Source organism: Pseudomonas sp. HP_08, assembly GCF_055284095.1.
In genome coordinates, this window is sequence record NZ_JBTOQC010000010.1 from 1 (window position 1) to 57,671 (window position 57,671).

General features: G+C 64.6%; 31 protein-coding genes and 1 pseudogene (1 of these 32 running past the window's edge). 18 read left to right on the top strand and 14 right to left on the bottom strand.

Going from position 1 to position 57,671, the window contains the following annotated elements:
* Positions 1–90: 90 nt before the first annotated feature.
* The 11 genes from ACYAS9_RS10300 to ACYAS9_RS10350 form a co-directional block, all read right to left on the bottom strand.
* Entirely contained in the window at positions 91–870 is a 780-nt protein-coding gene (locus ACYAS9_RS10300) for a cyclase family protein (protein ID WP_463568191.1), read from the bottom strand.
* Positions 857–1,852 carry an NAD-dependent epimerase/dehydratase family protein gene (locus tag ACYAS9_RS10305; protein WP_463568192.1) on the bottom strand — a complete coding sequence of 332 codons (996 nt, stop codon included), beginning with the start codon at positions 1,850–1,852 and terminating at the stop codon, positions 857–859. The genes ACYAS9_RS10300 and ACYAS9_RS10305 overlap by 14 nt, the downstream gene beginning before the upstream one ends.
* A complete protein-coding gene (locus ACYAS9_RS10310; protein WP_463568193.1) occupies positions 1,843–2,835 on the bottom strand; it encodes a fumarylacetoacetate hydrolase family protein in 993 nt (330 codons plus the stop codon). The genes ACYAS9_RS10305 and ACYAS9_RS10310 overlap by 10 nt, the downstream gene beginning before the upstream one ends.
* Complete coding sequence (locus ACYAS9_RS10315; RefSeq protein ID WP_463568194.1) at positions 2,832–4,034, bottom strand: MFS transporter; 1,203 nt, start codon at positions 4,032–4,034, stop codon at positions 2,832–2,834. The genes ACYAS9_RS10310 and ACYAS9_RS10315 overlap by 4 nt, the downstream gene beginning before the upstream one ends.
* Positions 4,035–4,047: 13 nt before the next feature.
* Entirely contained in the window at positions 4,048–6,522 is a 2,475-nt protein-coding gene (locus ACYAS9_RS10320; protein ID WP_463568195.1) for an efflux RND transporter permease subunit, read from the bottom strand.
* Positions 6,523–6,526: 4 nt separating this feature from the next.
* Positions 6,527–7,588, bottom strand: coding sequence for a WD40/YVTN/BNR-like repeat-containing protein (locus ACYAS9_RS10325; RefSeq protein WP_463568196.1), 1,062 nt, complete (start codon positions 7,586–7,588; stop codon positions 6,527–6,529).
* 216 nt (positions 7,589–7,804) lie between these two features.
* Positions 7,805–9,172: a DUF1329 domain-containing protein gene (locus tag ACYAS9_RS10330; protein ID WP_463568197.1), complete on the bottom strand. Its 1,368-nt coding sequence runs from the start codon at positions 9,170–9,172 to the stop codon at positions 7,805–7,807.
* Positions 9,173–9,186: 14 nt separating this feature from the next.
* Positions 9,187–10,857, bottom strand: coding sequence for a DUF1302 domain-containing protein (locus ACYAS9_RS10335; protein ID WP_463568198.1), 1,671 nt, complete (start codon positions 10,855–10,857; stop codon positions 9,187–9,189).
* A gap of 56 nt (positions 10,858–10,913) precedes the next feature.
* Complete coding sequence (locus ACYAS9_RS10340) at positions 10,914–12,038, bottom strand: FAD-dependent oxidoreductase (RefSeq protein WP_463568199.1); 1,125 nt, start codon at positions 12,036–12,038, stop codon at positions 10,914–10,916.
* 135 nt (positions 12,039–12,173) lie between these two features.
* Positions 12,174–12,521, bottom strand: coding sequence for a Rieske (2Fe-2S) protein (locus ACYAS9_RS10345; protein WP_463568200.1), 348 nt, complete (start codon positions 12,519–12,521; stop codon positions 12,174–12,176).
* Between the two features lie 3 nt (positions 12,522–12,524).
* Complete coding sequence (locus ACYAS9_RS10350; protein WP_463568201.1) at positions 12,525–13,466, bottom strand: VOC family protein; 942 nt, start codon at positions 13,464–13,466, stop codon at positions 12,525–12,527.
* A 229-nt stretch (positions 13,467–13,695) separates the two neighbouring features.
* Between ACYAS9_RS10350 and ACYAS9_RS10355 the strand changes: the two genes are divergently transcribed.
* Together ACYAS9_RS10355 and ACYAS9_RS10360 are read left to right on the top strand one after the other, a co-directional pair.
* The gene (locus tag ACYAS9_RS10355; RefSeq protein WP_463568202.1) at positions 13,696–14,634 is read left to right on the top strand and encodes a LysR family transcriptional regulator; all 939 of its coding nucleotides are present in this window, start codon (positions 13,696–13,698) and stop codon (positions 14,632–14,634) included.
* 146 nt (positions 14,635–14,780) lie between these two features.
* Positions 14,781–15,938, top strand: a complete 1,158-nt coding sequence (locus ACYAS9_RS10360; RefSeq protein ID WP_463568203.1) for an alpha/beta hydrolase family protein — start codon at positions 14,781–14,783, stop codon at positions 15,936–15,938.
* A 7-nt stretch (positions 15,939–15,945) separates the two neighbouring features.
* Here ACYAS9_RS10360 and ACYAS9_RS10365 read toward each other — a convergent pair whose 3' ends face one another.
* On the bottom strand, positions 15,946–17,892 hold the full coding sequence (locus ACYAS9_RS10365) for a BCCT family transporter (RefSeq protein WP_463568305.1): 1,947 nt from the start codon (positions 17,890–17,892) through the stop codon (positions 15,946–15,948).
* Between the two features lie 415 nt (positions 17,893–18,307).
* Here ACYAS9_RS10365 and betB point away from each other — a divergent pair, with 415 nt between their 5' ends.
* Positions 18,308–19,780 (top strand): betaine-aldehyde dehydrogenase, encoded by a 1,473-nt coding sequence (gene betB / locus ACYAS9_RS10370; protein ID WP_463568204.1) that lies wholly within the window; start codon positions 18,308–18,310, stop codon positions 19,778–19,780.
* 151 nt (positions 19,781–19,931) lie between these two features.
* Positions 19,932–21,686, top strand: coding sequence for a choline dehydrogenase (gene betA / locus ACYAS9_RS10375; protein WP_463568205.1), 1,755 nt, complete (start codon positions 19,932–19,934; stop codon positions 21,684–21,686).
* 54 nt (positions 21,687–21,740) lie between these two features.
* Here the strand turns inward: betA and ACYAS9_RS10380 are convergent, their stop codons facing one another.
* Positions 21,741–23,054 (bottom strand): LLM class flavin-dependent oxidoreductase, encoded by a 1,314-nt coding sequence (locus ACYAS9_RS10380; protein ID WP_463568206.1) that lies wholly within the window; start codon positions 23,052–23,054, stop codon positions 21,741–21,743.
* A gap of 178 nt (positions 23,055–23,232) precedes the next feature.
* On the opposite strand from ACYAS9_RS10380, the gene ACYAS9_RS10385 reads away from it, so the two are divergent.
* The 13 genes and pseudogenes from ACYAS9_RS10385 (at position 23,233) to ACYAS9_RS10445 (ending at position 56,306) form a co-directional block, all read left to right on the top strand.
* Positions 23,233–25,698 (top strand): TonB-dependent receptor plug domain-containing protein, encoded by a 2,466-nt coding sequence (locus ACYAS9_RS10385; RefSeq protein WP_463568207.1) that lies wholly within the window; start codon positions 23,233–23,235, stop codon positions 25,696–25,698.
* A 23-nt stretch (positions 25,699–25,721) separates the two neighbouring features.
* Positions 25,722–26,636: an ABC transporter substrate-binding protein gene (locus ACYAS9_RS10390; RefSeq protein WP_463568208.1), complete on the top strand. Its 915-nt coding sequence runs from the start codon at positions 25,722–25,724 to the stop codon at positions 26,634–26,636.
* Between the two features lie 54 nt (positions 26,637–26,690).
* Complete coding sequence (locus ACYAS9_RS10395) at positions 26,691–27,467, top strand: 2OG-Fe(II) oxygenase (RefSeq protein ID WP_463568209.1); 777 nt, start codon at positions 26,691–26,693, stop codon at positions 27,465–27,467.
* 2 nt (positions 27,468–27,469) lie between these two features.
* The gene (locus tag ACYAS9_RS10400) at positions 27,470–28,204 is read left to right on the top strand and encodes a tRNA-dependent cyclodipeptide synthase (protein ID WP_463568210.1); all 735 of its coding nucleotides are present in this window, start codon (positions 27,470–27,472) and stop codon (positions 28,202–28,204) included.
* Positions 28,205–28,373: 169 nt separating this feature from the next.
* Positions 28,374–29,765 (top strand): MFS transporter, encoded by a 1,392-nt coding sequence (locus ACYAS9_RS10405; RefSeq protein ID WP_463568211.1) that lies wholly within the window; start codon positions 28,374–28,376, stop codon positions 29,763–29,765.
* Positions 29,766–29,886: 121 nt separating this feature from the next.
* Positions 29,887–30,870, top strand: a complete 984-nt coding sequence (gene tauA, locus ACYAS9_RS10410) for a taurine ABC transporter substrate-binding protein (protein ID WP_463568212.1) — start codon at positions 29,887–29,889, stop codon at positions 30,868–30,870.
* A gap of 36 nt (positions 30,871–30,906) precedes the next feature.
* Entirely contained in the window at positions 30,907–31,701 is a 795-nt protein-coding gene (tauB, locus tag ACYAS9_RS10415; RefSeq protein WP_463568213.1) for a taurine ABC transporter ATP-binding subunit, read from the top strand.
* On the top strand, positions 31,698–32,543 hold the full coding sequence (gene tauC, locus ACYAS9_RS10420) for a taurine ABC transporter permease TauC (protein ID WP_463568214.1): 846 nt from the start codon (positions 31,698–31,700) through the stop codon (positions 32,541–32,543). The genes tauB and tauC overlap by 4 nt, the downstream gene beginning before the upstream one ends.
* Before the next feature lie 11 nt (positions 32,544–32,554).
* A complete protein-coding gene (tauD, locus tag ACYAS9_RS10425) occupies positions 32,555–33,388 on the top strand; it encodes a taurine dioxygenase (protein ID WP_463568215.1) in 834 nt (277 codons plus the stop codon).
* Between the two features lie 626 nt (positions 33,389–34,014).
* Positions 34,015–51,120 (top strand): BapA/Bap/LapF family large adhesin, encoded by a 17,106-nt coding sequence (locus ACYAS9_RS10430; RefSeq protein ID WP_463568216.1) that lies wholly within the window; start codon positions 34,015–34,017, stop codon positions 51,118–51,120.
* A 589-nt stretch (positions 51,121–51,709) separates the two neighbouring features.
* Positions 51,710–52,951, top strand: a pseudogene (locus tag ACYAS9_RS10435) (TolC family outer membrane protein); the annotation flags it as partial.
* Positions 52,948–55,107 carry a type I secretion system permease/ATPase gene (locus ACYAS9_RS10440; RefSeq protein WP_463568217.1) on the top strand — a complete coding sequence of 720 codons (2,160 nt, stop codon included), beginning with the start codon at positions 52,948–52,950 and terminating at the stop codon, positions 55,105–55,107. The pseudogene ACYAS9_RS10435 and the gene ACYAS9_RS10440, both read left to right, overlap by 4 nt.
* Positions 55,104–56,306 carry an HlyD family type I secretion periplasmic adaptor subunit gene (locus ACYAS9_RS10445; RefSeq protein WP_463568218.1) on the top strand — a complete coding sequence of 401 codons (1,203 nt, stop codon included), beginning with the start codon at positions 55,104–55,106 and terminating at the stop codon, positions 56,304–56,306. The genes ACYAS9_RS10440 and ACYAS9_RS10445 overlap by 4 nt, the downstream gene beginning before the upstream one ends.
* Here ACYAS9_RS10445 and ACYAS9_RS10450 read toward each other — a convergent pair whose 3' ends face one another.
* Complete coding sequence (locus ACYAS9_RS10450) at positions 56,307–56,843, bottom strand: S1 family peptidase (RefSeq protein WP_463568306.1); 537 nt, start codon at positions 56,841–56,843, stop codon at positions 56,307–56,309. It abuts the gene before it with no gap.
* 654 nt (positions 56,844–57,497) lie between these two features.
* On the opposite strand from ACYAS9_RS10450, the gene ACYAS9_RS10455 reads away from it, so the two are divergent.
* Positions 57,498–57,671 carry the beginning of a helix-turn-helix transcriptional regulator gene (locus ACYAS9_RS10455; protein WP_463568219.1) on the top strand. It continues 522 nt past the right edge of the window, so only the first 174 of its 696 coding nucleotides appear in the window; its start codon is at positions 57,498–57,500; its stop codon lies beyond the right edge, outside the window.

Genomic DNA, 57,671 nt, shown 5'->3' on the forward strand with positions numbered 1-57,671 from the left:
GCCCGCGACCGGCTGCGTTAGCAGTCGTAAATTTGTGGCGTTTCATCAATTTTGCGAGCGCTACGCACTCGGTCGCGGGCAAGCGCGCTCCTACAGAATCGCCACGGCGCGGACGAAGCCTGCGGAGGCGTGGCGGATTTTGTACGGGAAGCAACTGACCAGAAATCCGTTCGCCGGCAACTGGTCCAGGTTGGCGAGTTTTTCCATCTGCCCGTAGCCGATATCGCGCCCGGCCTTGTGGCCTTCCCAGATCAATGAGGCGTCGCCGGTTTCGGCGAAGCGTTCGCGGGTGTATTTGAACGGGGCGTCCCAGCTCCAGGCATCGGTGCCGACCACGCGCACGCCGCGATCGAGCAGGTACAGCGTGGCTTCGCGGCCCATGCCGATGCCGGCGTCCAGATAGCCGGGCTGGCCGAACAGGCTGCCGGCGCGGGTGTTGACCAGCACGATGTCCAGCGGTTGCAGGTCGTGGCCGATGCGCGCCAGCTCGGCTTCGACTTCAGCGGCGCTGACCAGATGGCCGTCGGGCATGTCACGAAAGTCCAGTTTCACCCCCGCTTGCAGGCACCATTCCAGGGGCAACTCGTCGATGCCGAAGGCCGGTTTGCCGCCGTCGGTGGTCGAGGCGTAGTGCCAGGGCGCGTCCATGTGGGTGCCGCTGTGGGTGGTGAGCTGCAGGCGCTCGGCGGCCCAGGATTCCTGGCCCGGCAGGTCTTCCAGGCGCAGGCCGGGAAACATCGCGGCCATTTCCGGCCAGCCTTGCTGGTGGTCCATGTAATCGATTTTCGGCAGCAACGGCGGTGGGTCGGTGTAAGGGTTGTTTTCCAGGGTGACCGAGAGGTCGAGCAAGCGGCGTTTAGTGAGGTTCATGCAGGGCGATTCCTTTAACGGGCGCAGCGCGACGGCGGCGCGGTTGAATGTCGAGGGCGTTGCGCAGCAAGGCGGCGGCCGAGCCGTCGTGACGAAAGCCCAGGGCGCGGGCGATGGGCGTGTGCATCGGTGGCAAGCGGCCGAACAAGGCTTCAAGTGCCGGGTCGGGCTCGAAGCGAATATGTTCCCGGCATGGCGGGCCGAAACAGGCGGCCAGCGCGTCCAGCACCTGCTCGATGGACAGCTGCAACACCGGCACTTGCCAGACGCGCTGCTCACCGGGATCTGTCAGTTGGGCGGCATGCAGCAGGTTGTCGACGCAACAGCGCGCCGACATCCACCACGCCGTGGCCTGTGGCGACACCGGGCAGGTGTAGGCCTCGCCGTTAGCGCAGGCGTGCAACAGGTCGCTCATGAATGCCGAGCGCAAGCCGTTCGGTTGCCGTGGCCGGGCGACCAGGCCCGGCAAGCGCAGCGCGCGGCCATCGAGCAGGCCGTGACGGGTCAGGTCTTGCAGCGCCGTTTCAATCATCAGCTTGTGCGCGGCATACGACAGTTGCGGGCGCGGCAGATACTGCTCGTCCATGCGCCTGGGCAACTCGCCGCCGTAGACCGCCACCGTGCTGGCAAACACCAGCACCGGCGGGCGTTCGCGGTTGCGCAACTGTTGCAGCAGCTCCAGGCTGGCTTGCAGGTTGACCTGATAACCCAGCTCGTAGTCCGCCTCGGCGGCACCGCCCGGCAAGCAGGCCAGGTGAAACACCACATCGACGCCGTCGGCCAGCACCCGGCGCAGCAAGGCGGCATCGCACAGGTTGCCGAGATGACGCCGCACGCGGCGGTCGTCCGGCACATCGTCCAGCTGTTGGTCGAGCAACAACAGTGTGTCGATACGGCGACCGCGCAATGTGCCTTCGCTGAGCAGACGACGCACCAGTTCACGGCCGACAAAGCCATTGGCGCCGGTGACCATCACGCGCATGGCCTGCCCTCCTGCACCACTCGCTGGTCGATGGCGCCAAACAACACCTCGCCGTCCGCGCCGCGCGCTTCCATGCGCACCCGGTCGCCAAAGCGCATGAAGCCGGTGCGCGGCTGGCCGTGCTCGATCATCTCGACTGCACGGCGTTCGGCAATGCATGCCGAGCCCACTGAACGGTCGGCGTTGGACACCGTGCCCGAGCCGATCAGCGTGCCGGCGCACAGGCGGCGGGTCAGCGCGGCGTGGGCGATCAACTGATCGAAGCCGAAGTGCATCGCGCCGCCGTGCGGATGGCCGAACCACTCGCCGTTCCATTCGACCTTCAGCGGCAGGTGCACACGGCCGTCGCGCCAAGCGCTGCCCAGTTCATCGGGGGTCACCGCCACCGGGGCAAAGCTGCTGGCCGGCTTGGCCTGCAAGAAGCCAAAGCCGGTGCGCATCTCTCTGGGCGCCAGGGCGCGCAGGCTGACATCGTTGAGTTGCAGCACCAGGCGCACATGCACCAGCGCCTGGGAAGCCGGACAGCCCATCGGCACGGCATCGAGCAGCACGGCGAACTCGCCCTCGAAGTCGATGCCGTGCGCCTCGCTGGGCAACGGGATGTCGGCACGCGGCCCGAGAAAATCATCGCTGGCGCCCTGGTACATCAGCGGGATGCGCTCGGCGCCGTCGATGGGGTCGAGGTTGAAGGCTTTCTGCATCAGTTCGCCGTGGCTGAGAAAGCACGAGCCATCGAGCCATTGCCAGGCGCGCGGCAACGGTGCGGCCAGTTGCGCGATGTCCAGGTCGAAGGCGTGGGCGGCTTCGCCAGCGTTCAGTTGCTGGTAGCGGTGTTGCAGCGCAGGCTCGACGGTGGTCCAGTGCTCCAGCGCCGTTTGCAAGGTGGCGGCGATGCCGTCGGCCTTGACGGCGCGGCTCAGGTCGTGGGACACCAGCAGCAGGCAACCGTCGCGGCTGCCGTCATTGAGTGTGGCCAGTTTCATGGGGTTTTCCTTTCAATCAGTGGCTGGACGTTTTCGGCCTGGCGACGGCTCATCAGGATCAGGCACAGCGGTGCCAGGATCAGTTGCACAGCGGCGATCAGCAGCAAGGCCGTGGGCAGTTGCGCGGTGTTGCCGGCGGTGATCGCCAGCACCAGCAGCGGGCTGACGAACTCACCGGCGAAAATCGCTGCCGTGAAGCCGCCGGTGGCGCGACCGCGCTGTTCGAAGCCGATCTGTGCCATCACCTGAGTGATCAGCGTCGGCAGCAACAGGCCGATGCCCAGGCCGTTGATCAATACCGCCAGCGCCATCAGTTCCAGGCTGGTCACTTGCGCCATCAGCGCACCGCCCAGCCCGGCAATGGCAAAGCCCAGCGCCAGCGCACGCGGGGCCGGCTGGCGGGAAAACCAGCGAAAGCTCAACGCCCCCAGCAGCACACCCACCTGGTTAGCGCCCATGACCAGGCCGATCTGCTGCGGGGCGTGGATATCGAGCAGTTGCAGGCGATAGCCGGCCTGCACCGGGACGATGAACAGGCTGACACCGGCCAGGAAGGTCAGCACATACAGCGGGCTCAAGGCGCGCCAGGGAAAGCGCTCGGTGCTGTGCCCGAGGGGTTTGGCCTGCACCTGCGGCTCCCACAGCAACAGGGCCAGCAACGGCAGGCACACCAGGCCTGCGGCATACAGCACGAACGGCGTGCGCCAGCCGTGTTCGCCCAACGCGCCGCCCAGGCCCATGAACAGCGCCGCCGACAGCGAGGTGACGACCATCTGCAAGGCAAACAAACGCTCGCGGCGCCGGCCGTCGAAGTAGTCGCCCATCAAGGTGGTGCAGCAGGTCATGATCCCCGCCTCGGCCAGGCCGATGCCGGCGCGGCTGGCGACGATCAAGTGCAGCGAGTCGAGCCACAGCGGCAGCACGCCGCACAGGCTGTACAGCAGCATGCTGCCCAGCAACAAGCGACGCCGGCCAATGCGGTCAGCCAAGACGCCGGCCAATGGCGCCAGCAAGGCGATCACCAGCGCCGGCAGCGTCAGGGCGATCGGCACCAGCACCGCCGCGCCCGGCGTGTCGACAAAATGCGCCTGCATACGCGGCAATACGGGCGCGATCAGCACCGCGCCCAACACCGGCAGGCAACTGCAGAACAACAGCAAGGCGGCTTGGGCACGGCCTGCACGAGAATGCGTCGTCATGGTGAGTTCCTCTTCAGGCCTGAACCGGCTTGCCATCGCGAACGCTGGCGGTGGATGGGCTGTCGGCTTCGCGCTGCGCCTGACGCGCAGGCTCGACGACGTTGCTTTCGGCCGGCGCCAGGCGCTGCGGCAACAGGAAGTACGCCAGGGCCGGCAGCAGCACCAGCGCGCCGACCATGTTCCAGACAAACATGAAGGCCAGCAGTACGCCCATGTCGGCCTGGAACTTGATCGGCGACAGCACCCAGGTGCCGACGCCGATGGCCAGGGTCACGCCGGTCAGCATCACGACCTTGCCGGTGAACAGCAGCGCGCGGTAATAGGCCTGCGACAGGCTGGCGCCCTTGCGCAGTTCGGCCAGCACGATGCTCATCACGTACAGCGCGTAGTCGACGCCGATGCCCACGCCGAGGGCGATCACCGGCAAGGTCGCGACCTTGACGCCCATGCCGAGGCCGACCATCAGCGCCTCGCACAGAATCGAGGTCAGCACCAGCGGCAGCACCGCGCAGACCACCGCGCGCCACGAGCGGAAGGTCACCAGGCACAGCACGATCACCGCGCCGTAGACCCACCAGAGCATGTCGCGGTTGGCCTGCCTGACGACGATGTTGGTCGCCGCCTCGATGCCGGCACTGCCGGCGGCGAGGACAAAGCGCGCCTGTTCGCTGTCGTTCTGCCTGGCAAACGCTTGCACGCTGTCGACCACGCGGGTCAGGGTGTCGGCCTTGTGGTCGGTGAGGTAGGCGTACAGCGTCAGCAGGCTGCAATCATCGTTGTACAGGCCGCGCGGGGCGCCGGCGGTGACCATGTTCAGGGTCGCCTGGTTGTTGACCAGCTCGTACCATTTGGGGCTGCCTTCGGACAGGCCGACCAGCACGCGGCGGTTGAGCAGCGCCAGTGAGTTGGTCGAGTCGACGCCGGTCAGGCCGCGCAGTTGCCAGTCCAACTGGTCGACGCGCTTGAGCGTGTCGTACGCCGAGCAACCACCGGGCGGGGTTTGCACCATCACCGCAAAGACATCGCTGCTGGCGCCGTAATGCTGGGTGATGAAGGCGTTGTCGCGGTTATAACGCGAGTCGGGGCGCAGCTCCGGGGCACCGGCGTCGAGGTCGCCGATCTTCAGGTGCAGGCTCACGGCAAAGCCGCCGACCGCCATCAGCGCCGCGACGACGATGCACAGCGTGGCCCAGCGCCGCTGGGTGAACAGGTCGAGGGCGCGCCACAGCGCCGGCTTTTCTGCCCCGCCCGCCTCGGCTTCTTCGGCACGCAGGCTGCGGCGGGCCGCCACCGGGCTGACGCCGATGTACGACAGCAGCACCGGCAGCAGAATCAGGTTGGTGAAGATCAATACCGCCACGCCCAGGCTGGCAATCACCGCCAGGTCCTGGATCACCGGGATCTTGATGATCATCAGCACCGCAAAGCCCACCGCGTCGCACAGCAGCGCAGTCAGCCCGGCAAAGAACAGCCGGCGAAAGGTAAAGCGCGCCGCCACCAGCCGGTGCATGCCGCGGCCGATGTCCTGCATGATGCCGTTCATTTTCTGCGCGCCGTGGCTCATGCCGATGGCGAACACCAGGAACGGCACCAGCACCGAATACGGGTCCAGTTCAAAGCCCAGTAACGGCAACAGCCCCAGTTGCCAGACCACCGCGACCAGCGAACACACCACAACCAGCGCGGTGCTGCGCAGGCAGCGGGTGTAGCCGTAAAGCACCACGCCGGTGATGACGATGGCGGCGGCGAAAAACAGCAGAATCTGCTTGAGGCCATCGATCAGGTCGCCGACCACCTTGGCAAAACCGGTGATGTGAATGTCCACGCCCTGCCCCTGGTACTTGGCGCGCAGGGCTTCAAGCTCATGGGCCAGGGCGGTGTAGTCCAGCGTCTGCCCGTCCGGGGTCTTGTCCAGCAGCGGCACGTAAATGATGCTTGAGCGCTGGTCGAAGGCGACCAGTTGGCCGATCTCGTTGGAGCGCTCGATATTGCGCTGCAACGCCTGCAGGCTCTGGGCGCCGCCGTCGTAGCCATCGGGAATCACCGGCCCGCCTTCCAGGCCCTCTTCAGTCACGCCGGTCCAGCGCGTCGACGGCGTCCACAGCGATTTCATCGCCGCACGGTCCACGCCCGGCAGCAGGTAAATCTCGTCATTGAGCTGTTGCAGGCTGTGCAGATAGTCCCTGGCGTAGATCGAGCCCTGCGGGTTGGCCACGGCGATGCGCACCGCGTTGCCCAGCCCGGCCAGTTCCTGACGGTGCTGAAGATAGTTGTGAATGAACGGGTGTTCGTTCGGGATCATTTTTTCGAAGCTGGCATTCAGGGTCAGGCGCGTGGCCTGCCAGCCGAGCAACAGGGTGGCCGCCAGGCACAGCAGCAACACCAGTGTGCGGTGGTTGAACAGTGCGCGTTCCAGCAAGGAGCCGGAGGCGCTGTCGAAGTCGTCGAGGCGACCGCTGGACGGTGCCGGGGAAGTCGAAACGTGCATGGGCTCAGTCCGCCGAAGATGAAGAGGAAGAAGGCGCCAGACGGCGTGCGCCGGCCATGCCCACGGTGATCAGCGCGCCATCGGCAGCCTGGGTCACGCCGGTCAGCGGCAGGCCTTCGGACACCGCTTGCGGTTGGGCCGCGAACTCGCCCAGGCCACTGCGCAGCAACAGGCCGGCCTGGTTGGCCAGCAGCAGTTGGTCACCGGTCACGCGAATGGCGTTGAGCGAGGCCGGTACCGGATTGACCAGCGCCTCGAAGCTTTGGCCCTGATCTTTGGAAACGAACAACGTGCCGCGCAGGCCACCGACCAGCAGGCGCCGGTCGGGCAACACGGCCATGCTGAAATAGCTGCCTTCATACGGGCCATCGAGCGCCTCGAAATGCTCGCCGGCGTCAACGGAGCGCAGCAGCAGGCCTTGTTCGCCGGCGATGTACAGGTCGCGGCCCTGACGCGCCATGGCATACAGGTGCAGGCCGCCGGGGTTGGGCAACCGGGCGGTTTGCGACTGCCAGGTGCGCCCGCCATCGGCGGTGGCCAGCGCCAGGCCATAGGCGCCGATCACCAGACCGTGGCTGGCATCGCTGAAACTGACCGCCAGCAGCGGTTTGTCGGCGCCATCGGCCACCAGGCGTTTGGCGGCACTGACGCGCTCGCTGTCAGCGGACGCCTCGGCGGCGCGCAGCTCCACCGCCGCGGCGCGTATACCGTCCAGTTGCAGCGCCCAATGCTCGCCGCCGTCTTCGCTGCGCAACACCACACCGGCGTGACCGACCGCCCAGCCGTTGCGCGCATCGACAAACTGCACGGCGGTCAGGCTGACACTGACCGGCACCGCCATGGCCTGGCGCCAATGCTGACCGTTGTCATCGGACAGCAGCACCACACCGCGCTCGCCGACTGCGACCAGCCGATTACCGGCGCGGGTGACATCCTGCAATACCGCACGCAAGGCTTGCGGCCCTTGCACGGCGGGTTGTTGCAACGCATCCGTGGCGTGCGCTGCAAAGGCTGGCGTCAGGCAGCAACAGGCTGCCAGCAGCCAGCGGGTAAAAATCGTGTTCATCGCACGCCACCTTTTATTTTCTTGTTATGAGGCCAGGTTGATCGCCCCCTGTAGGAGCGCGCTCGCCCGCGACCGGCTGCGTTAGCAGTCGTAAATTTTCAGCGTTTCGAAAATTTCCAATCGTAAAATTTCAGCGTTTCCGAGATTTTGCGAGCGCTACGCACTCGGTCGCGGGCAAGCGCGCTCCTACCGGGGGTTGTGTGTACAACCGGGGGGTTAGCGCACGCCTTCGCCGGCCATGGCGTCGGCGGTGAAGACCGAGTCCTTGAAGGGCGGCACGATGCGGTATTGCTCGTTCTCGCCGGCAAACAGGTCACCGGCAAACCACGCCCCCGAGAGCAGGTCGTAGAAGCCGTTGGTCAGGGTCACGACACCGGGCAAGTCGGGCAGCACCACCGGCGAGGTCCAGACCACTTTCGCCAGTTGCCCACGCGCGTCGTAGCGTTCGCCCAGCACTGCCGCCCAGGTGTCTTCGTCCAGGTAGTAGGTGCTCTTGGGCATCACGTGGCGCTGGCCGTTTTTCAGGGTCGCTTCGACCACCCACACGCGGTGCAGCTCCCAGCGCAACACGTCGGACTTGATGTGGTGGGCATCGAGCAGCGACTCGGCGGTCGATGCGGTGAACACCTTGTTGGCGTTGTAGGGGATGTACATCTCCTTCTTGCCCACCAGTTTCCAGTCGAAACGGTCGATACGGCCGTTGAACACGTACAGTTCGTCGAAGCTCATGACACCAGCGGTGGCCGGGGTCGGCGTGTCGCAGCAGGCATTCGGCAGGCGGCGCACGCGGCGCTGGCCCGGCAGATAGGTCCACACGGCGGCCTTGTCGGCGTTGAGGTTTTCAAGCCCGGTAATGGCTTCGCCGGCGCGCAGTGGCGGGCCGTCGTTGATCATGCGGATCGACCAGAACACGCCCTTCTCGCCCGAGCCGCCCGGCAGGTACCACGGCATTTGCAGGTCGGCGCGCGAGTCGTTGGTGAGCACATGCTTGCCGTCGGCGGTGGTCAGGTACTGGGTGAAGTTGGCCTGCCAGGACGCCCCGCGCCAGCGCAGCAAGTGGTTCCACATGGCTTCGGCGCCGTTCTGCGGAATCGGGAACGGAATGCCGCCCGAGGCGCCTTCGGGCATGGCGCCGGCCGGGCCGTCGACCAGTTTGCCGCCGGTGGCATTGGCAAAGGTGGCGTCGTACACCGCTTGCGGCGCGGCGGCGCTGCGATGGGTCGGGTAAACCTCGACCCGGTAGCTGTCGGGGTACTTCTTGAGCATCGCCTGCACGCCGGGGGTCAGCTTGTCGGCGTATTGCGCCATGTTCTGCGCGGTGATGGTCAGGGTCGGCTTGTCATTGGCGAACGGGTCGCCGCGCTTGCCGCCGGGTTTGTAGGCCGGGTCCGCCTGAGTGTAGCCGCCGGTCCAGGCTGGAATCGTGCCGCTGGCATTGCCGGCGCGCTCGGCGCCCAGCGGCGTCAGGCTGGTTTTCAGCCTGGCGGCGTCTTCGGCAGACACGGCGGCCATTGCGCCATGGGCGAATAACAGGGCAGCGCTCACGGCGCTGAGTATCGAGACGATCTTGTAGGTATGTTTCATCGGGCTGTCCTGGGTCAGAAGCTGCGGCTGACGGTGAAGGCGATGAAGTCGCGGTCTTTGAGCGACTGTTCGAAGGTGTAGTTGTTGCTGGCATCCAGAAAAGTGTTTTGCGGGCCGTAGTAGTGCGTGTAGGTCAGGCCAAGGTTCCAGGTGTTGAGGTAGTTGCCCTTGACCCCGATGTTGAGGTCGCCGCCGTGGTCGGTGCCAAATGCGGTGCCCAATGCCCCGGATGCGCCTTGGGTGTAGCTGGCGCCGACCGGCACCGAGAGGTCTAGGCCCGGGATGAACTGGCGGTACATGGGTTCGTACACCAGGCGCAGGCTGGTCGCGTTGCGGTCGGCATTGGGGTCGAAGGCGTCGCGGTTCTTGCTGACGCTGAGCACGCGGTTCCAGGCGATTTCACCGATAAAGCTGGCTTCGCGGGCAACAAAACTCGGCTCCAGGCTGGCCAGCCACGACAGGTTGGCGTGCAGGGTGCGGCCGGTGGCATACACCGGGTTGTCGCTGTTGTTGATCGCCTCATCGGGTGCCAGCGAGTGCTGGTTGGTCGAGGCCAGTGGCTGGTTCCAGCGCGTCGACAGCTCGCCTGCAACGTTGAAGTTGCCCAGCGTGGTCGAGAAACTGGCGCCCAGTGCCGAGATGTCCTCGGGGTACACCCAGTAGAACTCGCCCGCCTTGCCGGTGACCGGGTTGAGGTTGGCAAAGTCGGTGCGCACGTTGAGCTGCGGCGCCTTGTCGTGGAAGCGGATGGCGTACAGGCCCCAGTCCACGGTTTCGGTGCGCCAACGCAGTTGCAGACCGCCCTGGCCTGAGTCCTTGGCCTTTTTATCCTTGCCGTGATAGAAGGCCAGCGGCTGGCCACCCGGCATCACCGGAGTGCCCACAAACAGCCGTTCGGCACCGTCGCCGAAGAAGTCGTCGTTGGAGAAATAGCTGCCGGCGGCCGGCAGGCGGCTGGCTTCCCAGCTGAACTGGTAGTAAGCGCCGAGCGAGACATCGGGGGTCAGCTGCATCTGCCCGGACATCTGCTGCACCGGGCGAATCAGTTCCTTGAACTGGGTGTTGGGCACCGACAGGCCCTTGACCACATCGATGGGCGCCATGCCGCCGGCGATGCCGTTCATGCCGTAGAACAGGCTTTCGCCCCATTGCATGGCGTAGCGGCCCAGGCGCCCGGACACCGGCATGTCGCCGATCTCGGTCTTGCCGAAGATAAAGGCATCGAGCAATTCGCCCTTGCGCCCGTGCAAGGTGCGGGTGTCGTCGGTGAACTGGTCGTAGCGCACCGAAGTGCTGTTGCTGCGGCTGGGGTCGTTGTTGTCGGTGCCACGGTTATAGGCATCGTCGTACCAGGCCGCACCACTGACCCGCGCGCCGACGTTGCCGTAGGTGATGTCCAGCTCGGACAGCAAGTCGAGGCGGTTTGAAATCAGCCCCTTGCGAAAATTGCGGTCGCCGTCGTCCAGGTTCAGCGAGGTCTGGCCTTCGGTAAGCCGGCTGCTCGGTTCCTGGGTGCGCCAGGCGGCGCTGTATTTCAGGGTATTGTCCCAGCGCACCCGCAGGTCGGGGTTGCCGGTGTCGATTTCAAACGCCTGACTCTGCCCGGCGGTGAGCGCCAGCAGGGTCATGGCCAAGGGTTTGAGCGGCGGCAGCGCGCGCCAGTGTGCACGGTGGTGAGTCAACATCGGGAACACCTCTTTTATTGTTTTTGTACGTGTGTGCGAACACTCAATAGCGGGGTTCAGATCGGCCGGGCGGTGACCTCGAGCATCTGCTTGACCAGGCCGATGCGGTCGAACGACGGGTCGCGCTCGACCTCTTTGGCGCCGGCCAGCAGCGACATCTCGCTGATGTACTTGCAGCGCTCGAAGCGTCGGCCCATGAAGCGCTGCAACTGCGCCTCCAGCGTGCCGCCAGCGGTCAATTCTTCGGCCAGCACCACGGCGTCTTCGATGGCCATGCCGGCGCCCTGCCCCAGGTGCGGCGTGGTGGCGTGGGCGGCATCACCGATCAGCAGCACGCGGCCGCGGTACCAGGGTTCATCGACGAACACCGCTTCCAGCGGCTTGTAGACGACCTCGGCAGAATCGGTGATCTGCTCGCACAACTCGCCGATCAGCCCGCCGAAACCGGCCAGCCGCTCGCGCAGTTCAGCGGCAAGGCCGGCCTGGTCTTTCCACGGGTTGCCGGGCTCATGAGAGGTGGTGAACAGGTACATCAGGTCATCGGCCAGCGGCACCAGGCCGGCGTTGCCGGCCGGTCCCTGATAGTTGGCCAGGTGATCGAGGCCGCCGCTGCGCTTGAAGTTGTAGCGCCACACCGATTGCCCGGTGAACTGCGGCTGATAGCGGTCACCGAAGATCAGGCTGCGCACCCTGGAGAACAGGCCGTCGGCGCCGACCAGCAGGTCGTAACGGCCCTGGCGGCCATCGCTGAACAGCACATCGACGCCCTCGACGTCTTGCGTGAGGCTTTCGATCGAGGTGCCCAGGTGCACCTGGGTGCCCAGTGCGATGGCGGTTTCGCTGAGGACTTTATGCAGCGCCCGGCGTGAGATGCCGACGTTGGCGGGATACTCGGGCCCGGCCAGGCGCTGCCCTGGAATGCGCACCAGTTGCTGGCCGGCGGTGGAGTAGATGGCGACGTCTTCGAAGGCGAAGGCCGCATCGAGGTAGGCGTCGAGCAGGCCCAGGCGGTGCATTTCACGCACCACGTTGCTTTGCTGGATGATACCGACGCCGTAGACCGTCCATTCGGTCTTGAGCTCGACCAGCTCGACTGCAATTCCCTTGCGGCGCAGGGCAATGGCGGCGCACAGCCCACCGATCCCGCCGCCGACGATCAACACGTTGCTCACCGTATTCATGGCATTTTTCCGTTTTGTTCTTGTTATTTCCGCACCTGAGGTGCGGGCCTTCCTGTGCCTGGGCACAGCTTCCCGGTGTGGCCGGGCTTTTACCAATCGTGTCAATGGATGCGAGCTATCGCGTGGCGCGATACCTCAGTCGCCCAGTAGCGCCAGTGGCACTAGCAGCCAGCCGTCCTGCTCTTGATGCGGCAAAGCCCGCAAGGCCTGGCCCAGACAGGGCCCGTACACGCATTCGCCGGTGTCCGGACGAAAGCGGGCGTTGTGGGCGTAACACACCACCCACTGGCCATCGGCGCTGAGAAAACGGTCCTTGCGGTATTCCAGCGGCGTGTGCAGGTGCGGGCACTGGTTCAAAAACACCCGCACGCTGCCGGCATGGCGAACGGCAAACAGGCTGTCGGCGCCGCGCCCTTGCGGGTCGAAGCCGCGCGCCTGGCCCTCCATCACCTCATCGAGCCGGCACAGCCTTGCGCACGCCACCGCTTAATCCTTTTTCGGTGGCGGGCCGCCGGGCGCCCATTTTTCCCGCGAGGTAAACAGGAACAACTGCGAGTTGTCCGCCGACATCGGCGCCTGGCGTGCGGCCCATTCATCGTCATGGCGGTCCATGTCGGCGTCGTATTCGATGTGGCAGCCCAGCGGCGAGTTGAAATACCAGAACCAATTGGAACCGAGCATGTGCCGGCCCGGCCCCCAGAAACTGGTCCAGCCCTTGTGCTGGAAGCGTGTGCCGGCGAGCAGCACTTCGGTGCCGCTGCCCATATGAAAGGTGAAGTGCTCGCAGCCCTGCATGTGCGGCGGGGTCTGGATCATGAACAGGCAGTGATGGTCGTCCATGCCGGCGGTGCGCATGAACGGCCCGACGCCGATAAAGCTGTCGGTGGTGACAAAGCCCAGCCGGTCGCGATAGAAGGCCTCGCCCTTGGCCGCATCGGGGACGAAATACACCACGTGCGACAGCGTACGCGGCAGCGCCTGCATGTCGGCGGTGATGCCCAACTGGTTGAGCGGGCGCTGCGGCTCGCTGCCGGGCGCGTTGGTCAGATCGGCCGGGGCCTCATAAGGGTGGCGGCAGGTGACCTGAAAGGCAATGGCAAACCCCAGGTCGTCGACGCTGTGCAGCACGCCGTCGGCATCGCGGCGCACGTCGCGGTCGCGGCCCAGTTCGTCGGCGATGGCATCGAGGTCGCTGCTGGAGGCCACGCCATAGACCGTTTCACGCAGCGACGGCGTTGGCCCCAACGCCGGTGGCAGTTCGGGGTCCTGGCCGTGACGGATGACGATCGCGGTGCCGTCGAGGGCTTCGAAACGCCCGCCGTCGGCGTCCAGGTGGGTGGCGTTCAAGCCGTAGTCGCGCAGGCAAGCGGCGCAGGCCTGGATATCGTCGACGCCGAAGATCAGGGCATCAAGGCCAAGGATGTTCATGGCAGGCACTCCATTTGATTTGTTATCGAGTTGCCGCGCAGGTTGATGGCAGGCATGGCCGGCTGACTAATCGCGTGTAGGGATGTGAGGCATCGGCAATCGCGATACCTGAGGGCGGGTCCATGACAGCGGGCGTTTACCGGCCAGTGCCGCTGTAGCGGGATTGACGTATCGCGAAGGCCGGGACAAGGTATCGACAAAATAACTACAAGAACCCTGAGGTATCACCGTGCGCTTCAACCACCTGGACTTGAACCTGTTGGTCGCCCTGGATGTGCTGCTTGAAGAGCAGAACATCACCCGCGCCGCCGAACGCCTGCACATGACTCAATCGGCCACCAGTGGCGTACTGGGCCGCTTGCGAAACTTTTTCGAAGATGAGTTGCTGGTGCAGGTCGGGCGCAAGATGCAGCCCACGCCATATGCGCTGGAGCTGGCGGCGCCGGTGCGCGAAGTGCTGCTGACCATCCGCTCCTCGATCACCGCCAAGCCGGTGTTCGATCCGGCCAGCAGCAAACGCCACTTTCGCCTGGTGACCTCCGATTACCTGATCAGCGTGCTGTTCGCCCAGGTGATCCAGAAGATTCACCATCAAGCGCCTTTCATTACCTTCGAAATGCTCAGCCCCGGTGACAGCGGCGCCGAACTGCTGCTGCGCGGCGAGGTGGACATGATGATCGCGCCGGAGCGCTACATCATCGAGGGTCACCCGGCGCAGTTGCTGTTCGAGGAAGAACATGTGTGCGTGGTCTGGCGCGACAACCCGGAAGTCGGCGAGAGCCTGACCATGGAGCAGTACATGCAGATGGGCCACATTTCCGTGGGTTTCGGGCGTAACCGGCACCTGAGCATCGAGGACTGGTTCATGAACCAGTACAACTTCAATCGCCGCCTGGAAGTGATCACCAACGACTTCAATACCCTGCCGCAATTGCTGGTCGGCACCCACCGCGTGGCGACCATGCACCGGCGCCTGGCCGAACTGTACGCGCGCTATCTGCCGCTGCGGATCTTGCCGGCACCGGTGAAGATTCCGGTGATGCACGAATACATGCTCTGGCACCGAAGCATGGAAGGCGACCCGATGCACCGCTGGCTGCGCGAGCGGATTCGCGAGTTTATCCAGCGCGTCGACCAGCCCGCCGAGGCCTTGCGCGCGGTGGGATGAATCAAGGCCCGGCCATCGCGTTTGGCGATACCTCGCATCCTCCGTCGCGATTGGCCAGATATTGCCCTGCCTGCGTACCTTCACCGGGTACGCGTCCTGCCTGTTGATGGACGCCGGATCTTTCGACCGCACAAGGACAATAAAAAATGTTCCGTTACTTCCCCACTAACTACGTCTGGAATCTCTCGGTGGACCTGGCCATCGAAATGGGCGCCCGCATGGGCGAGATCGAGCAGATGTGCGCGCCGCTGCAAGAGGCCGCCAAACAGCCCGACGCCGCCGGCACCCGGGCGTTTCGCGAGACCTGGGCGAAGATGGCCGACAAGCTGTGCGGCCTGGCCGAAGAGGACCAGGCGGCCGGTCGCCTGTTGTCGGCCGGTGAGAAATACAACCGCGCCGCCACCTATTACCTGACCTGCGAACGCCTGCAAGCCCATGGCGCGCCAGGCCGCGAGGCGTTGTACCAGCGTTTTATCGAGACCTTCGCCCAGGGCATCGCGCTGTCGAACGAGAACTGCCAGCGCGTCGAGATTCCATATGAGGGCACGCACCTGAGCGGCCTGTATGTGCGCGCCGAGGGCGTGGACGGACCGGCGCCACTGCTGGTGCAGGTCAATGGCCTGGACTCGACCAAAGAGATGAAATACCGCGTGGGCCTGCCGGCATGGCTGGCGAAACGCGGCGTGTCGTCGTTGATCATCGACCAGCCCGGCACCGGCGAAGCCCTGCGCCTGCATAACCTGACCGCCCGCTACGACAGCGAACACTGGGCCAGCCGCGTGGTGGACTGGCTGGAAACCCGTGAAGAGGTCGACGCCAAGCGCATCGGCATGGAGGGTGTGTCACTGGGCGGCTATTACTGCCCGCGCGCCGTGGCCTTCGAGCCGCGTTTTGCCTGCGGCGTGGTGTGGGGCGCCAACCATGACTGGCGCGACGTGCAGAAACGCCGCCTGGAAAAGGAAGGCGATTTCCCGGTGCCGCATTACTGGGCCCACGTGTGCTGGGTGTGGGGCGCCAGTGATGTCGACGAGTTCATGGGCATTGCCGAAAACGTACACCTCGATGGCGTGCTCGACCGCATCAAGGTGCCGTTCCTGGTGACCCACGGCGAAAAGGACTCGCAGATCCCGCTCAAGTGGGCGCATCGCACCTATGAGCAACTGGTCAACAGCCCGAAACGCGAGCTGAAGATCTTCACCGAACGCGAAGGCGGCGTGCAGCACTCCAGCTTCGATAACAGCATCAACGCCGGGCATTTTATTGCCGACTGGGTGGCTGAAACGCTGGGTGGCCGCACGCGCTGACCAGCTGTCAGGTATAAACCCGGTCCAGCCGATGCTGATGGGTGTCGAACTGATCGAGCACATCCTGGGTGATCTGTTCTTCGGTAAAGCCCATCAGGTCGTATTCCTGGCTGCCGTTGTACAGGTACACCTCGGCGCGGTAGAAACGCCGGCGCACTTCGTTGTCGCCTTCAGCGGTGACATCGTCGGGCGCAGCCAGGTAGCCGTCCAGGCTGACTTCATAAACGAAGGGGTTGCCTTCGTCCATTTCGATGCGCAACCCCATCATCGAGCGTGACTGGCCGACCCGGCTCAGCACCTCGAAGCCCCTGCCCTGCAACTGCGTTACGGCCTGCTTGAGCGCGGGGCTGACGTGCTGGTCCATGAAACGCTGCGCGGTGGCCTGGTTGGGTTGCAGGTCGAGCTGGCTCAAGCGTTCGGCAAAACCGCGACGGCCGCGAGCCGCCAGTTCTGCGTGGGTCTGCTCCAGCAACTGGTCCTGGCGCATGGCCTTGTACAGGCCGTACATGAACACCGCCAATACCAGGGAAAACGGCAGGCCGGCGAGCACCACCATGGTCTGCATGGCTTCGAAGTTACCGGCGAACAACAGCCCGATGGTCACCAGGGTGATGATTGCCGACCAGACAATGCGCATCCAGTGCGGTGCGTCCTGATCGACATCGCCGCCCTTGCACGACAGGTTGGCCATCATCACCGCACCGGAGTCGGCCGGGGTCAGGAACAGCACAAAGCCGACGAAGATCGCTACGCCCACGACGATTTTGGCGCCGGGATAGGACTCGAGCAGTTTGTAGATCGACATCGACGGCTGTTCAACCGCGATTCGACCCAGTTCGGTTGCGCCTGAATTGATCACCAGATCCAGCGCGGTATTGCCGAAGATCGACAGCCAGGCCAGGGTGAAGCCCAGCGGAATCAGCAACACGCCGGCGACCAGTTCGCGCACCGTGCGGCCACGGGAAATACGCGCGATGAACATGCCCACGAACGGGCCCCAGGAAATCCACCACGCCCAATAGAACACGGTCCACAGGCCCAGCCAGCGCTCGGATTTGGCCGGCGTGTTTTCGTACCCGTACAGGTCGAAGGTCTTGAGTATGACGCCGTCGAGGTAATCGCCAATGTTCTGCACGAAGCCATTGAGCAAATGCAGGGTCGGACCGTTGAACAGCACGAACAGCAGCAGGCCGCTGAACAGCACGATGTTCAGGTTCGACAGGCGGCGAATGCCGTTCTCGACGCCGGACACCGCAGCGATGGTCGCCACCGTGCTCATGACCAGAATGACAATCAGCAGATTGGTGTTGTTGTGCTCGATGCCGAACAGGTACTCAAGCCCGGACGCCACCTGCATGGCACCGATACCGAGGTTGGTGACCAGGCCCAGCAGGGTCACGAACATGCCGAAGATGTCCACCGTGTTGCCGGCCAGGCCTTTGACCCAGCGCTCGCCCATCAGTGGGTACAGCGCCGAACGCAAGGCCAGCGGCTGGTTGTGGCGGTAGGCGAAATACGCCACCGACAGCCCGACCAGCGCATAAATCGCCCAGCCGTGCAGGCCCCAGTGCAGGAAGGTCAACTGCAGGCCCTGGCGTGCCGATTCCAGGCTGGCCGGCGCGCCTTGTGGCGGATTGAAATAGTGGTCCAGCGGCTCGGAAGCGCCGAAATACAGCAGCGAAATGCCGATGCCGGAGGAGAACAGCATGCCGGCCCAGGCGCCGTAGCTGAAGTCGGGGCGGTCGTCCTTGCTGCCCAGCTTGAGCTTGCCGAACGAGGTGAAGGCAATGCCGATGACGAAGACCAGATAGGCGCCGATCATCAGCATGTAGTACCAGCCGAAACTTCGCGACAGCCATGCCTGGGCCTGGCTCAGGACGCGACCGGCGGCTTCGGGGACAGCGATCAGCAGGGCAGTCAGCAACAGCACCAACAGCGCCGAGGTGAAAAACACAACGCGGTTGACGGTCGGCTTCTCGGTGGAAGCCTTTATCAGGGAGGCAGAACTCATTGCACGCATGCTCCAAAGGCAGAGCGATAGAAAAGAGAGCAGGCCTGTTTTTCAAGCCTGCAGCCTGTGTGTCAGCACCGATCAGTGTGTGGGCGTCAGGCAACGCCGGGGGCTCGTCTCTCTGTGGAGCTTTGGCACAAAAGTGCATGAACCCTTGCCCAGATGTAACGAAAAAGCGCGAACGTCTTTCGTCATGTTCTGTCACAAACCTTACAGGACGCCTTTCTACACGCCCCTGACTGGTCCGAAAACCTGTCAAGGGTGGCAGATTGTCGCAGAGCTTATTCTTTACTGATTGAGCGTTCAACATAAATAAAGTAGGCTAGTTTTAGTCCACCTATGCACTTGCGAGAACCCTATGGCCCGTTTTGAAACGCAAAAACTCTATATCGATGGCGGTTACGTTGACGCCAGCGGCACAGAAACCTTTGACGCTATCAACCCTGCCACCGGCGAAGTGCTGGCCAAGGTCCAGCGCGCCACCGCGGCTGACGTGGAGCGTGCCGTCAAGAGCGCAGAGAAAGGCCAGAAAGTCTGGGCAGCCATGACCGCTGTCGAGCGCTCGCGCATTCTGCGTCGCGCCGTCGATATCCTGCGCGAGCGCAACGATGAGCTGGCGCAACTGGAAACCCTCGACACCGGCAAGGCGTATTCGGAAACCCGTTATGTCGACGTCGTCACCGGCGCCGATGTGCTGGAGTATTACGCAGGCCTGGCCGTCGCCATCGAAGGCGAGCAGATTCCGCTGCGCGACACCTCGTTTGTCTACACCCGCCGCGAACCGCTGGGCATCACCGCCGGCATCGGCGCGTGGAACTACCCGATCCAGATCGCCCTGTGGAAATCGGCCCCTGCCCTGGCGGCCGGCAACGCAATGATCTTCAAGCCGAGTGAAGTCACCTCGCTGACCACCCTTAAACTGGCGGAAATCTTCACCGCCGCTGGCCTGCCCGATGGCGTGTTCAACGTGCTGACCGGCAGCGGCCGCGATGTGGGCAGCGCCCTGACCGAACACCCGCAGATCGAGAAAATCTCGTTCACCGGTGGCACCAGCACCGGCAAGAAAGTCATGGCCAGCGCTTCGGGTTCCAGCCTCAAGGAAGTGACCATGGAACTGGGCGGCAAGTCGCCGCTGATCATTTTCGACGATGCCGACCTGGATAAGGCCGCCGACATTGCGATGATGGCCAACTTCTACAGCTCCGGCCAGGTGTGCACCAACGGCACCCGCGTGTTCATTCCGAACGCGCTGAAAGAAGCCTTCGAGGCCAAGGTTCTGGAGCGCGTCAAGCGCATCCGCATTGGCGACCCGACTGACGAAAACATCAACTTCGGCCCGCTGGTGAGCTTCGCGCACATGGAAAGCGTGCTGGGCTACATCGCCAAGGGCAAGGAAGAAGGCGCGCGCCTGCTGCACGGCGGCGAACGCCTGACCGAAGGCGCACTGGCGCAAGGCGCTTATGTCGCACCGACCGTATTCACCGACTGCACCGATGAAATGACCATCGTGCGCGAGGAGATCTTTGGCCCGGTGATGAGCATCCTCGGCTACGACACTGAAGAAGAAGTCATCCGCCGCGCCAACGACACCGACTACGGCCTGGCTGCCGGTATCGTCACCGAAAACCTGACCCGCGCCCACCGTGTGATTCACCAGCTTGAAGCCGGTATCTGCTGGATCAACACCTGGGGCGAATCGGCTGCCTCCATGCCGGTCGGTGGCTACAAGCAATCGGGCGTCGGTCGTGAGAACGGCCTTGTGTCGCTGGCCCAATACACCCGGGTCAAATCGATCCAGGTCGAACTGGGCGACTACGCCTCCGTCTTCTAGGAAGACGGCAGCTACACGCTTCGAGCTGCAAGCCGCACGTTAAAAACTGCGGTGTTGCGGCCATCATGAATTTCTGGAGTTCCGCCGAACTGCTTGCAGCTTGAAACTTATAGCTTGCAGCTCATGGCGGGGCTCCGACAGGAGTCCTGCCATGTCAGAGTTCGATTACATCATCATTGGTGCCGGTTCCGCCGGTAACACCCTCGCCACGCGCCTGACCGAAGATCCGGGCGTCACTGTCTTGCTGCTGGAGGCCGGTGGCCCGGACTATCGTCTGGATTTCCGTACCCAGATGCCGGCCGCCCTCGCCTTCCCGCTGCAAGGCCGTCGCTACAACTGGGCTTATGAGACCGATCCCGAGCCGCACATGAACAACCGCCGCATGGAGTGCGGTCGCGGTAAAGGCCTGGGCGGTTCTTCGCTGATCAACGGCATGTGCTACATCCGTGGCAACGCCATGGATTTCGACGGCTGGGCCAAACTGCCGGGTCTGGAAGACTGGACCTACCCGGACTGCCTGCCGTATTTCCGCAAGGCCGAAACCCGCGACATCGGCGCCAACGACTGGCACGGCGGCCAGGGCCCGGTGAGCGTTACCACGCCCAAAGCCAACAACAACCCATTGTTCGCGGCCATGGTCGAGGCCGGCGTGCAAGCCGGTTACCCGCGCACCGACGACCTTAACGGTTATCAGCAGGAAGGTTTTGGTCCGATGGACCGCACCGTCACGCCAAACGGCCGACGTGCCAGCACCGCGCGCGGCTATCTCGATACCGCCAAGCAGCGCGATACCCTGACCATCGTGACTCACGCCACCACCGACCGCATTGTCTTCGAAGGCAAGCGCGCCGTGGGCGTCAGCTATCTGGTCGGCAACTCGACCACGCCTGTGCAAGCCAAAGCGCGCAAGGAAGTGCTGCTCAGCGCCGGCGCCATCGCCTCGCCGCAGATTCTGCAACGCTCCGGTGTCGGCCCTGCCGAACTGCTGAAAAAGCACAATGTGCCGCTGGTCCACGACCTGCCTGGCGTCGGTGAAAACCTGCAGGACCACCTGGAGGTGTACATCCAGTACGCCTGCACAAAACCTGTGTCGTTGTACCCGTCGCTGTTGTGGTGGAACCAGCCGGCCATCGGTGCCGAATGGCTGTTCAACGGCACCGGTATCGGCGCCAGCAACCAGTTCGAAGCGGGCGGTTTTATCCGCTCACGCCCTGAGTTTGAGTGGCCGAACATCCAGTACCACTTCCTGCCGGTGGCGATCAATTACAACGGCAGCAAGGGCGTTCAGGAGCACGGCTTCCAGGCGCACGTGGGCTCGATGCGCTCGCCAAGCCGTGGCCGGGTGCAGATCAAGTCCAGGGATCCGCACGAGCACCCAAGCATCCTGTTCAACTACATGGCCAGTGAGCAGGACTGGCAGGAGTTTCGCGACGGTATTCGCATTACCCGCGAAATCATGGCCCAGCCGGCGCTGGACCCGTATCGCGGCCGCGAAATCAGCCCGGGCCTGGACGCTGTGACCGACGAACAACTCGACGCCTTTGTGCGTGAACACGCCGAAACCGCCTACCACCCATCGTGCTCGTGCAAGATGGGCACCGACCCGCTGGCCGTGGTCGACGGCCAGGGCCGTGTGCATGGCATGGAAGGACTGCGTGTCGTGGATGCGTCGATCATGCCGGAGATCATCACCGGTAACCTCAACGCCACCACCATCATGATCGCCGAGAAGATCGCCGACCGCATTCGCAACCGCGACGCCCTGCCGCGCAGCAATGCCAAGTACTTCAAGGCCAATGGCGCCCCGGTACGCCGCGCCCCGATGCGCCAGACCGAGCACACCAAAGGCCTGGCGGCATCGCAAGTGCTGCCGGTACAGGCAGCGCCTGAGCCGGTCGCTCACTGAGGTCATGTGCGATCTGCACAAGACAGCGCTGTGTCTTTGACATAGCGCTGTCGCTCAGCCAGCGCTGGAGCGATGCGCGGGCCGTGGCAGGCCCAGATGCTCACGCAGCGTATGCCCGCTGTACTGCTCGCGAAACAGCCCGTGCTTGCGCAGGATCGGCAGCACGCCCTCGACAAACGCATCAAGCCCCTCAGGAAAATGCGCTGGCATCAGGTTGAAGCCATCAGCGGCTTCACCCTCGAACCAGGCAATCATTTCATCGGCGACCCGCTGCGCCGTGCCCACCACAATGCGATGACCGCGTGCGCCAGCCGCCAGGTGGCAGACCTGACGCAGGGTCAGGCCGTCCTTGTGGCTCATGTCCAGCAGCAGTTGCGCGCGGCTTTTCATGTTTTGCGGCAACGGCAGATCGGGTAACGGCTGATCCAGATCGAAGCCGCGCACGTCATGCCCCAAGCGGTCACTCACCAGCGCCAGCGCGGCGTCCAGGTCATTCCATTGTTGCAGGCGTTCGAAGTGCGCCAGCGCTTCGTCCTGGGTGCGGCCAATGATCGGCATGATGCCGGGCATCACCAGGCAATGGCCGGGATCGCGGCCATGCTCGACGACTTGACGCTTGAGGTCGGCATAAAACTGCTGGGCGCTGGGCAGGTCTTGTTGCGCGGTGAACACCACTTCGGCAATGCGCGAGGCCAGCGCCATGCCCGGCCCCGACGAGCCGGCCTGCACCAGCACCGGATGGCCTTGCGGGCTGCGGGTCAGGTTCAAGGGGCCGGCAATGTTGAAGAACTCGCCCTGATGATCGAGGCGATGCATCTTGCCGCTGTCCAGGTACACGCCGGTTTCGGCATTGCGCACATAGGCGTCGTCTTCAAAGCTGTCCCACAGCCCGCGCACCACATCGACGAACTCCTCGGCCACGGCATAGCGCTGCTCGTGGTCGGGGTGATTGCCGAGGGTGAAATTGGCCGCGCTGTCGTAGCCGGTGGTGACCACGTTCCAGGCCACGCGGCCATTGGAAATATGATCCAGCGTGCCGAACTGGCGCGCCACGGTGTAGGGCTCGCCATAGGTGGTCGAGGCGGTGGCGACCAGGCCGATGCGTTCGGTCACTGTGGCCAGTGCGCCAAGCAGGGTCAGCGGCTCGAAGCGCACGATCATCGACGGCGGTTCTTGTGGGCCGGTGACCAGCTTGTCGCCGAAAAATACCAGGTCGAAACACGCACGCTCGGCGCTCTCGGTGAGCCTGCGCACCAGGGCAAAGTTCTCACTGCCGCTTTGCGCGCCAGGGTAGCGCCAGCCCGAAGCGTGGTGGCCGGCAGCCTGGATAAACAGGCCCAGGCGCATCTGTTGCTGTGTACGACTCATTTATACCCACACTGAATTTGTTGGTTTTTTGTTACAAGATATGAACATTAGCTTATTCGTATTCCGTCTTTTTAACATTTTGTTACCGCACCTACACTCCCCTTCACCCAATAATGGGATCCAAAACGGGCGCTCCCAGCGCTAAGGACAATGACTATGCACGCACGGATAACGACTGATGAGCAACGCTGCCCGAACGTTTCTTGCACCTCTGCCCACCGCCGGGTTGCTGATTGCCGCTAGTGCTTTAAGCAGCCTGGTTCAGGCTGACGACACCCTCGACACCGTGCTGGTGACCGGCCTTCGTGGCAACCAGCAACGCACCCTGACCGACAGCCCGGTCCCGATCGACGTTTACACCAGCGAACAGCTCACCGCCACCGGCAAGAGCGGCCTCAAGGAAATCCTCGCCCGCCTGATCCCCTCGTTCAACGTGCCGACCTTCAACGGCGGCGGCACCGGTTTTGTCGTGCGCGGCATCAGCATGCGTGGCCTGGGCGGCGATCAGGTGTTGATTCTGGTCAACGGCAAGCGCCGGCATAACACCGCGATGATCAACAACAATGCGCGGGTCGGCAACGCCTCGACGCCGGTCGACCTCGACCTGATTCCTACCGCCGCCGTGGAGCGCATCGAAGTGCTGCGCGATGGCGCCGCCGCCCAATACGGCTCGGACGCCATTGCCGGGGTGATCAATATCATCCTCAAGCGCAATGCCGACGGCGTGACCTCCGAGACCTCGCTGGGCCAGAACTACAACGGCGACGGCACCACCGGCCATGAAGCGGCCAACGTGGGGACGGCGCTGGGCGATGGCGGCTTTTTCAACCTGTCGTTCGATGCCAAGGCCCAGGAGCCGTGGATTCGCGATTCGGCCGCCTCCGGCCAGTTGTACTTCAACCAGCCCGACGGCTCGCCCGACCCGCGCGAAAGCAACCGCCATGGCTGGGGCAACGAATATGGCCTGGGCCGCGACCGCACCACCAGCCTGGCCTACAACCTGGAAGTGCCGCTGCCAAACGATGTGACCCTGTACTCGTTCTCGACCTTGAGCTATCGCAACAGCAACAAGGACCTGGGGCATCGCAAGCCCACCGATATCACCAGCCTGGCCGGTGTCGACGGCGCGCCGTATGGCGATGGCGGCCAGGCGCGGCGCGAGATCGAAGAGCTCGACTACCAGGCCACCGCCGGGCTCAAGGGCGAAGTGGCCGGCTGGGACTGGGATGTCAGCAGCAGCTATGGCCGCGACAAGGCGCGGCTGTACACCGACAACAACGTCAACATTTCCAACGGCCCGGACTTCAGCCAGCACCGCTTTCATCTGGCCAACGAAATCTTCGATCAGTGGACCACCAACCTCGACTTCACCCGTGCGCTGGACATCGGCTGGAGCAGCCCGCTGCAAACCTCGGCCGGTGTCGAATACCGCTGGGAGGAGTTCACCCTGCAAGCCGGCGAGCCCGACTCGTACAACCAGGGCAGTTATGTAATCCCGACCGGGCCGTTCGCCGGGCGAGTGCCCGACCCTGGCCTGTTCTCGGTGGCCGGCACCAGCCCGGACGATGCCGGCAGCGCCGAGCGCCAGAACGTCGCGGCCTATTTCGACCTGGGCCTGGATGTGACCAGCAACTGGTACGTGGGCGCCGCGGTACGCCATGAGAAGTACAACCAGGGCATCGGTGAGACCACCAGCGGCAAGCTGACCACCCGCTATGAGTTTGTGCCGGGCTATGCGCTGCGCGCAGGCGTCAGCAAGGGCTTTCGTGCCCCGTCGCTGGCGCAGAATCAGTTTTCGGCGACCAGCAGCATCACCCAGTTCGGCGTCGGTGGCGTGACCAGCGTGGCCCGCACCCGGCAGATGCGCCCCGATTCAGCGGAAGCCATCGCGTTGGGCGCCACCTCGCTGGAGCCTGAAACCTCCCTCAGTTACAGCCTGGGCCTGACCGCTGAACCTTTGGAGCGCCTGCGCCTGACCGCCGACTGGTACCTGATCGACATCGACGACCGCATCCTGCAAACCGGCGTGCTCAGCGGCGCTGCCGTGTCGAACATCCTCACCGCCAACGGCCTGCCGCCGAACCTGGCCGGCCAGTATTACGCCAATGCCGCCGACACCCGCACCCAGGGCGTCGATCTGGTGGCCGAATACAGCCTGGCGTTGCAGCAATACGGGCAGGCGAAATTCAGCCTGGCCTATAACCACAACCGCAACACCATTCGCGGCCTTGCCGCCAACCCCAGTCAGTTGTCCAGCCTGGGCAGCGGTTATGTGCTGTTCGACCGCCAGCAACAGATCGACCTGACCAAGGCCACGCCCAAGGACAAGTGGATCGCCTCGACCCACTACCGGCTCGACCGCTGGAACGTCAACCTGGCCCTGACCCGTTATGGCCAGTACACCGAAGGCTCGAATATCCCGGATAACGATCGCACCTACAGCGCCAAGTGGATCACCGACCTCGATGTCGCCTATGACGTCACCGACAACCTCACCGTGGCCCTGGGCGCCAATAACCTGTTCGATGTGTACCCGGACAAGAAAGGCATCAAGACCTGGGCCGGCACATACGAGTACGGCATGTTCTCGCCGTACGGGTTTGCCGGTGGCTATTACTACGGCCGTGTGAGCGTGGCGTTTTGAGCCGGGGCAAGCCTGTGCAGGCCATGCTGCTGCTCGCGTTGCTGGGGCTGGGCTGCACAATCCAGGTCCAGGCGCAGACCACCTTGCGCGTCGGCAGCCAGAAGGCGTCGCTCAAAGTGCTGTTGCAGGCAGCCGGCGAACTGCAAGGCTTGCCCTACGCGGTCGAGTTTTCATCGTTCCCTTCGGCGCCGCCGATTGCCGAGGCCCTGAGCCTGAACGCCATCGATATCGGCGCGCTGGGCGAGGCGCCGTTTATCTTCGCCGTGGCCGCAAAAGCGCCGATCAAGACCGTGGCGGTGATCAAGCTGCAAGTGACGCCGACCATGGTGGCGCTGGTGGTCAGGCCCGATTCGCCGCTCAAGACCGCGGCGGATCTCAAGGGTCAGCGCATCACCACCACACGCGGCTCGATCGGTCATTTTCTGGCGTTGGCGCTGTTGCGCCAGGCCGGGCTGCACGGCAGTGATGCGCAGTTCATTTTCCTGCAACCGGGGGAATCGCGGGTGTTGCTGGCCAATGGCGGTGCGGATGTGTGGGCGACCTGGGACCCGTACACCACCATGGCCCGCCTGCAAGACCAGACCCGCGTACTGGCCAGTGGCGAGAAGCTGTTTGGCGGCAATGTGCTGATCGTCGCCGGCCAACGCGCCATCGATGAAAAGAGCGAGGCGCTGCGCGATCTGCTGACCCGCATCGAGCGCGCCTACCAGTGGGCCAACCGCAACGTGGACGCCTACGCCGGACAACTCGCCGCCTCCACCGGGCTGCCGGTCGAGTTTCACCGCGTTTCAACCCTGGAATCCAGGCCGCAACGCATCGCCATCGATGCGACGGTTATCGACCAGTTGCAACACAGCGCCGACCTGTACCGCGATGAAGGAATCATCCGCCAGGGCATCGACGCCAACGCGTACTACGACACCCGTTTCGATCATTGAGCCCGGCCTGTGCGTGTCTGCCGTGGGGCTCGTTTTACTGCCAGGAGGTAAGTAATGCTCGCAACCGTTGCTGCCGGGGAATTGTCCTCGGGCCACATTCATCAACTGCTCGATCACGACATCTACGGTATCCGCATACCCGATTTCGTCAGTTCCCAAAGCCTGGATGCCGCACGCAAGCATCTGTTCGATCACCCGCAACGGGGCTCGCTGGGCCAAGCCCGCGAGTTCACCCGGCTGGGCATCGCCTATGCCGAAATCAAGAGCGACGAGGTGCGCAGCGCCTATCACCAGGCGGCGCGCGGCAATATCAACCGGGTGCGCGATGCCTTTCGCCCTTACCTGTCGCCCATCGACGACCTGCGCCTGAAGCTCGATGAGGTCTGGCCTCGCGGCGCGCACCTGCTCGATGTCGACGGCGAAAAGTGCTTCACCGGCGTCACCCGTTACCAGGAACCGGACATCGACCTGTGCCCGCACATCGACAAGCTGGAGTGGAATCTGCCGGCGCACTTGCAGGTCAGCCTGCAAGCGCAACTGTCGGCGAACATTTACCTGCATGTGCCCGAGCACGGCGGCGAGCTGGAGGTGTGGAACACCCGCCCCAGCGAGGACGAATACCAGCGCCTGAAAAGCGACCGCCATTACGGCATCGATCGCGACCGGCTGCGCCCGGCCGATTTCACCACCCGCCCCGAAGACGGCGACCTGATCATCATCAACCCGCGTTTCATCCACGCGGTTCGTCCCGTGCAACACACGCCGCGAATCACCCTGTCGAGCTTCATCGGTTATTTCGGCGAGCAATCCCCCTTGATCTACTGGAGTTGAGCATGAGCGCTATTTATAAAGCGGCATTTGAAACGGACCTTCAACATGACTATCGCGGCAAGCACGCCTTGCTGCTGATCAGCGTCGGCCAGGACTACCACGAAGGCGGCAAATTCGAAGCCACCATCGACCTGATCAACCGTCAGGGCTTTGCCTCAACCACCATTGCCGTGGCCGATATTCTGCAACGCCACAACCTCAGCAACTACAGCTATGAAGAGGTGTACCGGGTCAGCAGCGAGTCGGGCGAACAATGGCTGGCGCGCAACCAGGCCGCGATCAACAGGCTGGCCAGTGTCACGCGCATCCTGCGCTGGGAAGAATGCCTGCTCGACAGCGGCTACCGGCCGTTGCTGGACCGGGTGCAGTTCGAGTACGAAAACAATCGCGACTACCGCGACGAGGTCAACGCCACCATCGGCCTGTTTCTCGACCGCCTGCACAAACGCAACCCCGAGGCCGACCTGGACGAAGCGCGCACCCGCTGCCTGAATTACCTGATCGAGGAATGCCCGATCATCATGCCGCTGTGGGCCTCGCAAGGGATCGACTTTGTGGTTTACCCGCAACCGATGACCCGCGCCATGGCCGCCACCCGCCGGCACTTTGTCGAGCCGCACTACCCGGACCACGCCCGGTGGCTGTCGCTGAAATTCAAGAAACGCGCCGCGGTGGCCGAGCAACCGCTGCATGGCAACGCACACCCCGTCTGGGCCAGGGCTGCTTTCGCGGTGTAACTGCCTTCCCCCCCGTAGGAGCGCGCTTGCCCGCGACCGAGTGCGTAGCGCTCGCAAAATCTCGGAAACGCTGAAAATTTACGACTGCTAACGCAGCCGGTCGCGGGCAAGCGCGCTCCTACAAAGGGCCGTGTTGCTTTGGCAGAATTTGTTACCACAGGAGATGTTCATGACGGTTTCTCGTAAATGGTGGGCCTTGGGCGGTGTCAGCATCGCCAGCTTTCTGGGCTGTGTCGATTTCACCATCGTCAACACCGCACTGCCGGCGCTGCAAAGTGAGTTGCAGGCGCCGGTCGATCATCTGCAATGGGTGATCAATGCGTTTTTGCTGGCGATGTCCAGTTTCATGGTGCTGGCCGGGCGGCTGGCCGATCTGTACGGGCGCAAGCGGGTGTTGTCGCTGGGCTTGATTGTCTTCGGCCTGGCGTCGCTGGGCGCAGGGTTAGTCAGTAATCTGGAGGCGCTGGTGGTTGCGCGGGTGCTGCAAGGGCTGGCCTGTGCGGTGCTGTATACCGCCTCGGGCGCCATCGTGGCCCAGGCTTTTGCGCCCGAAGAACAAGGCAAGGCCTTCGGCGTGCTGTTCGGTTTCAACGGCGTGGGCCTGGCGGTCGGGCCGGTGCTGGGCGGCGTGCTGACCCAGGCGTTCGGCTGGCCGTGGATCTTTTTGATCAACGTGCCGTTCGTGCTGTTGAGCCTGGCGGTGATTGCCTTCAACGTCAGCGAATCGCGCTCCGACGAAGCACAACCCAGGCTCGACTGGGCCGGCACCCTGCTGTTGCTGATCGGCTTGCCGGCGCTGGTGTTGTTGATCGTACAAGGCAGCGATTGGGGCTGGCAGTCGGCGCAAAGCCTGGCAACGCTGGCGCTGGCGGTGGTCGCGCTGGGGCTGTTTATCCGCGTCGAGCTGCGCGTGGCCTCGCCGATCATCGACCTGCACCTGTTTGCCAACCGGCGTTTCGTCGCGGCGGTGCTGGCCAGCTTTACCCTCGCGGTGTTCTATTGCGTGGCATTCTTCGTCATGCCGCTGTACCTGGCCCAGGTGCGCGGCACCGACAGCCAGACCACCGGCCTGTTGCTGCTGCCCACCACGCTGGGCGTGGCGCTGCTGTCGCCGTGGGTCGGCCGGCTGGTGGACCGCAAGGGCCCGGCGCTGTTGATCCAGACAGGGCTGCTGCTGTTCGCTGCCAGCGCCCTGCTGCAAACCGGGTTTTCGACCCACACTGCCTGGCTGTATGTGCTGGCGGCATTTGCGGTGATGGGCCTGGGCTGGGCGTGTCTGCTGGGGCCTTCGACGGTGCTGGGCGTCACTTCGGTGCCGGAGCGCTTCGGCTCGGTGGCGGTGGGTTCGCTGATGACCTTGCATAACGTCGGCGGCGGCCTGGGCCTGGCGCTGGGCGTTGGCTTGCTGCGGCATTACACCGGGCCTGGCGAGGCGGCGCAGACAGGCGTGTTTCTGCAGGGTTATCAGGCGGTGATGATCGCCCTTACCGCGGTGTTGATCGCTGCGTGGCTGGGACAACGCTGGCTGTTGCGCGAATCAGCGCAGACCGTGCAGGTGTAACGCTGGCGGAACGCCTCGTTCGCCGCTCTAAGCTCATTCCAAATAATTATTGGAATGAGCTTTTTTATAACCTCAATATTGCAACGCCCAACCCGCCACCACCCTATCAAGAAGAATCGTCATGGCTCATAAAGCGTTCGTTCGTCCGTTGCTCTCCGTACTGGCAGCCTCGTTGCTGGCCTTCAATGTTCAGGCCGCGCCGCTGATCGTCGGTTACCAGACCGGCGTCGATCCGAGCAAAGTGCCGCAGGCCGACGGCGCCTATGAAAAAGCCATTGGTGAAAAGATCGACTGGCGGCGCTTCAACAGCGGCCCGGAAGTGGTGACCGCACTGGCCTCCGGTGACGTGCAGATCGGCAACCTGGGTTCCAGCCCGCTGGCCGCCGCCGCGTCGCGCAAGCTGCCGATCGTGGCGTTCATTGTCTCGGCGCAGATCAACTCCGCCGAAGCGCTGGTGGTGCGTAACGGCAGCGGCATCGTCAACCCGCAAGACCTGGTCGGCAAGACCATCGCCACCCCGTTCGTCTCCACCTCGCACTACAGCCTGCTCGGCGCGCTCAAGCAGTGGGGCCTGGAAGGCAAGGTAAAGGTGGTCAACCTGCAACCGCTGCAGATCGCCGCGGCCTGGAAGCGTGGCGACATCGACGGCGCGTTTGTCTGGTCGCCAGCCTTGGGCGAGATCCGCAAGACCGGCAAGGTGCTGACCGATGCGGCCGAAGTCGGCAGATGGGGCGCGCCGACCTTCGAGGTCTGGGTCGCCCGCAAGGACTACGCCGAGAAGAACCCGGACGTCATCGCCAAATTCGCCAAGGTCACCCTCGACTCGTTTGCTGACTATCAAGCCAACAAGGCCAAGTGGACCGCCGATTCCGAGCAGGTGAAAAAGATCGCCAAACTCACCGGCTCCAATGCCGAAGATGTGCCTGAATTGCTGGCCGGCTCCGAATACCCGGATGCCCAGGCGCAGCGCTCCAGCGCCCTGCTGGACGGCGGCACCGCCACCGCGATCAGCAACACTGCCAATTTCCTCAAGGAACAAGGCAAGGTCGAAACCGTGCTGGGCGACTACAGCCCGTACGTGAGCGCCAAGTACATCAATAACTGATCCGGACGCGCCGCAATCATTCTGGAGGGACGCCGCATGGCCCTGCTACAACTGGAGCGCGTCAGCGCTCATTACCTTGGCGCCGCTGAAGCGGTGCTGGCGGACATTTCCCTGAGCCTGGGCCCGCAGCAATTGCTGGTGGCGCTGGGTCCGTCGGGCAGTGGCAAGACGTCTCTGCTGAACCTGATTGCCGGATTTGTCGAACCCAGCGGCGGGCGCATCACTCTGGACGGTGTGCCGGTGCACGGCCCGAGCGCCGAGCGTGGCGTGGTGTTTCAGGACGATGCCCTGTTGCCGTGGCTGAATGTGCTCGACAACGTCGGCTTCGGCCTGCAACTGGCCGGCATCGAGCGCAACCAACGCGAGCAGACCGCGCGCGAGATGCTTGCGCTTGTGGACCTGGCCGGTTTTGAAAGCCGGCAGATCTGGCAGTTGTCCGGTGGCCAGCGCCAACGGGTCGGCCTGGCCCGCGCGCTGGCGGCCAACCCGCGCGTGCTGCTGATGGATGAGCCGTTCGGCGCGCTGGATGCCTTTACCCGCGAGCAGGTGCAGGAGCTGTTGCTGCAAGTCTGGCAACGCACCCGCAAGCCGGTGTTTCTGATCACCCACGACATCGAGGAAGCGGTGTTCCTGGCCACCGACCTGATCCTGCTGGCGCCCTCGCCCGGCCGGGTCGACGAGCACCTGAAACTGGATTTTGGCCTGCGCTACGCCGCTGGCGAATCGGCGCGCGCCATCAAGTCAGATCCCACATTCATTGCCACCCGCGAGCATGTGCTGGAGCGGGTGTTCTCGCAGCGCAGCGCCGCCGCGCGCAAGGAGTCAGCATGAGCGACGCACGCATCAGCGAATCCGGCCTTGAGCAACTGAACCGTCAGGCCACAGCGACGCCGCGCCGGGCACGAACGATCAGCACGCGCACCATCAGCAGCCTGACGTTCATCGTCCTGCTAAGCCTGTGGTGGGCAGTGACCGCCGCCGAGCTGATCGAACCGCTGTTTCTGCCGCCGCCTTCGGCCGTGCTGCAAAAAGCCTGGCTGCTGGTGACCGACGGCTACATGGAGTCGACCCTGTGGCAGCACCTGGGCGCGAGCCTGCAACGCATCGGCCTGGCGCTGGTGGCCGCCATCCTGTTTGCCGTGCCGGTGGGCATTGCCATCGGCCATAACCGTGTTGCCCAAGGCATTCTCGACCCGCTGATCGAGTTCTACCGGCCGATTCCGCCGCTGGCCTATCTGCCCTTGATCGTGATCTGGTGCGGCATCGGCGAGTTGTCCAAGACCCTGCTGATCTATCTGGCGATCTTCGCGCCCATCGCCATTGCCACTGCCACCGGCGTGCGCAATGTCGACCAGGCCAAAATCCGCGCCGCGCAATCGCTGGGCGCCACGCGCCGACAGTTGATCCGCCATGTGATCGTGCCCGGTGCCTTGCCGGACATCCTGATCGGTATTCGTATCGGCCTGGGTGTCGGCTGGTCGACCCTGGTGGCCGCCGAGCTGATTGCCGCCACCAGCGGCCTGGGCTTCATGGTCCAGTCGGCGGCGCAATTTCTGGTCACCGACGTCGTGGTGCTGGGCATTCTGGTCATCGCCCTGATTGCCTTCGCCATAGAACTGGGCCTGCGTGCCCTGCAACGCAAACTCGTGCCTTGGCACGGCCGTGGCCACTAACGAGACAACTCATGAGCCTGACTATCACCCCCATCAGCCCGGCACTCGGCGCACGCATCGAGGGCGTCGACCTCAGCCAGCCGCTGAGCGAAGCGCATCACCGGCAACTGCACCAGGCACTGCTTGATCATCAAGTGCTGTTCTTTCGCAAACAGCCGCTCACGCCTGCGCAACAGGCGCGGCTGGCGGCGTATTTCGGCGACCTGCACATTCACCCGATCTACCCGAATGTGCCCGAACAGCCGCAGGTGCTGATTCTGGATACGGCGGTGACCGACCTGCGCGACAACGCCTTGTGGCATTCGGATGTGAGCTTTCTGAAAACCCCGGCGCTGGGTGCGGTGCTCAGTGCCAAACAGGTGCCGCCTTACGGTGGCGACACCTTGTGGGCCAGCAGCAGCGCCGCATATGAAGCGCTGTCCGAGCCGCTCAAGCGCCTGCTCGACGGTTTGACCGCCAGCCACGACCTGAGCAAGTCGTTCCCGGAATCACGCTTTGCGATCACCGACGACGAAAAGGTACGCTTCGAGCACGCCAAACGCAACAACCCGCCGCACAGCCACCCGGTGGTGCGCACTCACCCGGTCACCGGGCGCAAGGGCCTGTTCGTCAACGAGGGCTTTACCACGCACATCAACGAACTGCCGGAGGCTGAAAGCGAAGCCATTCTCAAGCTGCTGTTCAGCCATGCCACGCAACCGCAATTCACCGTGCGCTGGCAGTGGCAGCAGGACGATGTCGCCTTCTGGGATAACCGCATCACCCAACACTTTGCCATCGACGACTATCGCCCTCAGCGGCGCATCATGCACCGCGCCACGATCCTGGGTGACGCGCCGTATTAATAATAAAGTGGCCCATGGAAGTCCTTGCGTTAAATAAGGACTTCAATAAACGTAGTCGCTGATTATCGACCGGGCAAGTCATTTTTCAGGTATCGCCTCCCGCCTCCGCACTATAACCAAAGTATTAATACGTTGGATGCCGTGCAGCTTTCATGCTGTACGGTCAATGACCTTACTTCTGTACACCTTTACGCGACCGACATTAATACTTAAGTGATAACACCATGGTGTTAGTCCATTTTCGGCGCGCCACGACTCGACAAGTTGGCTCACCGCCAAAGTATTAATGCCTTAATCGATTCACTGAAAGTTCCTTCTTTATACAAATATCGAACCGACGAACGGTCAGTTGTATATCAACATGCCATTAACCCAGTGTTTGTGGATGTTTGCCGTGAGTGACGATTGTTCAAAACCTCTCTTACACCACCTAAGTGCTTGAAACTGTTCTGACAAGATTGATTTCCATTGCTATACCGAAGCCATCCAGAGCGTTATCGAACACCTCTTGTCGTCAGGGAATTCACGCAAGCGTTGCTCAGGCTTATGCACACTGCACCGTCTGGTGACGCTGGATAAAGTTGACACCTGACCACAGGGGGACACGGGGAAGGACAGGAGTTGTTATGGACAATATCGTAGTTACCGACAAAGCTACTTCCGAGATCGCCGCCAAGGAATGGGGCAGCTTTCAGATGGCACAGCCTGGCGTCATTCAGATGCCAGTGGCGCCCTCGCAAATAGCGTCGGTCAATCGCAACGGGCAGGACCTGATTGTGACCCTGAAGTCCGGTGAGAAAGTCACCATCGGCAACTTCTTTGTCACCGCCGCTGAGGGTGCACACAGCGACATCGTCTTCGTCGGTGAGGACGGCGTGCTATGGCAGGCGCAGTACAGCGCCGAACCTTTCAATGGTTTCACCTTTGCCGAAGTTCCCTCGATCGATAGCCTGATTGCCGACGCCGGTATTGTCGACGGCGAGACCAGGACCTTCGCCTTTGCCGGCCTCGGCCTGCTCGGTGCCGGCGGTGCTGCCGCTGCAGCCAGTGGCGGCGGTGGTGGCGGAGGCGGCGGTGGTGATGCCACAGCCCCCGATGCACCTGGCAACCTGAGCCTGTCGGCCGATGGCCTGACCCTCACCGGCAGCGGTACGCCGGGCGCGACCGTCAACGTGCGCAACCCGGACGGCACCGTGGTGGGCAGTGCGGTGGTCGGCGCCGACGGCAACTTCTCCGTGCCGCTGGACACCCCGCAGAACAATGGCGAGCCACTGGTGGTCGATCAGACCGACCCCAATGGCAACACCTCAACCGGCACACCGATCACCGCACCGGACACCAGTGCCCCGGTCGCGCCCGCCAACCTGCAAGTCAGCACCGACGGCCTGACCCTGACCGGTACCGGTGAAGCCGGCGCCACCGTGACCGTACGGGATGCCAATGGCAATGTGCTGGGCACCGCCGTGGTCGGTGCCGACGGCACCTTCAGCGTGCCGCTCGGCAGCGCGCAACTGAACGGCCAGGCCCTGACCGTCGAGCAGACCGATGCGGCCGGCAATGTCTCGCCCGAGGCGTCGGTCGTCGCCGCCGACAGCACCGCGCCCGAGGCACCTGCCAATCTGCAAGTCAGCGCCAATGGCCTGACACTGACCGGCACCGGTGAAGCCGGCGCCACCGTTACTGTGCGCGACGCCAATGGCGCCGTACTCGGCACCGCCATCGTCGCGGCCAACGGCACCTTCAGCGTGGCGCTAGGCAGTGCGCAACTCGATGGCCAGACCCTGAACGTGGTGCAGACCGATGCCGCCGGCAATGCCTCGCCGGCAGCCTCGACCACGGCACCCGACGGCAACGATGCCGACGTGCCCGATGCACCGACCAATCTGCAACTGAGCGCTAATGGCCTGACCCTCAGCGGTCGCGGTGAAGCCGGCGCCACCGTCACCGTGCGAGGTGCCAATGGCGCCGTGCTGGGCACCGCCATCGTCGCCGCCGATGGTACCTTCAGCCTTACCCTGGGCAGCGCGCAGCTCAACGGCGAAACCCTCAGCGTCGTGCAAAGCAACGCCGACGGCACCTCACCCGCAGCGGCCTTTACCGCTGCCGATGTCACCGCCCCCAATGCACCGGGCAACCTGCAGGTCAGCGCCGACGGCCTGACCCTGACCGGTCGTGGCGAAGCCGGTGCGACCGTCACCGTCCGTGCCGCCGACGGCAGCATTCTGGGCAGCGCGATCGTCGCGGCCAACGGCACCTTCAGCATCACGCTGGGCACCGCGCAGACCGATGGCCAGACCTTGTCGGTGAGCCAGACCGATGCCGCCGGCAATCTCTCACCCAGCGCCTCCGCCACCGCCCCGGACGGCGCCACTGCCCCGGGCGCACCGACCGGCCTGCAACTGAGCGGCGACGGCCTGACCCTGACCGGCACCGGCCAGCCCGGCGCCACCGTGACCGTGCGCAATGCCGATGGCAGCGTACTGGGCACCGCCGTGGTTGCCGCTGACGGCACCTTCAGCATTGGCCTGAACAGCGCACAACTGAACGGTGAAATCCTCAGCGTCGTGCAGACCGACGCGCTGGGCAACAGCTCACCGTCCGCCTCGCTGACCGCCGCCGACGTTACCGCGCCGGCTGCACCGACCAGCCTGCTGGTCAGCAGCGATGGCCTGACCCTGACCGGGCGCGGCGAAGCTGGCGCCACCGTTACCGTGCGCGCTGCCGACGGCAGTGTGCTGGGCAGCGCAGTTGTTGCGGCTGACGGCACTTTCAGCATCACTCTGGGCACCGCGCAGGTGGATGGCCAGACCTTGTCCGTCAGCCAGACCGATGCGGCCGGTAACCTTTCGGCAACTGCTTCGACTACCGCGCCCGATGGCGTTGATGCACCTACCGCCCCGACCGGCCTGCAACTCAGCGCCGATGGTTTGACCCTGACCGGGACCGGTGAAGCCGGCGCGACCGTCACCGTGCGTGATGCCAATGGCAATGTCCTGGGCACCGCTGTCGTGGCGGCCGACGGCACTTTCAGCATCACGCTGGGCGCCGCTCAGTTGAATGGTGAAACGATCAGTGTCGTTCAGAGCGATGCCGACGGCACTTCGCCCTCCACTTCCTTGACAGCTCCCGATGTCACTGCACCTGCTGCACCCGGCAGTCTGCTGGTCAGCAACGATGGCCTGACCCTAACCGGTACAGGCGAAGCCGGCGCCACTGTCACCGTGCGTGCAGCCGACGGCAGCGTGCTGGGCAGCGCGATTGTGGCGGCTGACGGCACTTTCAGCATCACCTTGGGCACCGCTCAGGTGGATGGCCAGACCTTGTCTGTCAGCCAGACCGATGCGGCGGGCAATCTTTCGCCAGTTGCTTCGACCACCGCACCAGATGGCGTTGATGCACCTACCGCCCCGACCGGCCTGCAACTCAGCGCCGATGGTCTGACCCTGACCGGGACTGGTGAAGCCGGCGCGACCGTCACCGTGCGTGATGCCAATGGCAATGTCCTGGGCACCGCTGTCGTCGCGGCCGACGGGACTTTCAGCATCACCCTCGGCGCCGCTCAGTTGAACGGCGAAACGATCACTGTCGTTCAGAGCGATGCCGACGGCACCTCGCCTTCCACTTCCTTGACTGCTCCCGATGTCACTGCACCTGCTGCACCCGGCAGTCTGCTGGTCAGCAACGATGGCCTGACCCTGACCGGTACAGGCGAAGCCGGCGCCACTGTCACCGTGCGCGCTGCCGACGGCAGCGTGCTGGGCAGCGCGATTGTGGCGGCTGACGGCACTTTCAGCATCACCCTGGGCACCGCTCAGGTGGATGGCCAGACCTTGTCCGTCAGCCAGACCGATGCGGCCGGTAACCTTTCGCCAGTTGCCTCGACCACCGCGCCAGATGGCGTTGACGCGCCCACTGCACCGACCGGTCTACAACTCAGCGCAGACGGCCTGACCTTGACCGGTACCGGTGAAGCCGGTGCGACCGTCACCGTGCGTGATGCCAATGGCAATGTCCTGGGCACCGCTGTCGTCGCGGCCGACGGCACTTTCAGCATCACGCTGGGCGCCGCTCAGTTGAATGGCGAAACGATCAGTGTCGTTCAAAGCGATGCCGACGGCACCTCGCCTTCCACTTCGCTGACCGCTCCAGACGTCACTGCACCTGCTGCACCCGGCAGTCTGCTGGTCAGCAACGATGGTTTGACCCTGACCGGTACAGGCGAAGCTGGCGCCACCGTTACTGTGCGTGCAGCCGACGGCAGCGTGCTGGGCAGCGCGGTTGTGGCGGCTGACGGCACTTTCAGCATCACCTTGGGCACCGCTCAGGTGGATGGCCAGACCTTGTCTGTCAGCCAGACCGATGCGGCGGGCAACCTTTCGGCAACTGCTTCGACCACCGCACCAGATGGCGTTGATGCACCCACCGCCCCGACCGGCCTGCAACTCAGCGCAGACGGCTTGACCTTGACCGGGACTGGCGAAGCCGGTGCGACCGTCACCGTGCGTGATGCCAATGGCAATGTCCTGGGCACCGCTGTCGTGGCGGCCGACGGCACTTTCAGCATTACCTTGGGCGCCGCTCAGTTGAACGGCGAAACAATCAGTGTCGTTCAGAGCGATGCCGACGGCACTTCGCCTTCCACTTCCTTGACTGCTCCCGATGTCACCGCACCTGCTGCACCCGGCAGTCTGCTGGTCAGCAATGATGGTCTGACCCTGACCGGTACAGGCGAAGCCGGCGCCAGCGTCGTCGTGCGCGATGCCAACGGCACCGTTCTGGGCAGCGCCGTAGTCGCGGCCAATGGCAGTTTCAGCATCACCCTGGGCAGCGCACAACTGGACGGCCAGACCCTGAGCGTCGTCCAGACCGATGCCGCCGGTAATGTCTCGCCCGTTGGCTCGGCCACCGCACCGGATGGTGTCGATGTCCCCACCGCGCCGGGCGGCCTGCAATTGAGTGCAGACGGCCTGACCCTGACCGGTACCGGCGAAGCCGGCGCCACCGTGACTGTGCGCGATGCAAACGGTGCAACGCTCGGCACCGCGGTGGTTGCGGCCGACGGCACTTTCAACATCACGCTGGGCAGCGCGCAACTGAATGGCGAAACGATCACGGTCGTTCAGAGCGATGCCGGCGGCACCTCGCCTTCGACCTCGTTCACCGCCGCCGATGTGACCGCGCCTGTTGCACCGACCGGCCTGCAGGTCAGCGCCGATGGCCTGACCCTGAGTGGCACCGGTGAAGCCGGCGCCACCGTCACCGTGCGCGCGGCCGATGGCAGCGTGCTGGGCAGCGCGGTGGTCGCCGCCGACGGTACGTTCAGTATCACGCTGGGCAGCGCCCAACTGAACGGCGAAACCCTGAGCGTGGTGCAAAGCGATGCCGGCGGCGCTTCGCCGGCCACACCGATTACCGTGGCGGACATCACTGCACCTGTGGCGCCGGCCAGCCTGTCGGTCAGCGCCGATGGCCTGACCCTGAGCGGCACCGGTGAGGCCGGCGCCACCGTCACCGTGCGTGCGGCCGATGGCAGCGTGCTGGGCAGCGCGGTCGTGGCCGCCGATGGCACGTTCAGCGTTGCACTGGGCACAGCGCAGCTTGATGGCCAGGTCCTGTCGGTCAGCCAGACCGACGCGGCCGGGAATCTCTCGCCAGTGGCCTCGGCCACCGCCCCCGATGGCGTCGATGTACCCGCCGCACCCGGCGGCCTGCAACTGAGCGCCAATGGCCTGACCCTGACCGGGACGGGCGAAGCCGGTGCCACCGTTACCGTGCGTGGCGCCGATGGTGCCGTGCTGGGCACCGCAGTGGTTGCCGCCGATGGCAGCTTCAGCGTGACCCTGGGCAACGCGCAGCTGAACGGCGAAACCCTGAGCGTGGTGCAAAGCGATGCCGGCGGCACTTCACCGTCGACGTCGTTGACCGTGGCGGATGTCACCGCGCCGGTGGCACCGGCCGGTCTGCAGTTCAATGCCGATGGCAGCCAGATCAGCGGCCAGGCTGAAGCCGGCTCGACCGTACAGGTTCGGGCCGCCGACGGTACGCTGATCGGCAGTGCCGTGGCTGCCGCCGACGGCAGTTTCACCATCACCCTCAGCCCGGCGCTGGACGACGGACAAATAGTGAGCGTGTCGGCTCGCGACCCGGCGGGCAATGTCTCGCCGATCAGCACTGTCACCGCACCGGACGCGCCGGTCGACACCACACCGCCTGCCCCGGCGCTTGACCTGGTGATCAATACCAACGGCACCGTGCTGACCGGGCGTGGCGAGGTCGGCGCACAAGTGGCGATCACCAATGCCGCCGGCATCTTGCTGGGCAGCGGCACCGTCGGCAGCGACGGTACGTTCAGCATCACCCTGAACCAGGCCCAGCATGACGGGCAACTGCTGAGCGTGGTGCTCACCGACGCCGCTGGCAACGCCTCGATCGGCGTCACGGTCACCGCGCCCGACCTGGGTCAGATAGACCCACCGGTCGATCTTGCGGTGTCTGCCGACGGGTTGTTCCTGACCGGCCGGGCCTTTGCCGGCCTGCGCATCTTTGTACGCACGGCCTCGGGCCTGTTGCTCGGCTCTTCTCTCGTCGATGCCGACGGCACCTTCAGCGTGGCCCTGACCCCCGGTCAGACCAATGGTGAACTGCTCGACGTGACTGCCAGCGATGCGGCGGGCAACAGTGCGCCGAACGTGGTGGTTTCAGCACCGGACATCACGGCGCCGGCGGCGGTCACCGCGTTGGTGGTCAGCCCTGACGGCAGTAGCGTGGCCGGTAAAGGCCAGGCCGGCGCCACCGTGACCGTGCGCGATGCCAATGGTGTTGTGCTGGCGACCGGTGTGGTCGCGGCCAACGGCAGCTTCGTCATTGCCCTGAACCCGGCGGTGGCTGAAAACGAGGTGCTGCACCTGACGCAAGTCGACGCCTCAGGCCTGACCTCGCCCGACAGCACCGTCACCGTCCCGGATGGCAGCGGCCCGGTTGCACCGGACTCGGTCAGCATCAACCTGCAAGGCACTGTGGTCAGCGGCACCGGGGTTGCCGGCACCACCGTTGAAGTGCGCGATGCCAATGGCAACGTGCTGGGCAGTGCCGTGGTCGCCGCCGATGGCACCTTCAGCGTGCCGCTGGGCACGCCACAAACCAACGGCCAGGTGCTGGATGTCGTGGTGATCGCAAACGGGGCCGAGTCGATCCCGACAGCAGTGACTGCATTCGATACCACCGCACCAGCGCAGCCGGACAGCCTGGTCATCAACACCAATGGCCTGGTGATCAGCGGCCGCGGTGAACCGGGCGCCACCGTGACGGTGCGGGATGCCGACGGCAATCTGCTCGGTTCGGCCATCGTCGGTGCCACAGGCAGCTTCTCGGTGCCGCTGGCCAGCGCCCAGAATCAGGGCCAGGTCCTGCAAATCGTTCTGACCGACGCGCAGGGCAATGCCTCCACGCCGTCGAGCATTACCGCACCGGACCTGCAAGCGCCGCTGCAACCGGCCAATCTGGCGCTGGATGCGGGCGGTACCTTGCTCACCGGCAGCGGCCGGGCCGGCTCGACCATTACCGTGACCGACCAGGACAACAACGTGCTGGGCACCGCTATCGTCGGCGCCGACGGCACGTTCAGCGTGACCCTGGCCAGCGTGCAGAACAACGGCCAGGTGCTGGAGGTGAGTGCCGTTTCGGCCGCCGGCGAAAATGCGACGCCGGTGACATTCCAGGTGCCTGACACCCAGGCACCGCAACCGGTCAGCGAACTGGTGCTGAATGCCGATCGCACGCAATTGACCGGTGAAGGCGAACCCGGCGCGCGGGTCACCGTGCGCGATGCCAGTGGTGCCTCGCTCGGCACCGCCGTGGTCGCCGCCGATGGCACCTTCAGCGTGACCCTGTCGCCCGTTCCGGGCGCCAGCGAAGCCTTGCAAGTGGTCCAGGCCGACGCCGCCGGCAATATTTCCGACCCGGTCACCACCGTGCCGGTGGACACCACTGCGCCTGATCTGCTGACCAACCTGGCGATTTCGGCCAATGGCGGCGTGGTCAGCGGCAACGGTGAAATCGGCGCCCGGGTACTGGTATTCGATGAGTCGGGTGTGCAGATTGGCACCGCGCTGGTCGGCCTCAATGGCCGCTTCGAGATCAGCCTCAACCCGGCGCAAAGCAACGGCCAGGTTCTGACGCTGACTCAGACCGATGCCGCCGGTAATATCTCGCCGATCGCCAGCCTCGATGCACCGGATATTCAGCCACCGGCAGCGCCCGGCAACCTGTCGTTGGCCAGCGATGGCCTGAACCTGACCGGCACCGGTGAGGCCGGTGCAACCATCAGCGTGCGCAACGCGGCCGGGACTGAAATCGGCACCGCCGTGGTTGCCGCCGACGGTACCTTCAGCCTGACCCTCACGACTGCACAGCTCAATGGCCAGAGCCTGAGCGTGATCCAGACCGATGGCGGCAATAATCAGTCGCCGGCCACCGCCCTGCTCGCCCCGGACAGCACCGCCCCGCTGGCCGTGGCCAATCTGGCAATCAGCGCCAATGGCGCGACCCTGACCGGCACCGGCGAGGCCGGCACCACGGTCAAGGTCACAGGCGCCGGCGGCGTGTCGCTGGGCGATGCGCTGGTGGCTGCCAACGGCAGCTTCTCGGTCACCTTGAGTCCTGCGCAGCTCAACGGCCAGTTGCTCAGCGTCACCCTGACCGATGGCGGTAATAACGTCTCGCCTGCGCAAACCATCGCTGCGCCGACTCTTGGCGCGCTGGATCAGCCAGACAACCTGGCCATCGATGCCACCGGCCTGACCCTGACCGGCACCGCAGCGCCGGGCACCACCGTGCAGGTCAATGCCGCCAATGGCAGCTCGCTGGGCAGTGCCGTGGTGCAACCTGACGGCAGCTTCAGCGTGACCCTGGGCAGCGCGCAACTGAACGGCCAACAGCTGGAACTGGTGGTCAGCGACGGCAATGGCCGCAGCTCGCCGCCGCTGGAATACACCGCCCCCGACAGCACGCCACCGGCGGCGGTCGGCAACCTGGCGATCAGCCCGGACGGCTTGACCGTGTCGGGGACTGGCGAGGCCGGTTCGACTGTCAACGTGACGCGCAATGGCGTGTCGCTGGGCAGCGCGACGGTCGACAGCAACGGCACCTTCACCGTCACCCTGGCCAGCGCGGCGGTCACCGGCGACACCTTGAGCGTGGTGGCCAGCGATGCCGCCGGCAATGCATCACCGGCTGTAACCCTGGCCGGTCCCGACGCCAACAGCGTCGCCAGCCCGACCGGCCTGCAACTGTCGGCCGATGGCCTGACCCTGACCGGTGTGGCCGCAGCGGGCACCGTGGTGCGGGTCACCGGCAGCGGCGGCACCTTGCTCGGCACCTCGGCGGTGGTCGGTGCCGACGGCAGCTTCAGCATCACCCTGGCCCAGGCGCAGACCAACGGCCAGACCCTGTCGGCCATCGCCAGTGCCGGTGGTCAGGACTCGGTGCCTGCAACCTTGCTCGCCGCCGACACCACCGCACCCGATGCACCGACCAACCTGGTGGTCAGCGCCGACGGCAGCTTCATCACCGGGCGTGCCGAAGCCGGTGCCAGCATCACTGTGCGCGGCCCGGATGGCAGCGTGCTCGGCACCGCCATCGCCAGCAGCACAGGCACCTTTACCGCCACCCTCAACCCTGCACCGCAGAACGCCCAGTCGCTGTCAGTGACCCAGACCGACGGCGGCAACAACACCTCGCCGGCGGCCACCACCAGTGCGCCGGACCTGCAAGCCCCTGCCGCACCGACCGACCTGGCCATCAATGCCGCCGGCACCGTGGTGACCGGCAAGGGCGAAGCCGGCACCACCGTGCAAATCCGCGATGCCAACGGTGCGCTGCTGGCCAGTGGCGTGGTCGATGGCAGCGGCAACTTCCAGATCAGCCTGCCGCAACCGCAACTGACCGGTGCGCCCTTGCAGGTGCAATTGACCGATGCGGCCAACCACGTTTCACCGGCCGCCAGCCTGGCCACCGTGGACCAGACCCCACCGGCAGCGGTGACCAACCTGGTCTTGAGCGCCGATGCCACCTCGCTGGTCGGCCGGGGCGAAGCCGGCGCGACCGTGCGCGTGCAAGACGCCAACGGTAACGTGCTGGGCAGCGCGACTGTGGCCAGCAACGGCAGCTTCAGCGTGACCCTCAACCCTGCGCCCACCAATGGCCAGACCCTTGAAGTCGCCCAGACCGACGCGGCCGGAAATGTGTCGCCCGAGGTCAATTTCAACGCCCCGGATATCACCCCGCCCGCCGCGCTGGCCAATGTCGCGATCAATGCCGACGGCCTGACCGTGAGCGGCAATGGCGAGCCGGGCGCTACCGTGTTCGTACGCAATGTCAGCGGCACCGTGCTGGGCAGCGCGCTGGTAGGCGCCAACGGCGGTTTCAGCGTGACCCTGACCAGCGCGCAACTGAATGCTCAGTTGCTGACCGTCAACCAGGAAGACCCACCGGGCAACGAAGGCCCATCGGTCAACGTGACCGCGCCCGACATCACCCCGCCAGCCACTCCGGATCTGTTGGTGCTCAACGCCACCGGCCTGCAAGTGACCGGTCGCGGCGAAGCCGGCAGCACCATCAATGTCAGCGATGCCAATGGCCGGCTGCTCGGCAGCGCCGTGGTGGCTGCCAACGGCCTGTTCCAGTTGACCCTGAACGAGGCGCAACTCAACGCCCAGACCCTGAGCGTCAATGCCCGCGATGCGGCGGGCAATGTCTCGGCCAGCGCCAGCCTGCTGGCCGCCGACCTGACCCCGCCGGCGCTGGTCTCTGCGCTGGCCGTAGCGGCCAACGGCGCCACCCTGACCGGGCTCGGTGAAGCCGGCGCAACGGTCACGGTGACCAACGCCAGCGGCACCGTGCTGGGCACCACCACCGTGGCGGCCAACGGCACCTTCAGCGTCACCCTGAGCCCGGCGGCCGCCACAGGCAGCGTACTGGGCGTGGTGCAGAGCGATGCGGCCGGCAACGACTCGGCCACTGCCAGTGTCACAGCACCGGGCAATCTGGCGCCCGACACCCCGAGCAACCTGAGCCTGAGCGCCAATGGCCTGACCGTCAGCGGGACCGGCACCGCCGGTTCGACCGTTGCCGTGCTTGGCCTGAACGGCCAGGTATTGGGCACCGCGCTGGTGGCCGCCGACGGCAGCTTCAGCGTGACGCTGAGCACCGCGCAGCTCAATGGCGAGACCTTGAACGTTTCGGCCAGCAACAGCGCTGGCTACAGTTCGCTGTCGACCCAACTGCTGGCGGCGGATGTCACCGCACCGAACGCGCTGACCGACTATCGCTTGTCGGCGGATGGCCTGACCGTCACCGGCCGCGGTGAAGCCGGCGCCACGGTGACCATCAGCGCCGCCAATGGCGCAGACCTGGGCACCGCGATTGTGGCCGCCAACGGCACTTTCAGCGCCACCCTGTCGGCCCCGCAACTCAACGGCCAGGTGTTGAGCCTGACCCAGACCGATGCGGCCCAGAACGAGTCGGTCGCGGTCAGCCTGATCGCCGCCGACCGCATTGCGCCTCTGGCTGCCACCGGGCTTAGCCTGAGCAGCACCGGTACGCAGTTGTCCGGTAGCGGCGAAGCGGGCACCACCGTCAGTGTCAGCAATGGCGCCGGCACCGTGCTGGGCACCGGCGTGGTCCGCGTCGATGGCACCTTCCAGATCACCCTGAATACACCGCAGCTCAATGGCGAACAACTGGCCGTGACCCTGACCGATGCGGCAGGCAACGTATCGCCGGTCACCGCGCTGACCGCTGCGGACAGCATCGCCCCGCTGGTCTTGAGCAATCTGGTGTTCGCCAGCGATGGCGTGACCATCACCGGACGCGGCGAACCCGGCGCCACGGTAAGGGTGGGCAACGGCGCTGACAGCGTTGTCGTCGGCCCGACCGGTGCGTTTACCCTGGTGCTCGCCACTCCGTTGCTCAATGGCCAGACCATCAGCCTGACCCAGGCCGACAGCAGCGGTAATGTCTCGCCGGCCAGCAGCCTGACCGCACCGGACAGCACCGCCCCGCTGGGCTTGCAGAACGTGCAGGTCGACCCGACCGGCACCTGGGTCACCGGCAACGGCGAGGCCGGGGCGCTGGTGACCGTGCGCAGTGTCAGCGGCACCGTGCTGGGCACCGCCACCGTGCTCGCCGACGGCTCGTTCAGCGTGTCGTTGACGCCTGCGCAAATCAATCTGCAAGTGCTGAGCGTTCAGCAGGCCGATACCGCTGGCAACCTCAGCCCGGTCAGCAACCCTGTGGCACCGGACCTGACGCCACCGGCAGTGGCCACCGGTACAATCAATGCCGCCGGCAGCGCCATCACGGGTGTCGCCGAAGCCGGCGCCACTGTGCGCGTCACCCGTGCCGATGGCACGCTGGTAGGCAGTGTCACCGCCAACCCTGACGGCAGCTTCGTGATCGCGGTCAATCCGCCGCTGATCAATAAAGAACCGTTGCAGGTGGTGGTGATCGACGCCGCGCAAAACATCTCGCCGGTGCTGACCCTGAACGCGCCGGACCTTACCCCGCCGGCCGCCGTGACCAACCTGCAAGTCAACGCCCAGGGCAATCAGTTGACCGGCACCGGTGAAGCCGGGGCGACGGTCCAGGTGTTCAATGGCAACACCAGCCTGGGTACCGCGCTGGTGGCCGCCAACGGCACCTTCAACGTGGGCTTGAATACGCCACAACTGAACGGCCAGCTGCTGACCGTGGTGCAAACCGATGCGGCGGGTAATCCTTCGCCGAGCGCCACCACGACAGCTCCCGATACCACGGCACCGAACGCCCCGAGCACCCTGGTGCTGAGTGTCGACGGCCTGACCGTCACCGGCGTCGGCGAAGTTGGCGCCACGGTGACCGTGCGCAATGCTGCCCAGACCGTACTGGGCATCGGCACCGTGGCCGGCGACGGCACCTTCAGCATTGGCCTGAGTGCGCCGCAGCTCAATGGCGGCGCGCTGAGCGTTCGCCAGGCCGATGTGGCAGGCAATGTCTCGGCCGATGCCACCTTGCCGGTGGCGGACATCACCCCGCCCGCCGCAGTCGCCAACCTGGCACTGAGCCTCAATGGCCTGGTGCTGACCGGCACCGGTGAAGCCGGTGCCACCGTGGTGGTCCAGGTCGGTGGCACCGTGCTGGGCAGTTCAACCGTGGTCGGCGCCGACGGCACGTTCAGCGTCAACCTGGGCATCCCACAGCTCAACGGCCAGTTGCTCAGCGTGGTACAGACCGACGGCGCCAACCTGCCCTCGCCGGCCGTGACCCTGACCGCGACAGACATCACCGCACCGAACCTGGCGATTGTCGGCCTGCCGACCGCCACCACCGTCAGCGTGATTGCCGAGGTCGGCAGCACCGTGACGGTCAAGGCCGCCGACGGCACGACGCTGGGCTCGGCACTGATTACCGTGCCGGGTGCGACGGTGATTCCCCTGGGTTCGCCACAGATCACCGGCGCGCCACTGACCGTGATCGCCAGCGATGCTGCTGGTAATGCGGCGACCCTGACCGTCAATTCGGTGGACACCACCGCGCCACTGCTGGTCTCCAACGTGGCGCTCAACTCGGGCTACACCCAGCTTTCGGGCCTGGGCGAAGCCGGCGCCACCGTTACGGTTACTCGCGGCAGCGATGTCATCGGCACTGCACTAGTGGCCGCCGATGGCACCTTTACCGTGACCTTCAACGCCGCTGCGTCGCCGTTGCAAGTGCTGAACGTGACCCAGGCCGACACCGCACCGGTGCCCAATGTGTCGCTGCCAGTCACGCTGATCGTGCCGCTGATTCCACCACCGCAAGCGCCGATCAACGTGCAGTTGTCGGCCGACGGCACCCTTCTCACCGGGCAAAGCACGGCCGGGGTGCGGATCAATGTCAACGCCGCCGACGGCACGCTGCTGGGCACCACCATCGTGCTGCCCGACAACAGCTTCAGCGTGACCTTGCCGGCACAGGTCAACGGTGAGCAGATCAAGGTCACCGCCAACCTGGCCGTGGGTGGCGATTCCAGTCCGGTGTTCGTCAATGCGCTGGACAACACCGATCCGGTGCCGCTGGCCAACGTGGCACTCAACCCGGCCGGCACCGTCGTGACCGGCACCGGGGAAGCCGGCGCGACCGTGATTATCAGCAATGCGGTCGGTGTGGAACTGGGCCGGGCGACAGTGGCCAGCAATGGCAGCTTCAGCGCGACCCTGAGCAGCGCCCAGACCAATGGCCAGATACTGGATGCCGTGCAAACCGACGCGGCCGGCAACAGCTCGACCCCGGTGCAGGTCACCGCGATCGATACCATCGCTCCGCTGCTGGCCAGTAACCTGGCGGTCACCGGCGCTGGCACCCTGTTGACCGGCAACGGTGAAGCCGGCGCCAGTGTGCAGGTGCTGAATGCGGCGGGCACCGTCATCGGCACTGGCATCGTCACTGCCGGCGGCACCTTCAGCGTGGCACTTACCGGCGCGGCCCAGCTCAATGGCGAAGTGTTGCGGGTCACCCTGACCGATGCGGCGCAAAACGTCTCGCCCACCGCCAGCGTGACCGCGCCGGATGTCACAGCCCCGGCCGTTCCTACTAACCTGGCCATCGTCGGCAGCGGCCTGCAACTGACCGGTAACGGCGAAGCCGGCGCCACGGTGTTTGTCACCAATGCGCTCGGTACTGCCTTGGGCAATGCCGTGGTCGGCAGCGATGGCAGCTTCAGCGTGCAGCTCTCGACCGCGCAGCTCAACGGTCAGGTGCTCAGTGTGCGCCAGGCCGATGGCGCGGGTAATTCGTCGCCGGTGATCACCGCCACGGCGGGCGACACCCTTGCTCCAGTGCTTGCCAGCAACCTGGTGGTCGCCGCCGGTGGCGCCAGCCTCAGCGGCAACGGTGAAGCCGGTGCGCGGGTCGAAGTCCGCGATGCCGGTAATGTGCTGCTGGGCAGCGGCACGGTCGGCAGCAATGGTTTGTTCACCATCGCACTCAATCCTGCGCAGACCGATGGCGAGGTGTTGAGCGTACGGCTCACCGACGCCGCCCAGAACGTCTCGCTGCCGGCCACGGTCATCGCACCCGATACCACGCCGCCGATTGCACCGGCCACAGCGGTGATCAACACCACTGGCAGCCTGATCAGCGGCACCGGCATTGCCGGCGACCGCATCGCGGTGAGCAATGCCGGCGGAACCCGGCTGGGCACGGCACTGGTGGCCGCCGACGGCAGCTGGTCGCTGGTGCTCAGCCCGGCACTGATCGACAGCCAGGTGTTGAGCGTCACTCAACTGGACGCTGCCAATAACGCATCGCCGGCGCTGACCGTGACCGCACCGGACCTGACCCCGCCTCCGGCAGCCAGCGGTATTGCGCTGTCGGTCGACGGCCTGAGCGTGACCGGGACCGCCGAGGCCTTCGCCACCGTGACGGTGAAAAACGCCGCCGGCGTCAGCCTGGGCAGCACCACCGCGCTGGCCGACGGCAGCTTTACCGTTGGCTTGTCCGGGGCGCAGATCAACGGTGAAACCCTGACCGTCGGCGTCGCCGACAGAAGTGGCAACCAGGCACCGAACGTGACCCTGATCGCCGCCGATATCGACGTCAACCTGCCGGTGGTGGCCAGCGATAACCTGACCACCGCCACCGTCAACCTGGCGGCGGTGACCACTACACGCACCTTCACCGAGTCGTTCCCTAGCCTGGTCGGCCTGGGCTTCACTCACACCTTCAACTTCACGGTCGACAGCGGCACCACCGGCGACCCGCTGCTGACCCTGACCAGCGGCGGTGTACTGGACCTGGGCGCCAGGGCCACCTTCACCTTGCAGGTACAGGACAGTAGCGGTGCCTGGGTAACCCTGAGCACCGCCACCAGTGGCGGACTGATCAACCTGGATGTGCTGTCGTCCACCGGTGTTCGCGTGGATATCGGCACACTGCTGGCCGGCAGCTACCGGCTGACCGTGGCCAGTAACAGCCTGACCCTGTTGACCACCATCAACAGTACGCTGCAGCTGGATATCAACAGCCTGAGCCAGTTCAACGGCGCAGCGGGTGCCGCCGTCACCGGTAACGTGATCAGCGACATCGGCACCGATGGCACCACCGATATCACCGGCCCCGACAGCGCCGCCGTGGTGCGCATCCAGACCAGCACCAGCAACGGCAACCCGGTCTATACCAATGCCGGCACCGGGCTGGTGGTTCAGGGCCTGTACGGCACGCTGACCATCGATGCACAAGGCAACTACAGCTATCGGGCCAGCGGCAGTGCCAGCAGTGTGGGCAAGGTCGATGTGTTCAACTATCAGTTGCTGCACCCGGTCAATGGCCTGTCCGACACCGCCACGCTGTACGTGCGCATCGACAGCCCGCAGGCCACCGAGGTCTGGAGCAGCACCAACCTGGCGGCGCCGGCGTTGCTGCTGGATGCCAGCAATGATGTGGCCAGCACCGACATCACCCTGGCCAACCTGACCGGCAGCAACACCTCGACGCTGGGCTCGGTGACCTCGGTGGTCGGCCTGGGCGGTTCGGGTCAGTATTTCTTCAACGTTGCAGCGGGAGATACCACCAGTGACCTGACCCTGACCCTCACCTCCAGCAACCTGCTGTCGCTGCTGGGTTCGACCAACCTGAGCCTGTACAAACAAAACGCCAGTGGCAGCTATGTGCTGGTCAAGAACTGGACCGGCAGCGGCGCACTGATCAACCTGGGCGGCGGCGTGTATGGCGTCACCGTCGAAGACCAGACGCCTGGCAGCTATCGGGTCAACCTCAGCGTCGGCGGCCTGTCGGTGGTCAGCACCGTGAGCGTCGGGCTGATCAACGCCGTGACCTATAACAACCAGTTCGTGGTCGGCAGCTATACACCGGTCTCGGGCAACCTGCTCACCGACACCGCAGGCGGTGGTGCCGATGTGCTGGGTTCGGCACTCACCGTGCTGAGCGTGCTGGCGGCGGCCAATACCTATGTGCAACCGGGCTATAACGGCACCAGCATCACCGGCACCTACGGCACCCTGCTGGTCCAGGCCAACGGCAATTACACCTACACACTCAAACCGGGACTGACCGATGCGGTGATCGGCCAGGAGGAAACGTTCACCTACAAGTTGACCCATCCGAACGGCAGCAGCGATACCGCGACATTGACCATCGACCTGGATCAGGCCAGTGCGGTCAGTTCACGCATGGCACTGGCCAGTGCCGATACCGATGACCTGTCGGCCAGCACGCTGGCAGCCAGCACCGGTGCCGAGGAACACATCGGCACCAGCGGCAACGACACCCTCGACGGTTCGGCCGGTGGCGCGGTGACCCTGCATGGCGGGGCCGGCAACGACACCTTGATCATCAGCGACCTGAACTTTGCTTCGGTCGATGGCGGCACCGGCACCGATACCCTGCTCTGGGCCGGTGGCGATGCAAGCATCAACCTGGCCAACCTGCACGGCCGGTTGAGCAACATCGAGGTGATCGACCTCAACACCACCAGTTCGGTCAACCTGACCCTGAACCTGGCCGATCTGGTGGCGGTCACGGACGCCGATAACAGCACGTTGCTGATCAAGGGCAGCGCTCAGGACAGCGTGCATTTGAGCGGAACATGGGCGACTGATGGCACACAGCTGGCTGATGGTCTTCAATACACCCAGTACACACCACAGGAGGATCCGACTCATCACCTTTGGGTGCAGAACGGTATTCACGTGGTGTAACGCAAGGACACGGCGCACTGCGGGGGCAGTGCGCCGGTATTAATCAGTAAGGGATATTGTGAAGCCAGCTTATGCCTGCATTACCCGACACGCGCCCGTCGCCCTGTTGGCGATGGCCACGCTGCTCAACAGCCATACCGCCGTCGGCGCACAACCACCGACAGCCGCTCCATCTCCAGCCACACCGCAACAGCCGGATACCGTCCAGGACGTGTCCGCTATCTACCAGCAAGGCGAAGGCATCATGGCCACGCTGCTTGACCGGCACCGGGCCCGCGTCATAGAACCACCGATAGACCCTGCCTTGTTAGAGGTCAGCCCTAGCCGGCTACAAAAGCCGTCTCAGGACCAGGGCTCGCTTGCACCTGCGCCAGCCGCGCAACCTGTCTTTCCACCAGAGCCTCAACCAACGCCGCAATCAAAGCCTCAATCAGAACCTCAACCAGCGCCGCAAGCAGCGCCGCAACCGCCACCTCAAATGGCGCCTCGGATGGCACCTCAAGCAGCCCCGCGACCTGCGCCCAAAGTGGCGACCCCGTTACCGGCACTCAACGCAGCTCCGCAACGTCCCGACAGCGCCCCGACCGGCCAGCGTCTGTCGCTCGACGAAGCGATTCGTCAGGCCGTGGCCTGGCACCCTGACATTGCCCAGGCGGTGTCCACCCTGTATCAACAAGGCGAAGGCATCAATGTCGCCGAAGCCGGCTACTACCCGCAGATCAGCGGCGGCGTACGCGGCGGCCTGAACACCGGTTACGGCGGCGACTCCAGCACCCAGGCGCTGAACATTTCGCTCAAGCAGATGCTGTATGACTTTGGCAAGGTCGACAACGCGGTGCAGGTCGCCCAGGCCCGGGTGGCTCGCAGCCAGGCGCAGATTCTACTGAGCATCGACCAGATCGCCCGCGACACCGCCTATGCCTGGGTCGAGGTGCAGCGTTACCGCAACCTGGGCGAAATCGCCCGCAAGCAGATCGAAGGCGTCGGCGACATTGTCGAGCTGGCCCGCCAGCGCAGCGACATGGGTGCCAGCACCCGTTCTGACCTGGTGCAGGCCCAGTCGCGGGCCGAGGGCGCGATGGCCACCTTGCAGGACTACAAGGCGCAATATGCCCGCTGGCAGGCGGCGCTGAGCAGCCTGATGGGCCGCACCACCACGGTCGAGGTGACCGAGGACTTCCCGCAAGACTCCATTACCGCCTGTGCGCAGCCGCAACGTTCAAGCGATATTCTGCCCGCCGTGTTGATCGCCCAGGCCCAGCGCACCCAGGCTCAGGCCGAACTGGCCAGCGCCCGCTCCGAGGCCTACCCGACCCTGTCGCTGGAACCGACGGTCAACCACTACCTGGACAGCGGCTACAACGACAACAACCCGGCGATAAAACGCACTCAGGCCGGTATTTACCTGAACTTCGAGGTGCCGATTTACCAGGGCGGCGCGATCAGTGCCCGCAGCCGCGCGGCCGGCCACGCCCTGAGTGCCGCCGATGCGGCGCAAGACGTGGCCACCCTGCAAGCGACCCAAAGCCTGGCCGAAGCGCGCGCGCAAACCGCCAGCCTGGCGCTGCGCCAGAGTGCCTTGCAACGGCGCCAGGGCAGCATCAGCGAGGCGCGCGAGCTGTATGGCCGCCAGTACCTGGACCTGGGCACTCGGCCCTTGCTGGATTTGCTCAACGCCGAGCAGGAAATTCACCAGTCACGTTTCGAGCTGGCCGGCACCCAGGCGGACATGCGCCGCCTGCAGATCGACTGCCTGTACAACAGCGGCGGCCTGCGTCGTGCCTTCGACCTTGAAGCGCGCACGGTACAGGGCGTGAGGATACTGCCATGAACGACGCCGTGATCATCACCACCCCCGATGCCGGCCAGGGCGAACAACCGCCCGATTATCAACAATGGATGGAAGCGGTCTTGCTGGTGGCGCGTCATTACCGCATGGATGTCTCTATCGAGACCGTGCGCATCGCCGCCCAGCGTCCCGACCGCGATGTCGAGGACGTGGTGCGCCAGATGGCCCGCCAGGCCGGGCTGACCATCAAGTTTGGCGGCCGCAAGTCCCATGACATCGGCCGCTGGCGCACGCCGCTGGTGGTCGAGTTGCAAGACGGCCAGATCGGCGTGGTGCAAAGCCTGAGCGACGGCGAAGTCGGCATCGCCTTGTCCGGCGATCAGGGCCTGCAACAACGCATGCCCTTGCAGGAACTGGGCGAACGGCTGCGGCGCACGGTGATCATGCGCCCGGCCCGGCCGCTGTCGGATGTGCGCACCGACGATTATGTGCAACCGTTCGATGAGCACTGGTTCCGGCGCATCGTGATCCGTGACCTCAAGCCTTACGGCCACGTGATGATCGCTTCTCTGGTCGCCAACCTGCTGGCGATGGCGGGCGTGCTGTTTTCGATGCAGGTCTATGACCGGGTGATTCCGGCCGAATCGCTGCCGACCCTGTACGTGCTGTTTGCAGGCGTGCTGCTGGCGGTATTGTTCGACTTCACCTTGCGCATCATGCGCCTGCGCATCACCGACCTGCTGGGCAAGCGCGCCGACCTGCGTGTCTCGGACCTCGTGTATGGCCACGCGCTGCGCCTGCGCAACTCGGTGCGGCCGCGCTCGACCGGCTCGTTCATTGCCCAGCTGCGTGAACTGGAACAAGTGCGCGACATGATCACCTCCAGCACCGCCACGGCGCTGGCCGACCTGCCGTTCTTCTTTCTGTTCCTGTTGGTGTTCTGGCTGATCGCCGGACCGCTGGTGGCCATTCCGCTGGTGGCGCTGGTGTTCATGCTGCTGCCGGGCCTGTTGTACCAGCGCAAGCTGGCGCGGCTGGCCAATGCCAACATGCGCGAGTCGGCGCTGCGCAATGCGATGCTGGTCGAAAGCATTCAGGGCATGGACGACATCAAGGCCTTGCAGGCCGAGCAGCGTTTTCAGGAACAATGGAACCGCTTCAACGCCACCACCGCCGACACCGGCCTGCAATTGCGCAGCCTGACCAACGGCCTGGTGACCTGGACGCAAAGCGTGCAAGGCGCGGTGTTTGCCTTTGTGATCGTGTTCGGCGCACCGATGGTGATTGCCGGCGACCTGACCACCGGCAGCCTGGTTGCCGCCTCGATGCTGGCCTCGCGGATGATGGCGCCGATGGCCCAGCTCAACCATGTGCTGACCCGCTGGCAACAAGCCAAAGTCGCACTCAAGGGCCTGAACCACCTGATGCAGTTGCCGGTCGATCACCCGGAAAACAGCAAGCGGGTGCACATGCCGGTGATTCGCGGCGACTTTTACATCAAGGACTCGACCCTGCGCTATGACCCGATGGCGCCGGTCGCGCTGCACATCAGCGAGCTGCGCATTCGTCCCGGCGAGCGCATCGCGGTGCTGGGGCGCAACGGCGCGGGCAAATCCACCCTGCTGCAGGCGCTGGGCGGCGCGATGGACCTGGCCACCGGCGAATTGAGCATCGACGGCATTGCCATGAACCACATTGACCCTGCCGACCTGCGCCGCGATGTCGGGCTGCTGCAACAGCACGCGCGGCTGTTCCACGGCACCCTGCGCGACAACCTGGTGCTCGGCGCCGGGCGCGCCAGTGATCAGGAACTGTTGGCGGCGCTGTCGATTACCGGTGCCCTGGAGTTCATCCGTCATCTGCCCAAAGGCCTGGATCACCTGATTCTGGAAGGCGGCCTGGGCTTGTCCGGTGGCCAGCGCCAGAGCCTGCTGCTGTCGCGCTTGCTGCTGCGCCAGCCGCAAGTGCTGCTGCTCGATGAGCCGACCGCATCGCTGGACGATGTCACTGAAAAACGCCTGCTCGATGACCTGCTGCTGTGGTGCGAAGGCCGCACGCTGGTGATGGCGACCCACCGCCTGAGCGTGTTGCAACGGCTCGAACGGATCATCGTGGTCGACAACGGCCACATCGTCATCGACGCCCCGCGTGAAGTCGCCCTGGCGCAACTCAGACAACCCAACGGAGTCCGCACATGAGCCGCGAAGTTGCGATGCACATGCCCCACGCGCCCGCCTCGTATCTGGACGGTGCCGACGAATCCGAGGTGCTGCGCGCCACCCGCGTGGTGTGGGTCTGCGCGCTGATGCTCGGCTGCTTTTTACTCTGGGCAGCGTTTTTTCAGGTCGTCGAGGTGTCCAGCGGCACCGGCAAGGTGGTGCCCAGCTCGCGCGAACAAGTGATCCAGTCGCTTGAAGGCGGGATCATTACCGAGGTCAATGTCAGCGAAGGCTCGCGCGTCGAGCGGGGCGATATACTGGCGCAGCTGGACCCGATCAAGACCCAGTCCAACGTCGGCGAAAGCGAAGCCAAATACCGCGCCACCCAGGCCAGTGTCAGCCGTCTGCAGGCCGAAGTCAGCGGCAAGCCACTGGTGTTTGCCGAGTCGCTGAAGGCCTGGCCGGAGCTGATCCGCGCCGAGACCGAGCTGTACCAGACCCGCCAGCGCGGCCTCAAGGAAACCCTGGCCGGCATCGATCAGTCGCTGAAACTGGTGCGCAGCGAGCTGACCATCACTGAAAACCTGGCCAAGGCCGGCGCCTCCAGCCGGGTCGAAGTGATCCGCCTGAATCGCCAGCGCTCGGAGCTGGAACTCAAGGCCAGCGAGGCGCGCTCGGACTACATGGTGCAGGCCCGCCAGGACCTGGCCAAGGCCAGTGCCGAAGCCGATTCGCTGGCTGAAGTGGTGCGCGGCCGTGCCGACTCACTGACGCGCCTGACCTTGCGCTCGCCGGTGCGCGGCATCGTCAAGGACATCGAGGTGACCACGATCGGCGGGGTCATACCGCCCAACGGCAAGCTGATGCACATCGTGCCGCAGGATGACCAGTTGCTGATCGAGGCGCGTATCGCCCCCCGGGATATCGCCTTTATCCACCCCGATCAGGTCGCCAAGGTAAAAATCACCGCTTACGACTACTCCATCTACGGCAGCCTGGAGGGCAAGGTCGTGACCATCTCGCCCGACACGATCCAGGACGAGTTCAAGCCAGAGGTTTTCTACTACCGGGTGTTCATCCGTACCGATGCCGACGTGCTGTACAACAAGGCCGGCAAGTCGTTCGCCATCGTTCCCGGCATGGTTGCCACTGTCGACATCCGTACCGGAGAAAAGACGATTCTGGATTACTTGATCAAGCCGCTGAACAGAGCCAAGGAGGCCCTGCGTGAGCGTTAATCATTGCGCCGTAGCGACTGAAATACCGACCGGTGCGGGCACTGTTCTGCCGCCGCCTTTCTGGGTCGAATAACGCTGCCACTCGCGGCTGATCTCGGCGTATGGCAGGAAGATGCTGACCTGTTCCTGCACTGGCAGGTCGGCGCGCTTGAGTCTTTTCAGGTCGTCCTGCTCAAGGTAGGCGACATTGATGCCGACAACAGTGCCATCAGCCGCAAACACCGGGCCGCCCGACATGCCTTGCACGGTGGTGCCATCGTGGGTGCCGTACATCACGCCCCCGTCCTTGGCGTCCAGACGCACCATCGCACTCAGTGCGCGGCCGCGGGCTTCGCTCTTCATGTACATGGAGTTATAACCGACCGCCGTGAGCGATTCGCCCGGACGGTACTGGCGCCACAGCGGTGCGCGCTGGTCCGCCTTGTGGCGGAAGAATTGAACATCGCCTCGCCCCTGGAAAACCGACCCTGATACATAGGGCAGATGCTTGACCGTTACGGCGTATTCATCGTTCCACTGTACCGCGCTGGCCATCATCACCAAGGCGAGTGGACCTCCGGCGTGGACGACAAATGCTTGGTCTTGAACAGGTTCCGTAACGTACGCGGTGGACATTCCATTGCACCCGCTGATCAGCGCACAGGCTGCCAGAAGTGACTTGAGGTTCATGCGGCTCACATTTTGGGGGGATGGGTTGGAGGTGGCGCAAATATGTCATTGCGCTATCACCAAGGCAATATGCCATTAGTGTCATTCGTCGGATGTTCTATTTTTGACGTCATTTTTTGATCGCCTGCTGCCTCATGCCCGCCCGTTCCCCGGCAGGTCGGGCAACAGTGGGTGTGAGCGACAAAACGCAGCTTCCTACAAGACACCTGATTATTTGCCCTCCACACTCGTCCATTAGTTCAAAGCTGCCACCGCGTACACATTTCCTTACATCGACTGATTTATACAAAGGCAGGCAAATCAATGGACTAACGGGCATATGCTTAGACCAACGTTGGTGACAAACCTGTCATCGGAACCCGCTACCATGGAGGTGAAAGTTGAATCGCAGTCGACTTCAGGCTTGTGCTCAAGGTCGACTCAAGAAGTACTGCAGTCTCTGAACGATCACCGTTTACCCAGGAGTACGGATAACGGTCCCATCAGGGTGATGTTTCACTTTTAAAACTCATGGATGACACGATGAACGCACACACACTTTTCCCGCATATCGGCAAAGTCATTGCCAGCACCGGCAGCCGACACTTCCCGCGCCTGCTGCATGACCTGATCCAGACCCAGCTGTCGGTGGACGCCACGCACATCCGCCAGTTGCAGGCAGAACCGTCAAACCGGTCCTCACCCAGGGATGAAATG

Coding starts and splice junctions, on each gene's coding strand:
- ACYAS9_RS10300 (WP_463568191.1), bottom strand. CDS start 870: ATGAACCTCACTAAACGCCGCTTGCTCGACCTCTCGGTCACCCTGGAA.
- ACYAS9_RS10305 (WP_463568192.1), bottom strand. CDS start 1,852: ATGCGCGTGATGGTCACCGGCGCCAATGGCTTTGTCGGCCGTGAACTG.
- ACYAS9_RS10310 (WP_463568193.1), bottom strand. CDS start 2,835: ATGAAACTGGCCACACTCAATGACGGCAGCCGCGACGGTTGCCTGCTG.
- ACYAS9_RS10315 (WP_463568194.1), bottom strand. CDS start 4,034: ATGACGACGCATTCTCGTGCAGGCCGTGCCCAAGCCGCCTTGCTGTTG.
- ACYAS9_RS10320 (WP_463568195.1), bottom strand. CDS start 6,522: ATGCACGTTTCGACTTCCCCGGCACCGTCCAGCGGTCGCCTCGACGAC.
- ACYAS9_RS10325 (WP_463568196.1), bottom strand. CDS start 7,588: ATGAACACGATTTTTACCCGCTGGCTGCTGGCAGCCTGTTGCTGCCTG.
- ACYAS9_RS10330 (WP_463568197.1), bottom strand. CDS start 9,172: ATGAAACATACCTACAAGATCGTCTCGATACTCAGCGCCGTGAGCGCT.
- ACYAS9_RS10335 (WP_463568198.1), bottom strand. CDS start 10,857: ATGTTGACTCACCACCGTGCACACTGGCGCGCGCTGCCGCCGCTCAAA.
- ACYAS9_RS10340 (WP_463568199.1), bottom strand. CDS start 12,038: ATGAATACGGTGAGCAACGTGTTGATCGTCGGCGGCGGGATCGGTGGG.
- ACYAS9_RS10350 (WP_463568201.1), bottom strand. CDS start 13,466: ATGAACATCCTTGGCCTTGATGCCCTGATCTTCGGCGTCGACGATATC.
- ACYAS9_RS10360 (WP_463568203.1), top strand. CDS start 14,781: ATGTTCCGTTACTTCCCCACTAACTACGTCTGGAATCTCTCGGTGGAC.
- betB (WP_463568204.1), top strand. CDS start 18,308: ATGGCCCGTTTTGAAACGCAAAAACTCTATATCGATGGCGGTTACGTT.
- betA (WP_463568205.1), top strand. CDS start 19,932: ATGTCAGAGTTCGATTACATCATCATTGGTGCCGGTTCCGCCGGTAAC.
- ACYAS9_RS10380 (WP_463568206.1), bottom strand. CDS start 23,054: ATGAGTCGTACACAGCAACAGATGCGCCTGGGCCTGTTTATCCAGGCT.
- ACYAS9_RS10385 (WP_463568207.1), top strand. CDS start 23,233: ATGAGCAACGCTGCCCGAACGTTTCTTGCACCTCTGCCCACCGCCGGG.
- ACYAS9_RS10390 (WP_463568208.1), top strand. CDS start 25,722: ATGCTGCTGCTCGCGTTGCTGGGGCTGGGCTGCACAATCCAGGTCCAG.
- ACYAS9_RS10395 (WP_463568209.1), top strand. CDS start 26,691: ATGCTCGCAACCGTTGCTGCCGGGGAATTGTCCTCGGGCCACATTCAT.
- ACYAS9_RS10400 (WP_463568210.1), top strand. CDS start 27,470: ATGAGCGCTATTTATAAAGCGGCATTTGAAACGGACCTTCAACATGAC.
- ACYAS9_RS10405 (WP_463568211.1), top strand. CDS start 28,374: ATGACGGTTTCTCGTAAATGGTGGGCCTTGGGCGGTGTCAGCATCGCC.
- tauA (WP_463568212.1), top strand. CDS start 29,887: ATGGCTCATAAAGCGTTCGTTCGTCCGTTGCTCTCCGTACTGGCAGCC.
- tauB (WP_463568213.1), top strand. CDS start 30,907: ATGGCCCTGCTACAACTGGAGCGCGTCAGCGCTCATTACCTTGGCGCC.
- tauC (WP_463568214.1), top strand. CDS start 31,698: ATGAGCGACGCACGCATCAGCGAATCCGGCCTTGAGCAACTGAACCGT.
- tauD (WP_463568215.1), top strand. CDS start 32,555: ATGAGCCTGACTATCACCCCCATCAGCCCGGCACTCGGCGCACGCATC.
- ACYAS9_RS10430 (WP_463568216.1), top strand. CDS start 34,015: ATGGACAATATCGTAGTTACCGACAAAGCTACTTCCGAGATCGCCGCC.
- ACYAS9_RS10440 (WP_463568217.1), top strand. CDS start 52,948: ATGAACGACGCCGTGATCATCACCACCCCCGATGCCGGCCAGGGCGAA.
- ACYAS9_RS10445 (WP_463568218.1), top strand. CDS start 55,104: ATGAGCCGCGAAGTTGCGATGCACATGCCCCACGCGCCCGCCTCGTAT.
- ACYAS9_RS10450 (WP_463568306.1), bottom strand. CDS start 56,843: ATGATGGCCAGCGCGGTACAGTGGAACGATGAATACGCCGTAACGGTC.